Source organism: Vibrio ouci (assembly GCF_004551525.1).
In the GTDB taxonomy this organism is placed as follows: domain Bacteria; phylum Pseudomonadota; class Gammaproteobacteria; order Enterobacterales; family Vibrionaceae; genus Vibrio; species Vibrio ouci.
In genome coordinates, this window is record NZ_SATR01000037.1 from 1 (window position 1) to 46,476 (window position 46,476).

The 46,476-nt window shown below is 44.7% G+C and carries 43 protein-coding genes; 31 read left to right on the forward strand and 12 right to left on the reverse strand.

What is annotated here, in order from left to right:
• Positions 1-193: 193 nt before the first annotated feature.
• Complete coding sequence (gene suhB, locus ELS82_RS18970; RefSeq protein WP_134836874.1) at positions 194-997, reverse strand: inositol-1-monophosphatase; 804 nt, start codon at positions 995-997, stop codon at positions 194-196.
• Positions 998-1,175: 178 nt separating this feature from the next.
• On the opposite strand from suhB, the gene trmJ reads away from it, so the two are divergent.
• From trmJ to fusA, 12 genes are all read left to right on the forward strand, one after another.
• Positions 1,176-1,907: a tRNA (cytosine(32)/uridine(32)-2'-O)-methyltransferase TrmJ gene (gene trmJ / locus ELS82_RS18975; protein WP_134836875.1), complete on the forward strand. Its 732-nt coding sequence runs from the start codon at positions 1,176-1,178 to the stop codon at positions 1,905-1,907.
• Between the two features lie 114 nt (positions 1,908-2,021).
• On the forward strand, positions 2,022-2,528 hold the full coding sequence (gene iscR, locus ELS82_RS18980; protein ID WP_053440688.1) for a Fe-S cluster assembly transcriptional regulator IscR: 507 nt from the start codon (positions 2,022-2,024) through the stop codon (positions 2,526-2,528).
• 28 nt (positions 2,529-2,556) lie between these two features.
• Entirely contained in the window at positions 2,557-3,771 is a 1,215-nt protein-coding gene (locus ELS82_RS18985) for an IscS subfamily cysteine desulfurase (protein ID WP_134836876.1), read from the forward strand.
• 47 nt (positions 3,772-3,818) lie between these two features.
• Entirely contained in the window at positions 3,819-4,202 is a 384-nt protein-coding gene (iscU, locus tag ELS82_RS18990) for a Fe-S cluster assembly scaffold IscU (RefSeq protein ID WP_004412993.1), read from the forward strand.
• A gap of 63 nt (positions 4,203-4,265) precedes the next feature.
• Positions 4,266-4,589 carry an iron-sulfur cluster assembly protein IscA gene (gene iscA / locus ELS82_RS18995; protein ID WP_004412994.1) on the forward strand — a complete coding sequence of 108 codons (324 nt, stop codon included), beginning with the start codon at positions 4,266-4,268 and terminating at the stop codon, positions 4,587-4,589.
• A 60-nt stretch (positions 4,590-4,649) separates the two neighbouring features.
• Positions 4,650-5,165: a co-chaperone HscB gene (gene hscB, locus ELS82_RS19000; protein ID WP_134836877.1), complete on the forward strand. Its 516-nt coding sequence runs from the start codon at positions 4,650-4,652 to the stop codon at positions 5,163-5,165.
• Positions 5,166-5,184: 19 nt separating this feature from the next.
• A complete protein-coding gene (gene hscA / locus ELS82_RS19005; protein ID WP_134836878.1) occupies positions 5,185-7,035 on the forward strand; it encodes a Fe-S protein assembly chaperone HscA in 1,851 nt (616 codons plus the stop codon).
• Positions 7,036-7,046: 11 nt separating this feature from the next.
• On the forward strand, positions 7,047-7,385 hold the full coding sequence (fdx, locus tag ELS82_RS19010) for an ISC system 2Fe-2S type ferredoxin (protein ID WP_004412997.1): 339 nt from the start codon (positions 7,047-7,049) through the stop codon (positions 7,383-7,385).
• A 58-nt stretch (positions 7,386-7,443) separates the two neighbouring features.
• On the forward strand, positions 7,444-7,638 hold the full coding sequence (iscX, locus tag ELS82_RS19015; RefSeq protein ID WP_134836879.1) for a Fe-S cluster assembly protein IscX: 195 nt from the start codon (positions 7,444-7,446) through the stop codon (positions 7,636-7,638).
• 150 nt (positions 7,639-7,788) lie between these two features.
• A complete protein-coding gene (pepB, locus tag ELS82_RS19020; protein WP_134836880.1) occupies positions 7,789-9,087 on the forward strand; it encodes an aminopeptidase PepB in 1,299 nt (432 codons plus the stop codon).
• A gap of 57 nt (positions 9,088-9,144) precedes the next feature.
• Positions 9,145-9,570 carry a nucleoside-diphosphate kinase gene (gene ndk / locus ELS82_RS19025; RefSeq protein WP_134836881.1) on the forward strand — a complete coding sequence of 142 codons (426 nt, stop codon included), beginning with the start codon at positions 9,145-9,147 and terminating at the stop codon, positions 9,568-9,570.
• A 227-nt stretch (positions 9,571-9,797) separates the two neighbouring features.
• Complete coding sequence (gene fusA, locus ELS82_RS19030; RefSeq protein WP_134836882.1) at positions 9,798-11,885, forward strand: elongation factor G; 2,088 nt, start codon at positions 9,798-9,800, stop codon at positions 11,883-11,885.
• A 184-nt stretch (positions 11,886-12,069) separates the two neighbouring features.
• Here fusA and ELS82_RS19035 read toward each other — a convergent pair whose 3' ends face one another.
• Positions 12,070-13,002 (reverse strand): LysR substrate-binding domain-containing protein, encoded by a 933-nt coding sequence (locus ELS82_RS19035; protein WP_134836883.1) that lies wholly within the window; start codon positions 13,000-13,002, stop codon positions 12,070-12,072.
• Positions 13,003-13,099: 97 nt separating this feature from the next.
• On the opposite strand from ELS82_RS19035, the gene ELS82_RS19040 reads away from it, so the two are divergent.
• Entirely contained in the window at positions 13,100-13,306 is a 207-nt protein-coding gene (locus tag ELS82_RS19040) for a DUF1127 domain-containing protein (protein ID WP_134836884.1), read from the forward strand.
• A gap of 12 nt (positions 13,307-13,318) precedes the next feature.
• Here ELS82_RS19040 and ELS82_RS19045 read toward each other — a convergent pair whose 3' ends face one another.
• The 3 genes from ELS82_RS19045 to ELS82_RS19055 all read right to left on the reverse strand — a co-directional run bounded on the left by ELS82_RS19045 (position 13,319) and on the right by ELS82_RS19055 (position 16,881).
• Positions 13,319-14,218 (reverse strand): LysR substrate-binding domain-containing protein, encoded by a 900-nt coding sequence (locus tag ELS82_RS19045; RefSeq protein ID WP_134836885.1) that lies wholly within the window; start codon positions 14,216-14,218, stop codon positions 13,319-13,321.
• Between the two features lie 108 nt (positions 14,219-14,326).
• Complete coding sequence (locus tag ELS82_RS19050) at positions 14,327-16,012, reverse strand: AMP-binding protein (protein ID WP_134836886.1); 1,686 nt, start codon at positions 16,010-16,012, stop codon at positions 14,327-14,329.
• Between the two features lie 131 nt (positions 16,013-16,143).
• Entirely contained in the window at positions 16,144-16,881 is a 738-nt protein-coding gene (locus ELS82_RS19055) for a helix-turn-helix domain-containing protein (protein ID WP_134836887.1), read from the reverse strand.
• Between the two features lie 452 nt (positions 16,882-17,333).
• Here ELS82_RS19055 and ELS82_RS19060 point away from each other — a divergent pair, with 452 nt between their 5' ends.
• The 12 genes from ELS82_RS19060 to ELS82_RS19110 all read left to right on the forward strand — a co-directional run bounded on the left by ELS82_RS19060 (position 17,334) and on the right by ELS82_RS19110 (position 28,105).
• Positions 17,334-17,543: a Flp family type IVb pilin gene (locus ELS82_RS19060; protein WP_134836888.1), complete on the forward strand. Its 210-nt coding sequence runs from the start codon at positions 17,334-17,336 to the stop codon at positions 17,541-17,543.
• A gap of 77 nt (positions 17,544-17,620) precedes the next feature.
• Positions 17,621-17,770: a Flp family type IVb pilin gene (locus ELS82_RS26390; RefSeq protein WP_167489396.1), complete on the forward strand. Its 150-nt coding sequence runs from the start codon at positions 17,621-17,623 to the stop codon at positions 17,768-17,770.
• Between the two features lie 20 nt (positions 17,771-17,790).
• Complete coding sequence (locus tag ELS82_RS19065) at positions 17,791-18,309, forward strand: prepilin peptidase (RefSeq protein WP_134836889.1); 519 nt, start codon at positions 17,791-17,793, stop codon at positions 18,307-18,309.
• 15 nt (positions 18,310-18,324) lie between these two features.
• Positions 18,325-19,671 (forward strand): DUF8689 domain-containing protein, encoded by a 1,347-nt coding sequence (locus ELS82_RS19070; RefSeq protein WP_134836890.1) that lies wholly within the window; start codon positions 18,325-18,327, stop codon positions 19,669-19,671.
• The gene (gene cpaB, locus ELS82_RS19075) at positions 19,668-20,411 is read left to right on the forward strand and encodes a Flp pilus assembly protein CpaB (protein ID WP_053440675.1); all 744 of its coding nucleotides are present in this window, start codon (positions 19,668-19,670) and stop codon (positions 20,409-20,411) included. Before ELS82_RS19070 ends, cpaB begins: the two co-directional genes overlap by 4 nt.
• 8 nt (positions 20,412-20,419) lie before the next feature.
• Positions 20,420-21,886 carry a type II and III secretion system protein family protein gene (locus ELS82_RS19080; RefSeq protein ID WP_134836891.1) on the forward strand — a complete coding sequence of 489 codons (1,467 nt, stop codon included), beginning with the start codon at positions 20,420-20,422 and terminating at the stop codon, positions 21,884-21,886.
• Positions 21,887-21,894: 8 nt separating this feature from the next.
• A complete protein-coding gene (locus ELS82_RS19085; RefSeq protein ID WP_134836892.1) occupies positions 21,895-22,161 on the forward strand; it encodes a hypothetical protein in 267 nt (88 codons plus the stop codon).
• Between the two features lie 268 nt (positions 22,162-22,429).
• Positions 22,430-23,653: a nucleotide-binding protein gene (locus ELS82_RS19090; protein WP_134836893.1), complete on the forward strand. Its 1,224-nt coding sequence runs from the start codon at positions 22,430-22,432 to the stop codon at positions 23,651-23,653.
• Between the two features lie 27 nt (positions 23,654-23,680).
• A complete protein-coding gene (locus tag ELS82_RS19095; protein ID WP_134836894.1) occupies positions 23,681-25,162 on the forward strand; it encodes a TadA family conjugal transfer-associated ATPase in 1,482 nt (493 codons plus the stop codon).
• 11 nt (positions 25,163-25,173) lie between these two features.
• Positions 25,174-26,142 (forward strand): type II secretion system F family protein, encoded by a 969-nt coding sequence (locus tag ELS82_RS19100; RefSeq protein WP_134836895.1) that lies wholly within the window; start codon positions 25,174-25,176, stop codon positions 26,140-26,142.
• A 1-nt stretch (position 26,143) separates the two neighbouring features.
• Positions 26,144-27,088 carry a type II secretion system F family protein gene (locus tag ELS82_RS19105; protein ID WP_134836896.1) on the forward strand — a complete coding sequence of 315 codons (945 nt, stop codon included), beginning with the start codon at positions 26,144-26,146 and terminating at the stop codon, positions 27,086-27,088.
• A 9-nt stretch (positions 27,089-27,097) separates the two neighbouring features.
• Positions 27,098-28,105, forward strand: coding sequence for a tetratricopeptide repeat protein (locus tag ELS82_RS19110; protein ID WP_134836897.1), 1,008 nt, complete (start codon positions 27,098-27,100; stop codon positions 28,103-28,105).
• A 54-nt stretch (positions 28,106-28,159) separates the two neighbouring features.
• Here the strand turns inward: ELS82_RS19110 and chrA are convergent, their stop codons facing one another.
• A complete protein-coding gene (gene chrA / locus ELS82_RS19115) occupies positions 28,160-29,305 on the reverse strand; it encodes a chromate efflux transporter (RefSeq protein WP_134836898.1) in 1,146 nt (381 codons plus the stop codon).
• A gap of 107 nt (positions 29,306-29,412) precedes the next feature.
• On the opposite strand from chrA, the gene ELS82_RS19120 reads away from it, so the two are divergent.
• Positions 29,413-30,324 (forward strand): LysR family transcriptional regulator, encoded by a 912-nt coding sequence (locus ELS82_RS19120; RefSeq protein ID WP_134836899.1) that lies wholly within the window; start codon positions 29,413-29,415, stop codon positions 30,322-30,324.
• 84 nt (positions 30,325-30,408) lie between these two features.
• On the opposite strand, the gene ygjK is transcribed toward ELS82_RS19120, so the two are convergent.
• Both ygjK and ygjJ read right to left on the reverse strand, forming a co-directional pair.
• On the reverse strand, positions 30,409-32,787 hold the full coding sequence (gene ygjK, locus ELS82_RS19125; protein WP_134836900.1) for an alpha-glucosidase: 2,379 nt from the start codon (positions 32,785-32,787) through the stop codon (positions 30,409-30,411).
• 16 nt (positions 32,788-32,803) lie between these two features.
• Positions 32,804-33,859 carry a protein YgjJ gene (gene ygjJ, locus ELS82_RS19130; protein WP_134836901.1) on the reverse strand — a complete coding sequence of 352 codons (1,056 nt, stop codon included), beginning with the start codon at positions 33,857-33,859 and terminating at the stop codon, positions 32,804-32,806.
• Between the two features lie 414 nt (positions 33,860-34,273).
• On the opposite strand from ygjJ, the gene ELS82_RS19135 reads away from it, so the two are divergent.
• The gene (locus ELS82_RS19135) at positions 34,274-34,825 is read left to right on the forward strand and encodes a scabin-related ADP-ribosyltransferase (RefSeq protein ID WP_134836902.1); all 552 of its coding nucleotides are present in this window, start codon (positions 34,274-34,276) and stop codon (positions 34,823-34,825) included.
• A 155-nt stretch (positions 34,826-34,980) separates the two neighbouring features.
• On the opposite strand, the gene ELS82_RS19140 is transcribed toward ELS82_RS19135, so the two are convergent.
• From ELS82_RS19140 to ebgR, 4 genes are all read right to left on the reverse strand, one after another.
• Positions 34,981-36,405 carry an amino acid permease gene (locus tag ELS82_RS19140; RefSeq protein ID WP_134836903.1) on the reverse strand — a complete coding sequence of 475 codons (1,425 nt, stop codon included), beginning with the start codon at positions 36,403-36,405 and terminating at the stop codon, positions 34,981-34,983.
• A 193-nt stretch (positions 36,406-36,598) separates the two neighbouring features.
• Positions 36,599-37,051 (reverse strand): beta-galactosidase subunit beta, encoded by a 453-nt coding sequence (locus ELS82_RS19145; protein ID WP_134836904.1) that lies wholly within the window; start codon positions 37,049-37,051, stop codon positions 36,599-36,601.
• A 3-nt stretch (positions 37,052-37,054) separates the two neighbouring features.
• Entirely contained in the window at positions 37,055-40,144 is a 3,090-nt protein-coding gene (gene ebgA, locus ELS82_RS19150) for a beta-galactosidase subunit alpha (RefSeq protein WP_134836905.1), read from the reverse strand.
• A 291-nt stretch (positions 40,145-40,435) separates the two neighbouring features.
• A complete protein-coding gene (ebgR, locus tag ELS82_RS19155) occupies positions 40,436-41,422 on the reverse strand; it encodes a transcriptional regulator EbgR (protein ID WP_053440660.1) in 987 nt (328 codons plus the stop codon).
• Positions 41,423-41,797: 375 nt separating this feature from the next.
• On the opposite strand from ebgR, the gene galE reads away from it, so the two are divergent.
• The 4 genes from galE (at position 41,798) to galM (ending at position 46,287) form a co-directional block, all read left to right on the forward strand.
• A complete protein-coding gene (gene galE, locus ELS82_RS19160; RefSeq protein WP_134836906.1) occupies positions 41,798-42,808 on the forward strand; it encodes a UDP-glucose 4-epimerase GalE in 1,011 nt (336 codons plus the stop codon).
• Positions 42,809-42,976: 168 nt separating this feature from the next.
• The gene (locus ELS82_RS19165) at positions 42,977-44,029 is read left to right on the forward strand and encodes a UDP-glucose--hexose-1-phosphate uridylyltransferase (protein ID WP_134836907.1); all 1,053 of its coding nucleotides are present in this window, start codon (positions 42,977-42,979) and stop codon (positions 44,027-44,029) included.
• A gap of 36 nt (positions 44,030-44,065) precedes the next feature.
• Positions 44,066-45,220: a galactokinase gene (galK, locus tag ELS82_RS19170; protein ID WP_134836908.1), complete on the forward strand. Its 1,155-nt coding sequence runs from the start codon at positions 44,066-44,068 to the stop codon at positions 45,218-45,220.
• Between the two features lie 8 nt (positions 45,221-45,228).
• Positions 45,229-46,287: a galactose-1-epimerase gene (gene galM / locus ELS82_RS19175; protein WP_134836909.1), complete on the forward strand. Its 1,059-nt coding sequence runs from the start codon at positions 45,229-45,231 to the stop codon at positions 46,285-46,287.
• The last annotated feature ends 189 nt before the right edge of the window (positions 46,288-46,476 follow it).

The following is a 46,476-nucleotide window of genomic DNA, read 5'->3' on the forward strand; positions in this document are numbered from 1 at the left end:
ACGACAGACTCGTAGTCTGTAGCATCTTCAATCGTTTCATGAGCCAGTACTAATTCTTGAGCCAACATAAAAAATCCCCACTAACTTTGTTAGTGGGGATTATCATACGACCCGAAGATCATTCAAGTCTCTAAACCGATCGGCATTACACTCATTGAGTGGGGCTTTCTATATTCAGCTGTGACGGAGCTAATTATTTAAGCATTGCTTCATTGCCGTTTTCACGGATGTGCTTAAGCATACCTTTAACGCCACGTGCACTGGAAGCAACAACGTTGCCTGACTTCATGTAGTCTGTACCGCCAGCGAAATCAGTGATGATAGCACCAGCTTCACGTGCAATAAGCTCACCTGCTGCGATGTCCCAAGGCTTAAGGCCAAGTTCGAAGAAACCATCAACGCGGCCAGCAGCAACGTAACATAGGTCAAGTGCAGCAGAACCTGTACGACGGAAGTCAGCACAATCTACGAATAGAGAAGACATGATCTTGAAGTAAGATTCAGAATGCTGTTTCTGCTTGAATGGGAAACCAGTCGCTAAAACAGTACCTTGAAGATCTTTTAGTTGTTTAACGCGGATACGTGCGTTGTTTAGCTGAGCACCAGCACCACGTTGTGCAGTGAATAGCTCATTTTGCATAGGATCGTATACACATGCTACTTCAATCTTACCTTTGAAGCGTACAGCAATTGATACAGAGAAGTGTGGCAAACCTTTAACAAAGTTTGAAGTGCCATCCAGAGGGTCAATGATCCATTGTACTTCTTTGTCTCTACCTTCGATAACGCCATTTTCCTCAGCAACAATGCAGTGCTCAGGGTAAGAAGCTTGGATAGTATCGATGATGATAGTTTCCGCTTCTTTGTCTACGTTAGTAACAAAGTCGTTCGTGCCTTTCTGAGTAGATTCGATCTTCTCAGCATTTTCTAAAGATTTAGCAATATGATTGCCAGCTTTTCGTGCAGCACGAATAGCGATATTAAGCATTGGATGCATACTAATTTCCCAACGGATGTTAAAGAACAGAAAAACGGGCGGCAGTATACCAGATAAATCATCAAATGGAAGTGGTTAATTTTTGCTCTTTCGGTTTTTATCGAACAAAGGGTCTGACCATTTTACTCAGGTATATGTTACTATCTTGCAGCTTTATTAACAGTCTTGGGAATAATCAATGCTTAACAACGTTAAAGTTGTCCTTGTAGGGACTTCGCACTCTGGCAATATCGGTTCAGCGGCTCGCGCAATGAAAGTCATGGGCTTGAGTAACCTAGTGCTAGTTGACCCTCAATGCAGTGTTGATGAACAAACCTTAGCGTTGGCAGCAGGCGCTGCTGATATCGCTGAAAATGCAACTGTTGTTGATACTCTTAGTGAAGCTGTTGCTGATTGTGCGTTAGTAGTGGGCTCTAGTGCTCGTTCTCGCACGCTAGAATGGCCAATGCTAGAGCCACGAGAGTGTGGCCAGAAGTTTGTCGCAGAAGGGCAAGATAGTCCGGTGGCTTTAGTTTTTGGACGTGAGCGAACAGGTTTAACTAATGAAGAGCTGCAAACGTGTCATTATCACGTCTGTATTCCTGCTAATCCAGAATATAGCTCGTTAAACCTAGCAATGGCGGTACAGACCTTAAGCTACGAAATTCGTATGGCTTATTTAGATAATGAGCATAGCCAGTACCAAGTACAAGAACAGGTCGAGTACCCTAGACACAAAGAACTAGAAATGTTTTTCACGCACCTTGAAAAGGTTGCCAAAGATACCCAATTTATTAGTGAAGAACAGCCGGGTAAAGTGATGAATAAACTTCGCCGCCTATTCAACCGTGCGCGACCTGAAGCACAAGAACTGAATATCCTGCGCGGTGTTCTAACAGCGGTAGAAAAACGTATTTCTCGTGACTCTTAAACCACATAATACCAAAGGTTAAATACCTGACTAAATTAGTCAATTAAATACTTGACCAAAACAGTCAGGTATGAAAAGATTCATACCACATAAACGGTGTGGATATGGTGTTATATGAGACTTACATCTAAGGGACGATACGCAGTGACAGCCATGTTAGATGTGGCTCTGCATTCGCAACAGAACCCTGTGCCTTTGGCCGATATTTCTGAGCGTCAAGGGATCTCTCTATCTTACTTAGAGCAGCTTTTTTCAAAATTACGTAAAGCTGGTCTAGTAGCGAGTGTGCGTGGACCAGGCGGTGGTTACCGTTTGGGTGAAGACGCTTACTCTATCGCAATTGGAACAGTGATTGCCGCGGTAGATGAGTCAGTTGATGCGACTAAATGTAATGGTAAGGGAGATTGCCAAGGTGGTTCTCGCTGTTTAACCCATACATTGTGGCGTGACTTGAGTTCACGCATTAGTGACTTCTTGAACAACATCACTCTTGGTGAGTTGATGAAAGACAACGAAGTTTTAGAAATTTCAGATCGACAAGATTTAGATCTTGCCGTAAATAATGGGCTTGCAAATAAAAATACTAACACCGCGCCCATCGGTGTAAACATCCGCACTTAAGCGGCTGCCTGTTACATTGGAGTAGAGAATGAAACTGCCTATTTATTTAGATTATTCAGCGACCTGTCCTGTTGATCCTCGTGTGGCTGAAAAAATGGTTCAGTACATGACTATGGACGGTACGTTCGGCAACCCAGCATCACGTTCACACCGTTACGGCTGGCAGGCAGAAGAAGCGGTTGATACTGCTCGTGAGCAGATTGCAGACCTATTAAATGCGGATCCTCGTGAGATCGTATTCACTTCTGGCGCAACAGAGTCAGACAACTTAGCGATTAAAGGCGCGGCTCACTTCTACTCGAAGAAAGGTAAGCATGTCATCACGTGCAAAACTGAACATAAAGCGGTTTTAGACCCATGTCGTCAGCTTGAACGTGAAGGTTTTGAAGTTACTTACCTTGAGCCTGAATCAAACGGCCTTATCGATCTTAAAAAGCTTGAAGCGGCAATGCGTGAAGATACGGTTCTTGTATCGATTATGCACGTTAATAACGAAATTGGTGTTATCCAAGATATCTCTTCAATCGGCGAAATGTGTCGTGAGCGTAAGATCGTGTTCCATGTCGATGCAGCGCAGTCAGCGGGTAAGTTACCAATTGACGTAAAAGAGATGAAAGTTGACTTGATCTCTATGTCGGCGCACAAGATTTACGGTCCTAAAGGTATCGGTGCACTGTACGTTCGCCGTAAGCCACGTATCCGCCTAGAAGCGCAAATGCACGGTGGTGGTCATGAGCGTGGTTTCCGCTCTGGTACTCTTCCAACTCACCAAATCGTTGGTATGGGTGAAGCATTCCGCATTGCTAAAGAAGACATGCAGAAAGATTTCGACCATGCACTGACGCTACGTAACCGTCTACTTGATGGCGTTAAAGATCTTGAAGCTGTGACGGTTAACGGTGACCTAGAACAACGTGTACCACATAACCTAAACGTGAGCTTCGCTTTCGTTGAAGGTGAGTCACTGCTTATGTCTCTTAAAGACCTAGCGGTTTCTTCAGGTAGTGCATGTACTTCGGCAAGCTTAGAACCTTCATACGTTCTTCGTGCACTTGGCCTAAACGATGAATTAGCACACAGCTCAGTCCGTTTCTCATTTGGTCGTTTCACGACTGAAGAAGAAATTGACTACGCAATTGAACAGATTCGTACCGCAGTAATTAAGCTGCGTGACATGTCTCCTCTATGGGATATGTACAAGGAAGGAATCGACCTAGATACGGTTGAGTGGGCACACCACTAATCGCAGGTTATTCCCAGAGATTAATAGAGGATTCGAGGTAAAATATCATGGCATATAGCGAAAAAGTAATTGATCACTACGAGAACCCACGTAACGTTGGTTCATTTGATAAAGAAGACCCAGCAGTAGGTAGCGGCATGGTTGGTGCTCCTGCGTGTGGCGATGTAATGAAGCTGCAGATCAAGGTAACACCGGAAGGTATTATCGAAGATGCTAAGTTTAAAACGTACGGCTGTGGCAGTGCTATCGCTTCAAGCTCACTTGTAACTGAGTGGGTTAAAGGTAAAAGCATTGATGAAGCAGCAGCAATTAAAAATGCTGAAATCGCAGAAGAGCTAGAGCTTCCACCAGTGAAAGTTCACTGCTCAATTCTAGCGGAAGATGCAATCAAAGCTGCTGTTGCTGATTACAAGAAAAAACACCAAGAATAAGTATATAATGGGAGCGTTAATTCTCCCATTTCATTCGCCAACACAGACAAACTAAGGTGCAGTATGGCCATTACAATGACAGAAACCGCGGCAAGTCGCGTTAGAACATTCCTAGATAACCGAGGTAAAGGCATCGGTTTGCGTTTAGGTGTGAAAACGACGGGTTGTTCGGGAATGGCTTATGTACTTGAGTTTGTTGACGAGCTGAACGAAGAAGATTCAGTGTTTGAGCACTCTGGCGTAAAGGTGATTATTGATCCTAAGAGCCTAGTTTACCTAGACGGTACTGAGCTTGATTACGTTAAAGAAGGCTTGAATGAAGGGTTTGAATTTAATAACCCTAATGCGAAAAGCGAATGTGGTTGTGGTGAGAGCTTCAACGTTTAATTGAGAGCGCCTATGGGCATTTACTTGCTCATAGGTAGATTACCAAGGACCGAATTCTTAATGAATTACTTCGAATTATTTGGGCTACCAAGTCAGTTTAAGCTGGATGGTAGCCTTCTTTCTTCACAATTCCGTGAACTGCAAAAAAAATTCCATCCCGATAACTTTGCTACTGCTTCAGAGCGAGATCGTCTCTTAGCGGTCCAGAAAGCGGCCGAGATAAACGATGCTTACCAAGTCTTAAAAAATCCTATCTCTCGCGCTGAGTATATGCTGGCTGAAAATGGCATGGAAATTCGTGGCGAGCAGCAAACGATGCAGGATCCAATGTTCTTAATGGAGCAAATGGAACTGCGTGAAGAACTGGAAGATATTTCATCGAGCTCAGATCCTGAAGAGGCTTTGTCTGATTTTGACAGCAAAGTGAGCAAGATGTTTAAGCAACAGCTAGCGGCGACAGAGCAAGAGCTCAACGATTCTGCTTGGCAACAAGCCGCAGATCGAGTGCGTAAGCTAAAGTTTATTGCCAAACTTAAAAACGAAATCGAACTAGTGGAAGACAAGCTCCTCGGCTAGTGACAAACAAGGAACACCCATGGCACTACTTCAAATTGCGGAACCGGGTCAAAGCTCGGCCCCTCATGAGCATAAGCTTGCTGCAGGAATTGATTTAGGTACGACTAACTCTCTCGTAGCTTCAGTGAGAAGCGGTGATGCGGCAACGTTAAAAGACGAACAGGGTCAAAGTATTCTGCCGTCCGTGGTCAATTACTCTGGTGAACCATTGGTTGGCTATGATGCAAAAGCAAAAGCGGAATTAGATCCAACCAATACGATCATCTCGGTTAAACGTCTTTTAGGTCGCTCTCTTGATGATATTCAACAGCGCTATCCGAACCTGCCATACCAATTTAAATCAAGCGAGAATGGTTTACCTGTGTTGCAAACGGCAGCTGGTGATAAAAACCCTATCGAAGTCTCTGCTGATATTCTTAAAGCGCTAGGTGAGCGTGCTGAGAAAACCCTCGGCGGTGAACTTTCTGGTGTTGTAATCACGGTTCCAGCTTATTTTGATGATGCTCAGCGCGCAGGTACGAAAGATGCGGCTAAGCTTGCTGGTATGCACGTTCTTCGTCTACTGAATGAGCCAACAGCTGCAGCTATCGCCTACGGCCTAGATTCTGGTCAAGAAGGCGTGATTGCTGTTTACGATCTAGGTGGTGGCACATTTGATATTTCGATTCTTCGTTTATCGAAAGGTGTTTTTGAAGTACTCGCAACAGGTGGTGACTCTGCATTAGGTGGTGATGACTTTGACCACTTGCTAGCAGATTATATTTTAGAGAAAGCAGGGATTTCGCAAACACTAACTGCTGAACAAACTCGCGTACTACTTAATGTTGCCACTGATACTAAGATATCGTTCTCTGAGCAAGATAGTCTTGAAGTTAACGTTTTAGGCTGGCAAGGCGCGGTTTCTAGAGAAGAATTTGAAGATCTAATTCGACCACTGGTGAAGAAAACATTGATGTCGTGCCGTCGTGCTCTGAAAGATGCCGATGTAGACGCAGATGAAGTTCTAGAAGTTGTTATGGTCGGTGGTTCTACACGTACGCTATTGGTTCGTGAAATGGTTGGGGATTTCTTTGGTCGTAAGCCATTAACCACCATCAATCCAGATGAAGTAGTAGCAATTGGCGCGGGTATTCAAGCAGATATACTGGTCGGCAATAAGCCAGACTCAGAAATGCTGCTTCTCGATGTTATTCCGTTGTCGCTTGGTATTGAAACCATGGGTGGATTGGTTGAGAAAATTGTGCCACGCAATACCACGATTCCAGTCGCGCGTGCACAAGAATTTACCACCTTTAAAGATGGCCAGACTGCGATGAGCGTACACATCGTTCAAGGCGAGCGTGAAATGGTTGATGACTGCCGTTCACTGGCACGTTTCTCACTCAAAGGTATTCCTGCCATGGCTGCGGGTGCGGCACATATTCGAGTGACTTACCAGGTCGATGCGGATGGCTTATTGTCGGTGACGGCAATGGAAAAGAGTACTGGCGTTCAATCTGAGATTCAGGTTAAACCATCTTACGGTTTAAGTGATGATGAAGTGGCGAACATGCTACGTGATTCCATGACTTATGCGAAAGACGATATGTTGGCTCGTGCATTAGCTGAGCAGCGTGTTGAAGCGGACCGTGTTATCGAAGGTTTAATTGCCGCAATGCAAGCTGATGGTGATGAGTTACTGTCAGAGCAAGAGCGTCAAGAGCTAATAAAAGCGATTGAGGCTCTTATTGAGCTAAGAAATGGCGAAGATGCCGATGCGATTGAGCAAGGTATCAAAGATACAGATAAGGCGAGCCAAGACTTTGCTTCTCGCCGCATGGATAAATCGATTCGAGCTGCGTTGTCAGGTCAATCAGTGAATGATATTTAAGAGATAGAGTTATGCCTAAGATTATTGTATTGCCGCATGAAGATTTATGCCCTGAAGGTGCGGTTCTGGAAGCGAATTCCGGTGACACTGTTCTTGATGTTGCGCTGAAAAACGGTATCGGCATTGAGCACGCATGTGAAAAGTCTTGCGCGTGTACTACGTGCCATGTAGTGATTCGTGAAGGTTTTGACTCTTTAGAAGAGAGTGATGAGCTAGAAGACGATATGCTAGACAAAGCATGGGGCCTTGAGCCTGAATCTCGTCTGGGTTGCCAAGCGAGGGTAGCTGACGAAGATCTTGTTGTCGAAATTCCGAAGTACACGTTGAACCACGCTTCAGAAGATCATTAATCATTCGCTCTAATTCTTTATAAATGACTACCGCAGAGTAGAAAAAGGAAGGTAAGTAATGAAATGGACAGATTCGCGCGATATCGCGATTGAGCTATGCGACAAGTTCCCTGAGATTGATCCTAAAACCGTTCGTTTTACCGATCTTCATCAGTGGATTACAGAATTAGATGACTTTGATGATGAACCAAATCGTTCAAATGAAAAGATTTTGGAAGCTGTGATCCTGTGTTGGATGGATGAAATGGATTAACCCGAGTGGGAAACCCATTCCAGTTAACAAAATTTACTAAAAAAAACGGACCTTATGGTCCGTTTTTTTATCAATTTAACATTAAAGTGTTAACATCGATGGGTGAATAGAAAAAGGCGTAGGCAGCGCCAGTACAGACAAGGAGAAACCATGTCTACACAGATGTCAGTATTTCTAAGCCAAGACGCAGCCGCTCCGCACTGGGGCGAGAAAGCGATCCTTTCGTTTTCAGAGCAAGGTGCAACTATCCACCTTGGTGAAGGACACGATCTTGGCGCAATTCAAAAGGCCGCTCGCAAACTGGATGGTCAAGGTATCACCTCTATTTCTCTTTCCGGAGAAGGCTGGGATTTAGAAAGCGTTTGGGCTTTCCACCAAGGTTACCGTGGCCCGAAAAAAGCCAACCAGTTTGAGTGGCAACCACTTGCCGAAGCCGATCAAGCCGAATTGAACGCGCGTATTAAAGCAACCGATTTTACCCGCGATATTATTAACAAGCCGGCAGAAGAAGTCGCGCCACGCCAATTAGCGACGATGGCAGCTGAGTTCATCAAATCAGTTGCTCCAGAAGGTACGGTCAAGGCTCGCATTGTTAAAGACAAAGATTTACTTGCTGAAGGCTGGCAGGGCATTTATGCCGTAGGTCGTGGTTCAGAGCGTACTTCTGCAATGCTGCAGCTTGACTTTAACCCTACAGGTGATGAAAACGCACCAGTATTCGCATGTTTAGTTGGTAAAGGTATTACCTTTGATTCAGGTGGTTACAGTATTAAGCCATCTGGTTTCATGACAGCAATGAAAGCGGATATGGGGGGCTCAGGTACCATTACTGGTGGTCTAGGTCTGGCGATCATGCGTGGTTTAAACAAGCGCGTGAAGCTAATCCTATGTTGTGCTGAGAATATGATTTCTGGCCGCGCGCTTAAGCTCGGTGACATCATTACCTATAAAAATGGTAAAACAGTTGAAATCATGAATACGGATGCGGAAGGACGTTTAGTTCTTGCTGACGGCCTGATGTACGCGAGTGAACAAAATCCTGAGCTCATCATCGACTGCGCGACATTAACAGGCGCGGCTAAAAACGCACTTGGTAATGACTACCACGCATTAATGAGTTTTGATGATGAGCTGTCTCATCAAGCGTTGACAGTAGCTCGTGAAGAGAAAGAAGGTCTATGGCCTTTACCACTAGCGGATTTCCACCGTGGCATGCTACCGTCTAACTTTGCTGATTTATCAAACATAAGTAGCGGTGATTATTCACCAGGTGCAAGTACAGCAGCAGCATTCCTGTCTTATTTTGTTGAAGATTACAAGAAAGGTTGGCTGCACTTTGATTGCGCGGCAACTTACCGTAAGTCTGCGACAGACAAATGGGCTGCAGGTGCAACAGGTGTTGGTGTACGCAGTTTAGCTGGACTTATTCTGCAACAAGCGAATAAATAGCAGTAAGAGGCCGAAGAGCCTCTTTGATTACAACAATGATAAATGAAAGGATACCCTATGGCTCTAGAAAGAACTTTTTCTATTGTTAAGCCCGATGCAGTAGAGCGTAACTTAATTGGTGAGATCTACCACCGAATTGAAAAAGCGGGTTTACAAATCATCGCTGCGAAAATGGTTCGCTTAACTGAGGAGCAGGCGAGTGGTTTTTATGCTGAGCATGAAGGCAAGCCGTTTTTCCCAGCTCTAAAAGAGTTTATGACATCTGGCCCGATTATGGTTCAGGTGCTTGAAGGCGAAGACGCGATTGCTCGTTATCGTGAACTAATGGGTAAAACTAACCCTGAAGAAGCCGCATGCGGAACGATTCGTGCTGATTACGCAGTGAGCATGCGCTATAATTCAGTACACGGTTCAGACAGTCCGGAATCAGCAGCTCGTGAAATCGAGTTCTTCTTCCCAGAGTCGGAAATTTGCCCACGCTAATAGCGTAGGCAATAAGCAATAAAATCAGTGCTGCTTATCTGATATAAGCAGCATTTTTATTCTTAAAAAACACTATCACCAAAGGTTAATTTGTCGTGAACACGCTAAATTAACGCTAGTATTGGTGTTAAAAGTTTTTTTACACACAGAGCACGCCAAGGGTATCAGTCTTGACAGATTGTGATATACTCTGCGCGCAATTTATACCTTATAAACAGAGTAAGACAATGGCAGATTTATCAAAGTACAGAAACATTGGTATTTTCGCGCACGTTGATGCGGGTAAAACTACCACCACTGAGCGTATTCTTAAGCTTACTGGTAAAATCCACAAAACTGGTGAAGTACACGACGGTGAGTCTACAACTGACTTCATGGAACAGGAAGCTGAGCGCGGTATTACAATCCAATCAGCAGCGGTAACTTGTGAGTGGAATGGCCACCGCCTAAACGTTATCGATACTCCGGGACACGTTGACTTCACAGTTGAAGTATACCGTTCACTTAAAGTACTTGACGGTGGTATCGGTGTATTCTGTGGTTCTGGTGGTGTTGAGCCTCAGTCAGAAACAAACTGGCGTTACGCGAACGATTCAGAAGTTGCTCGTCTGATCTTCGTAAACAAACTAGACCGTATGGGTGCAGACTTCTTCAACGTTGTTGACCAAGTTAAGAACGTTCTTGGTGCAAACCCACTAGTAATGACTCTGCCAATTGGTCGTGAAGACGATTTCGTTGGTGTTGTTGACGTATTAAACCGTAAAGCTTACGTTTGGGACGACACAGGTCTACCAGAAAACTACGAAATTCAAGATGTTCCAGCGGACATGGTTGACGACCTAGAACAGTACCGTGAAGAGCTAGTTGAGACTGCTGTAGAGCAAGACGACGAGCTAATGGAAGCTTACATGGAAGGCGAAGAGCCATCTATCGAGCAGCTAAAAGAGTGTATCCGTAAAGGTACACGTGACCTAGCGTTCTTCCCAACATTCTGTGGTTCTGCGTTCAAGAACAAAGGCATGCAACTTATCCTAGACGCTGTTGTAGATTACCTACCAGCTCCAAACGAAGTTGATCCTCAGCCTCTAACAGATCCAGAAACTGGCGAAGCAACTGGTGAAGTAGCTCTAGTATCTGCTGATGAGCCACTAAAAGCGCTAGCATTCAAGATCATGGATGACCGTTTTGGTGCACTAACATTCGTTCGTATCTACTCTGGCCGTCTGAAGAAGGGTGACACTATCCTTAACTCAGCGACTGGTAAGACTGAACGTATCGGCCGTATGTGTGAAATGCAAGCGGACGAGCGTAACGAACTTACTGAAGCGCAAGCTGGTGACATCATCGCTATCGTTGGTATGAAGAACGTTCAAACTGGTCACACTCTATGTGATCCTAAGCATGAATGTACTCTTGAAGCTATGATCTTCCCAGAACCAGTAATCTCTATCGCTGTATCTCCAAAAGATAAAGGCGGTTCTGAGAAAATGGGTATCGCTATCGGTAAGATGGTTGCAGAAGATCCATCATTCCAGGTTGAGACTGACGAAGAGTCTGGCGAAACTATCCTGAAAGGTATGGGTGAACTTCACCTAGACATCAAGGTAGACATCCTTAAGCGTACTTACGGCGTTGAGCTAGAAGTAGGTGCTCCACAGGTAGCTTACCGTGAAACTATCACTCAACCAGTTGAAGATAGCTACACGCACAAGAAGCAGTCTGGTGGTTCTGGTCAGTTCGGTAAGATCGACTACCGTATCAAGCCAGGTGAAGCAAACTCAGGCTTCACGTTCAAATCAACAGTTGTTGGTGGTAACGTACCTAAAGAATTCTGGCCTGCAGTAGAAAAAGGTTTCGCGTCTATGATGCAAACTGGTGTTCTAGCTGGCTTCCCAACTCTAGACGTAGAAGTTGAACTATTCGACGGTGGTTTCCACGCAGTTGACTCTTCAGCTATCGCTTACGAAATCGCTGCTAAAGGCGCATTCCGTCAGTCTATGCCTAAAGCGGGTGCACAACTTCTTGAGCCAATCATGAACGTTGACGTATTCACTCCAGAAGACAACGTTGGTGACGTAATCGGTGACCTTAACCGTCGTCGTGGTATGATCAAAGACCAACAAGCTGGTACTACAGGCGTTCGTATTAAAGCAGACGTTCCTCTATCAGAAATGTTTGGTTACATCGGTCACCTACGTACTATCACATCTGGTCGTGGTCAGTTCTCTATGGAGTTCGGTCAATACGCACCATGTCCAGCAAACGTTGCTGAGCAAGTAATCGCAGAAGTTAAAGAGCGTAACGCGAAGAAGTAATTCTTTAAGTTAGCTAGATAGCTTTTAAAGCCCCAGTCGAAAGGTTGGGGCTTTTCTTTTTGTAAGAGATAATGGTTTCCGCTCTGATAGAGAAAGTGCAATATATGAGCTCATTTCTTAGAGTGATGAAGGGGCGAGTAGGGAATCTCTAGAAGTTTTTGGTTCGCTTCGAGGTCATCTTAATTTATCTACGGCTACTACCATCGATAATGTCTAAACCTAGCCCATCTAGGTTTCTATACTCTTCAGCTTGAGCAAAAATCCATTCACAGAAACGTTTGATCTTCTCTCTTTTAAAATAAGCTCTCGGTGCGCAGAGAAAATAATTGTAGTCGGTTCTTTGGGCTAGGTTACCGATCCTTACTAGTTTCCCTTCCTCTATATAGCGCTGAGCTAACGTATGCTTAGCTAAAGCCACCCCTTGTACTGCGAGTGCCCCTTCTAGGACAAAATGGGAACCATTGTATTTTAGAGTGGGTTTCGACGCTTTGTGACCAACATTATTCAGCCATATTCCCCAATCGAGATCGCGCCAGTAATCTTCGATTAAATCCGCTCCAGTAAGATCACTTAACTCATAGATGCCGTGTTGTTCTTGATAAATGGGATGACAAACCGGATAGAGCAGCTCTTCAATCAACAATTTCGAAGTAATGTTTGGGTAGTCACCTGGTCCATATCGGATACAGACATCGAGGTTAGAGTTTTGAAAATCTGCGAGTTCGCTAGTCGGTTCGATCATCAGCTCTAGGTCGGGGTTTTGCTGTCGAAAGTGGCCAATCCTAGGTACTAGCCAATGCTTAGCAAAGGAAGGGAGTGTTGAAATAGACAACTGACTCGGGTTCGGGTCTTGGTTTATTTGTCGTATGCCTCGGTGTAAGTGCTCAAACCCTCTTTGAGCCTGATCGAATAGGATTTCCCCTTCCATGGTGAGAGTTACTTTGCGGTGCTGCCTTAAGAAAAGTTCAGCGCCCAAGAAGTCTTCAAGTTGACGAATTTGCTGGCTAATGGCAGCAGCTGTTACATATAGCTCTTGGGCGGCTAGCTTAAAGCTTCCCAGTTTTGCTGCGGTATAGAAGTAATAGATTCCTTGCAAAGGTGGTAGTCGATCTTTCACTTTAGTTTTCCTTAACTGAAGGTCAATTTGTATCGTTTGAGCAAGATAGGTTAATGGTTAATTATTTAGTTACTAAATGCAAGGGAGGAGATTAACCATGGAAACTTTAGAGTATGGCTGTAAACAAAGAGTATCTGGTCTAAGCTTTTGGGATAAAAAAATCTTAACTAAGCTGAAGTGCTGGTGGCGCAACTTTACTACTCGTAAACAGCTGAGCGAGTTACCAGAGCACTTACTAAAGGATGTGGGCCTCACTAAAGAACAGGCTCGTCAAGAAAGTATTCGTCACTTCTGGGATAACTAATAAGTCGCAATGTTACTCAGCGATTTCGCTATGCAGCCAATTAGTAAAGGCCACAATACGTTGACGACGAGGGGACTCATCATCATAAAAGAGGTTGAATTGAATGCCAGGTGTCATACCAATCTCAAAAGGTTTGATGAGTAACCCTCGTTCAACATAGTCGCTCGCGAGTGAGTCCGAAGCTAAACAGGCGCCATGACCTGCCATAACTGCGTTCATAGCATGATCAAACGTACTGACATCCATCCATTGAACCGATTCTTTATTCATAGTCACCCCTGCTTGAGCAAACCAGCTCTGCCAAGGATAGCCGCCAGATTCGTAATGAATGAGCCAAGTCTGCAGCAATTGTTCTGGACTTGATAACTCGATGGTTTCGGCCAAGTTCGGTGAACAGAATGGGTAAATAGTTTCTTCGAATAGGAACTCTTTATGGAGCTTTAGATTGTTGTTCAATTCGAGCTCTTCGCCTTGCCATATCGCGAGGTCAGCGTCACCTTGTTTGAGGTTAGGTGCATCACAGCTGGTGATAATACGAATTGGGATATTAGGATGCTGAGTGGAGAACTTCCATAATCTAGGCAGCAGCCAACGAGAAGCAAATGATGGAGTGGAGCTGACGCATAGAAGCCCCTCGACAGGCTCACTTTGGATTTGGTTTAAACCACTAACAATATTTTCAAAGCCGGTGGAGACATGCTTGAACAAGATTTTACCTTGTTCGGTAAGACGCATTTCTCTCCCTTCTCGGACAAAGAGTTTACAGCCTAAGCCATCTTCAAGTTGTCGGATCTTTTGGCTTACCGCTGCTTGGCTAATAAACAGTTCTTCTGCAGCTCTGCTATAGCTATTTAGTCTCGCCGCTACTTCGAAGTAGCGTAATCCCGGTAAGTGGTGCAGCCGTGCATCCATAAACAATCCCTAGTTAATTCTTGCAGTAGGCCATCATAGTCGCTTTGTTTTGAAAAGCAAAAAGGAGAGACGAGCTCTCCTTTCAATTGACTAGAATTTGGGGGAACACTACTCCTCCCAAACCACCAATTTTCCTTTTGGCCAGCTTTGGCCAACATCATGATACTTCTGCTCAAGTACATGACGTTTGATTTTCAGTGTTGGCGTAAGAATACCGTTTTCAATACTCCACGGATCCTTGATCATTAATACCCCTTTGATCTGCTCATGAGACTCAAGTTCAGCGTTCATACGAGCAACGACTTTTTCGGTGGTTTTCTCGTACCTTTTACGATCAAAGTTAGGGAAGTCGTGCGGCACAACAAGAAGGATAGGGGCTGGTAGGCCAAGACCAATCAAACACATCATCTCGACACGGCTGTACTCGAAGAGTTTCTTCTCAATTGGCACGGGAGCAACAAACTTACCTTTAGCGGTCTTAAAGGTGTCTTTTTTACGCCCTTGGATAGTTAGGTAGCCGTCACTATCAATCGAGCCGATATCGCCAGTGTGTAGCCATCCTTCTGAGTCGAATGACTCTTGAGTTGCAATGTCATTTTTGTAGTAGCCAGAAAACAGGCCTTTACCACGAACCATGATCTCTTCGTCATCGGCGATTTTTAGCTCAATGCCCGGTCCTGCATTACCGACACTGCCAATCTTATCTGCTCGGAAAGGGTAGTTAAGCGTGCTATAGGCAAATGACTCTGTCATGCCCCATGCTTCGGTAATATTTAACCCAACACTGTGGTACCAGTCGAGCAGAGCAGGTGACACAGGAGCCGAACCACAGCCCAGCACTCGCGCTTGGTCAAGACCTAGACCATCGGCTAATTTCTTCTTAATCAATGAATTAACAAATGGGATCTTAAGTAAGATATTGAGTTTTTTCTGCGGCAGCTTGTCTTGAATACGTTGCTGGAACAGTGTCCATAGGCGAGGCACTGAAATAAACAGTGTTGGCCTTTGCATCTTCACATCTTCGATAAAGGTATCTAATGACTCTGGGAAGGCCGTTTGAACGCCGCCCATAATAGAAGAACCAAAGATGTAAACTCGCTCAGTGATATGAGCCAGTGGTAAGTACGAAAATAGGCGATCATTTTCTTGGATACCGATATGCTCAATCAACTTTTGAACTGACCAGCTAAACGCACCATATGTGAGCATTGCGCCTTTTGGTAGACCGGAAGTACCAGATGTATAAACCAATGACATCAACTTATCATCGTAATGCTCTGGGCGATGAGTACTTGGCTCATGTGCCTGGATTAACTGGTTGAACTGATATTTACAGTTTGGTGCTGTGTCATAAGCTAGCGAGATCGTAATTAGGTCTGGCTTATCATCAATGACTTGTTGAGTCGCTGCTGGATCGTCAAGTTTACCGCCAATGAGCACCTTACTTTCACTGTGCGTTAAGCAGTATTCAATCGTATCTGCTCCCGCGGTTGGGAAGATTGGTACACTAACGAAATCGCCAAGCATCATGGCAAGGTCGCAGATAAACCATTCGGCACAGTTTTTTGAAACCAAAGCGACTTTATCGCGAGGCTGAACACCGAGCTCATTCAGTGCGCTAACTAGCTTTAATGCTTGCTCAGCCACATCACTAAATGTGTACTCAACAAACTTTCGGTTGATGATTTGTTTAAGATAAACCTCATTGGGGCGCTCCGCTGCCCATTTTAAGATCATCTCGTTTGGTGGCGGGAGAGCACAAGTTGGTTTGCTTAACTCGTTAGGCTGAATCATTCTCTAACTCCGTGTTATTGGCAAAATTATAGTTATTTTTCTTGTTAATGGAATGTTAACTCTAGCATGTGAATTAAACTGTAGGGAAGCAAATATCACGAGTTTCCAATCATCTTGTGACTGCTGTGCCGTTAGTGAAGTTGGCGGTAAACCGCTGGACTGATTCCAGTTTTCTTTTTGAAGATGCGAGAAAAGTAAGAGACATCGTTGTAACCGCACTGAAAAGCAATAAAGGATATCTTCTCTTTACGATAGTTTGTTAGCAGCTGCTTCGCTAAGTTAATCCTTTTGAGGGTAAGGTAGTCACGAAAACTGACCCCGATTGTCTTGTGAAAGAATTTAGAAAAATAGGTCACCGAATAGTGACAGTATTCTGCTACATCTTCCTCTCTGATCGTTCGTGATAGGTTCTTCTCTATATATCTGAGCATTTCAACCAGATCCTTACTGATGTGCTTATGACTATGCTGGTTGGTGAGTTTGTTGATATCAAGGATCTCTTGGTGTTTCGTAAATTGGTAGTAGATCTGCTTATTGAGTTCATCTGACCATAAGCGAGCATCCCCTTCACTAAGGTTAAACGTTGAGAAGACGACATCTAAGCTTTCAAATTCAGTGGGAAGCGCGTGTTTGTGTATGACAATAATATGCTTATCGAGATTCTGACACAGCTTGGCTGCAGTGAGGAAAAGTGAGCTAAATTGCTCTTCATAAAAGAAAAAACAAAAATGAATGTCTGGTTCACTCAGCACTGAGACATCATAGCCATAATCCAAAATATGGAAGTAGCGCTCCATGTCTCTGACGATATCTTTCGAAACGTAAGTGACGGACTGTCCTATCCAATAGCCTTTATGTAGTACATCCAATGTTTATTACCTTTCATTGTCTTTGTTATTGTTGCGAGGGAGGTATTAACGTTCAGCTTAGTACGAGTTTGTTTTATTGACCAAGTTGAGTATTGAGTGATTCTCTATTTTTTATGGTGATAATGTGGATCGATATCACATTTTCGCTTCTTGTTATTTTTGTCAAGTATCAATTGTGATACTTGGCTAAGTTGCTTTTTCTTTTATGAAGCGTACTGTGACATTGGGTTTAACTATATGTTGATGCGTGATTTATATGCTCTGGTTATTTGTTTTTGTCGGTGTTAGGAAACATATTTTTGGCTTTTTGTAGTACTTTTTTGTGTTTTAGTTAGTACCTTTGTAGCAAGAAAGTGCTAAATGTAGACATAATAATCCTAACATCTCCTTACTAATACCCTCTAAATTATCAATAAGCGCTACAGCTTACTGAACTTTGGAAGGAGACAATCATGAGCACGCTAATTAAAAATATTTCGAAATTTATGAAGGACGAAGAAGGATTGACAGTCGTTGAGTACGTTGTTGGTGCAGGTTTACTTGTTGCTGGTCTTGCGGGTATTTTCGGTACGTTTAGTACGCAACTTGAAACCCAACTAGGTACTGTTTTAAGTAATGCCCCTGATGGTACTAGTGATGCTGGTGCTGGTGATGGTGGTTAATCGATAATCATTCTCCCATCAAAATTTTTAAAATAGCCCATAATACAATTATGGGCTATTTACGTTAGGGGATAAGAATGAAGATTATTGAGTTTTTAAAGGATGAAGAAGGCTTAACCGTGGTGGAATATGTCGTTGGTGCCGGGATGCTCGTCGTAGGGTTTGCGGGTCTATTTCTGGCATTTAGAGCTTTACTCACTGCAGAATTTGCTTCTCTATTTGATTAATAAAATGAAGAGGCAGTTACATGAATACCACTATTTGGATTCTCATTTTTATTGTTGCTGTATCTGATGCCAAAGAGCATCGCATTCCTAATTATTTACTATTAGCCATCCTAGTTTTGTCTACTATAGATAAAGTTCTTTATCACGTGGACTATTCCATTCTAATTTCCTCTTTTATTACTGGTATTACTTGCTTTATCGCCGCTCTACTTCTTTACTTTTTAAAAGTTATGGCGCCAGGGGACGTTAAACTTTTGGGTGTAGTAGGTTTTTGGGTTGGAAGCGAACATATACTTGGATCGGTTTCTTGGATCGCAGTATCGAGCGTAGTTATTGGCCTTTTTTATGGGGTATTAAGATTAGCTGAATCTCCAGAGCAACTTCGGGCAGTGTTTAATAAATATTCAATGCTGTTTCAGTTTGGAGCAAGTGGAACAAAGGTGCTACGTACTCCTAAAAAAATGGAAGAGCACTACCGAATGCCTTTTGCTCCTGTTGTTGTGATTGGTTTGGCTCTCTATTTTTATTTTCTGAATTAGTGACAAGGAGTCAATATGGTTCAGGCAAACTCAGCGGTTAGACATAGAACAGAGCTAACACCGCAAGCTCCAGAGCCATCAGTTCCTACCACATTTGATGAATTGGGCGTACCTAAAGCGGTCGTCGAAAATTTAGTCATTAAACATATTGCCGCTTATCCTAAGTCCGATATCCTTCAATTGACCAAGCTGCTTTGCATTAATAGCCATATGATCGAGGATGTGATTGCTGGGCTTAGAGCTAAGTCTTTAGTTGAGGTTTTCCAAGCTGCTTCTTCTACGTTTTCTGTTCAATCGACAGGACATGTTCGTTACGGTTTATCTGAATCCGGTTTACAAGAAGCCGATGCAGCCTTTGTGAAAGATGCCTATCTTGGACCAGTCCCTGTGTCACTTACTCAATACAGTGAAATGGTCAAAGCTCAAGATGTACGAGCACAAATGGTCAATCGGGATGACGTCGAATATGCTCTTTCTGATGTGTTAGGTGCTCACCGAATGGTAGGTGTATTAGGTCCTGCCATAAACTCGGGGCGAGCACTTCTGCTCTATGGTAGTGCGGGTTCAGGTAAAACCTTCGTTGCTACCAAAATCCTCAACTCTTTGAATACATCGGTTTATATCCCTTACTCTGTCTTTGCTATGGGCAACATCATCAAGGTGTTTTCACCTCAGCATCACAAAAAAGTCCGCAGTGAAGAGATTCAATCGATTACTTTTAAGGAGCATTTTGACCGGCGCTGGGCCTTGTGCGAGCGACCAAGTATTCAAGTGGGTGGTGAGCTCACCATGGAAATGCTTGAGGTTAATCATAGTGAGCACAACAAGGTCTGGATGGCGCCGCTGCAAATGATGGCTAATAACGGTATCTTTATTATCGACGATTTAGGTAGACAGCCGATGCCTGTCGATACGTTGTTAAATCGCTGGATTGTTCCAATGGAATATTTCTACGACTACTTGAACCTACCGAATGGCCAGCAAATTTCTATCCCATTTATCCTAACCTTGGCTTTTTCTACCAATTTGGATCCTGAAAAGATCAGTGACCCTGCATTTTTACGTCGATTAGGTTACAAAATCCAATTTGGCCCGCTTCTAGAGCAAGAATATAGAGAGCTCTGGAACATTATTTCTAGTTCTAAGAATTTGTCCCTAGCAGAGGGATGTTTCGATACTTTATTTGACTTACACCGTCAGCATGACGTGGGCTTTTACCCTTGTCTTCCTAAAGACATTGTTGGGATCAGCCGAGATATCATCGTATTTGAAGAAGTTGATCCTGTTATCTCTCCTGAAATCGTAGTCCGGGCATGGGAAGTGTACTTTACTGCTGATGGTAAGGGAGGAGGAGCTCGATGAGTCGGAATCAAGTCATACTATTATTATTGCTCTCCATTGTATTTGGTCTAGGGGCTGTGTTCTTTGCCAAACAGTGGATGGATAGGCAATTGCAACCTCAGGTGGAAGTTGAAGTGGTAGAACGTGAGCCTGTAATTATTGCCGCTCAAGAGATCTTCGCAGGGAGTGTTATTGAAGAGCAGCATGTGGCGAGCAAATTATTAGAGAAAGATTGGCGTGACGAATTTCAGTTTACTAAAGCTGAAGATCTCGTCGGTCAAGTTGCCGCGACGACTATTTATCCCGGAGAAATTATTCACCCCAATAGGCTATCTGCCTCAGGAGAAGGTTCGACCTTAGCCTCTTTAATTCCTGAAAATAAGCGTGCTGTTACCATTCGGGTAAATGATGTAATCGGTGTGGCTGGCTTTTTATTGCCTGGTAATAAGGTCGACATTCTCAGTACGGTCAAATATGGCAAGAACTCCGCTTCTACGTCCACCGTTCTAAAAGAGATCAAAGTACTTGCCGTGGATCAGACCGCAAGAAGCAAAGAGAACAAACCCGTCATCGTACGCGCGGTTACTCTTGAAGTGACACCAAGACAAGCTGAAAAACTGCTATCAGCTCAAAGTCGCGGCAATATCCAATTAACACTGAGAAACCCACATGAAGAAGAGAAGGTCGTTAAGCGCTACGTGGCACCGAGCGTAACGATTATTAAGGGCACACAGTCTAGCAATATCCGAGTCAAGGATTGAGGTGAGCTATGAGAAATATAATATCTGCAATGATCATTTTGTTATTGAGTAGTGGTATCAGTTATGCGGCGACACAATCAGGCAAGATAGTCACCGTTCCTCATCATAAATCGACTCATGTAACACTCGCGGGTAAGGCGAAACGAGTGTCATTAGGTGACCCTGATGTACTCGACATTGTTATGCTGAAGTCGAATGAAGTGTTTTTGATTGGTAAAAAACTTGGTTCAACGAACCTTATGGCTTGGGATAGTCGGGGCCAATTGATCGAGTCAATTAACATTGAAGTGACTCATGACCTAAACAGTCTTAAAGCTAAACTTTATGAGTTTCTTCCTGATGAAGAGATTAAGGTTCACAGTGCTCAAAATCGTTTAATTTTGAGTGGCCAAGTGAGTTCTCAATCAGTAATGAATATTGCTTTGCGAGTTGCTGAAACATATTCAGCTGGGCAGCAAGCGGATAAAGAAAATGCCTCTTTGAGTAAACAGGTAAATAGTACTGGGGTGATAAACCTACTAACTATTGGTGGCGCGCAGCAAGTCATGCTTGAGGTCACGGTAGCCGAAGTGCAGCGTACGTTAGTACGAAAGTTTGACGCTAATTTTCATTTTTTCCAAACAAGTGGTGGTGAATTCAGTTGGGGTGGGACTTCTGCTGGTGGTGTGATTGATGATGTAAATAACGTCATCGGGCCAATTTTTAATGCCCCAGGGGTTGAAAGCACCGGATTACTTGGAACCTTCATTGATAGCAATACTTTGTTTACGTTTGCATTGGATATCGCTAAGCAAAATGGTACAGCCAAAGTCCTCGCAGAACCTAATTTGACCGCGTTAAGTGGTTCGAAAGCAGAGTTTTTAGCCGGTGGTGAGTTCCCTATTCCAGTACCGGATGAAGACGGTATCACCATTGAATACAAAGAATATGGTGTAGGTTTGAAATTCATTCCTACAGTGCTGTCGGATAAAAAGATTAACTTAAATTTAGCCGTTGATGTCAGTGAGCTAGCTACCTCAACAACGCTAACTCTAAGCCCTGGTGGTACGAATGGTACTTATGTGATCCCTCCAATTACTCGCCGTAGTGCTTCTTCTACACTTGAACTTGCCGATGGACAAACAATCGGTATTGCAGGTTTGCTTAGTGAGAATGTCCGAGATGTAGTCGAAGAAATGCCAGGCTTTAGTGATATCCCTGTCTTAGGGCAAATGTTCAATAGCCAAGAGTATATTTCCGGTGAGACGGAGCTGGTTATTCTAGTTACTCCAAGGCTTGCGAAACCAGTCGACAGAAGACGAATTACATTGCCAACAGAATCATTTGTGGAGCCAAATGATTTTGAATACTACCTATTGGGGCGTGGTGCTTATATTGCGCCAGCGAGCGGACAGAACAAATCTGAACAAGAGGTTGGTTCGTTCGTGGATAATTCTAAAGGTGGTACCGAAGGTACGTTTGGACACAGTTTGTAGGAGGCAACATGAACAGAGTGATCGGAATCATGGCACTTTCCGCCTTATCTATTGTGCTGGTGGGCTGTGTCAATAATGCGGAAAAACTAGGGGCTCACGTCGCTAAGTTGCAAACAGAGCAGACTTATAACCCTAACGCTACGATAGAAAATCTAGGCGTAGTTCCTACCGGGAGCGGCGAGCGAATGGAAGGGGTTTATCAAACTTATACAGGTAAGAAAGACTCAGAGCTGGCTGGTACAGATAGCCAAATATTGGAACAATTTGGCCAATGATGTTGAAGGTAAAGGGATGAGCCCTTGTATCTAAAGGGCTGATTCGCCAACGGACAAATTACTGGTTTGTAATTCTGACATATTGCTTGGTATTTCCTACAATTAAAAATATCAAAATGAAAAATATAGAATAAATCATGTGATTGCATGTGAAGGGCTTGATGAGGTGGTCGGTCATTTTTCAAAGTCTTAACCGGATTAACTTGGTTAAAGACTATAGACCTAAGTGTCCTTAACTCGATTAGCATGGATTGCTAGGAGAAAGTATATGGGAGAGGCGGTTAAGCTAACACCGAATGGAGATAGTCCTATTAGATTAAAGACCAATTTAACTATTTGGGTTTTTTACTCATCTGATGCGTTTCACCTTCACATTAGCCACGAGTTGTCTAAGTGTCAGAGTGTGAACTTTGAGATGATCTCATTTCATGGTTTAGTTGTTGCCAATTTAGCCCATTTTTCACCACCTGATTTGATCTTTGTCGAAACCGGGCCTAACTGGGCGCAGAAAATTGTTGAGCTCCAGCAATATGAAGCGCCAGAGTCTAAAGAGTCTGCTCACGAAGCCTCGTTGATCGTCTTTGGTAACGAAAATGATAATGGTGCATTGAAAATTGCGCTGCGAATCGGTGCGATGGACTTCATATCGGATAAGGCAGTTCTTGATGAGCTTATTCCGATGCTACGCAATATAGCAGAAGAAAAAGTGGCTACCCGTAACTTGGGAGAGCTGCTTGTCTTTATGAATACGAAAGGTGGAGCAGGGGCATCTCTGATTGCTTTGAACACAGCGATAACGCTTGCGAAAAGACAGCCCGATGAAGTGTTATTAGTTGATCTTGATATGCAGTTTGGAGTAATCGAAGACTACCTTAATGTCCAGTGTACTTATGGTATTGCAGATGCAATAGCGAACGTAGCTGATCTTGATGAAGTTTCGCTAGGTAGTCTTGTGACTAAGCACGACTCAGGCTTACATATCCTTGGATTTAAAAGAGAAAACAGCCACGAAAATTTTGAGAAAGTAAATCAACTGAATAAGTTAATTCCAGTGCTGCGTGAACGTTATCCATTGGTGGTGATTGATTTATCACGTGGTCTGGATCGTCAGTTTGGTTCGGTAATATCGCCTGCGACGAAAATATTTTTAGTGACTCAACAAAACTTAGTGGCTGTTAAAAATACCACTCAAATACTAAAAGCACTGACATTCGAGTTCGGTATTACCAAAGATCAAATGGAAGTGATCGTCAATCGTTATGAGAAACGTCAGTCCATAAAGCTGAAAGATATTCAAGATACAGTGGGAAGCCTCAAAGTTCATGTCGTACCAAATGAATTCAAGGTAGCAATAGAAAGTGCCAACTTAGGACGTCCATTTATTCAAGCGAAGAAAAGTAGTTCGATGTCAAAATCAGTGCAGAGATTGGCGAATTCTCTGTTACCTGAGCCCGAAGAGAAAAAAGGTTGGTTTAGAAGAATGTTCTCGTAGCGGATATGAATTAATGAGGGAGCTTTCATGTTCTTCAAAAGGAAAAATATAAATCCAGATTTGCAGCAAAAAGTTGCCGAAGCAGAAAAAGAACAAAAACAGCAGCAAGCTGTATCCGCTGCGCAAGCATCTATTGCTGACGCAACTCCCCCGAAAGAGGCAGCAGAGTCTTTTCAGGAGCGTAAACGCTTAGAAGCAGAGGCGAAAGGTCACGCTGTAGAGGAAGCTAAAAAGCAATTAGAACTAGAGTTATCGGTCAAACACTATTATCACCAACGCTTACTTGAAACGTTGGACTTGGGTCTTTTGGCGAGTTTAGAGAATGAAAGAGCTAAGAAAGAGCTCCATGATGCCATCGTTCAATTGATGGCGGATGACCAGACTCATGCGTTGAGTGCAGAAGGGCGTAAGCGCGTTATTCAACAAATCGAAGATGAAGTGTTTGGCTTGGGGCCACTAGAGCCTCTACTCAATGATGCGACGGTGTCTGATATCTTGGTGAATGGGCCTAAGCATGTATTCGTTGAGCGAAGAGGTAAACTTGAACTGACGCCATATACCTTTCTTGATGAACGTCATTTAAGGAATATTCTTGACCGCATCGTTAGCCAAGTTGGCCGTCGTGTTGATGAAGCTTCACCTATGGTGGATGCGCGCTTGGCGGATGGTTCTCGTGTCAATGCGATCATCCCTCCACTTGCACTTGATGGTTCATCGGTATCTATTCGTCGTTTTGCGGTTGAAAAACTCAATATGGACAACCTATTGAACTTCAACTCCCTCTCTCCTGAAATGGCAAAGTTTGTTGAAGCGGCGGTTAATGGGGCGATGAATGTCCTTATTTCAGGTGGTACTGGTTCAGGGAAAACTACCACATTAAATATCTTTTCCAACTTTATCCCAGCTGACGATCGAATCGTTACTATTGAAGACTCGGCAGAGCTCCAGCTCCAGCAACCCCATGTGGTTCGATTGGAAACTCGCCCTGCTAACCTTGAGGGAAAAGGGGAGATAACCCAGCGAGACTTAGTAAAAAACTCACTACGTATGCGCCCTGACAGAATAGTACTAGGGGAGGTGCGTGGTGCAGAGGCTGTCGATATGTTAGCCGCGATGAATACTGGTCACGATGGTTCGTTAGCGACCATTCACGCCAACACCCCACGTGATGCTCTATCTAGGGTAGAGAATATGTTTGCGATGGCTGGCTGGAATATGTCAGCGAAAAACCTTCGCTCCCAGATTGCCTCTGCGATCCATTTAGTTGTTCAGATGGAACGTCAAGAAGATGGTAAGCGGAGGATGGTGAGTATCTGCGAAATTAACGGCATGGAAGGCGAAATTATTACCATGTCCGAGATATTCAAGTTTCATCGTAAGGGAATGGATGAAGAGGGTAACGTGATGGGCTACTTTACCGCCACGGGTGTGGTGCCTCAGTGTCATGATCAATTGTCGAAAAAAGGCCTTCATCTACCATTTGAAATTTTTAATGAGTCAATCTCATAAAGGAGGGAGTTATGCAGCAGGATGCGACGCTCTTTTTTGTTTTACTTTTTTTCGCCGTAGTGTTTATTTCACAGGCGTTAATCCTTCCTGCGGCTGGTAGTAAGGCCAAGCATAAAGAACTCTCTGAACGACTGAAAGAATCTCAATCTAAGCTGGATGAAGAAGCGCGCTCTTTGCTTCAAGAGCATTATTTGAAGAGCTTAACACCGTGGGATAGACGGTTGGTCAAAATTGCAGCCTTCTCATCACTTAAGAAATTGATCGAGCTTTCCGGTTACGACTGGAGCTTAACCCAGACTCTTCTTGTGACCAGTAGTTTGTCGCTGTGTGGTTTCTTAACCGCATTGCTCATCGGTCAGCCTATTTATGTCGGCCTAGCAGCAATTGTCGGTGTGTGGGTTTGCTTGTATTTCTGGTTAAGTAAAAAAATCTCAGATCGCTTAGCTGCATTTGAGGAGCAGCTCCCCGAGGCATTGGACATTATGCGCCGTATGCTTCAAGCCGGTCAGCCAGTGACACAGGCGTTTAATGAAGTCGGTTTAGAAATGCCTGCGCCAATCGGTGTCGAGTTTAAGAACATGTTCAATTTGCTTAATTATGGCTATGACATGCGCATGGCTATCATGCAGATGGCAGAACGTACGCCTACGGTATCTATGCTCGCGTTTTCCAGTGCGGTGATATTGCAAAAGGAGACAGGGGGTAATCTTTCTGAGAACCTTGAGAAAGTATCCAAAGTATTGCGTTCACGTTTTAAGTTGCAACGGAAGATAAAGACGCTTTCTGCTGAGAGTCGTCTATCAGCGTGGATACTAGTGCTGTCTCCGTTCGTTCTTTTTATCTTTCTTAGTGTGATAAATCCGGGTTATGTGGAACCACTCTATACTGACCCTAGGGGTATGAAAATTGTGAGTGGTGGTGTGGTGAGTTTGTTTATCGGCTCACTATGGATACGAAAAATCATTAATTTCGAGGTGTGATATGGAATCTATATTCGATCTAATCTCATCTTACGAGATTGATGAACAAACTTTCTTTCTTGCCGTAATTCTAGTTGCGACAGTGCTACTCATGTTTACCGTTTCTCTGCTTCTTGTGAGTTCAAAATCACCATTAAAAAGCCGCCTTGCTCGATTAAAAGATGCAACTCGTGCAGACACGCTTAAAAAAGGCAGTCGATTAGAAAAATCTTTAGAATCGTTAGCACCAGCAATGAAATCTTCAAACTCCAAGGAGAGTGAGAGTATTCGAGAGAAGTTAATGCATGCTGGCTACCATGATGCCAGTGCATTAACATTTTTCTACGCTATGAAAGGTATTTCAATGGTGGTTGGCTTCTTGATGACGGCAGGTATTTATTTTTTCGCCCCAGAGATGTCAATGCGTAATGTTGCGATGATAGGCAGTGTCGCTTTCGGGCTTTATTGCCCAAATGTTGTCCTGAGTATGATGGTTGATAAAAGGCAGTCAAGAATTCGCAGTGGTATTCCAGATGCTCTTGATTTGCTGGTGGTATGTACGGAATCGGGGCTGGGTTTTAATGCGGCACTTAGAAGGGTTGCGGATGAGTTAACAATCTCCCATCCGGATTTTGCCGATGAGCTGGACACGGTGTGTGTCAAAATTAACGCTGGTGTCGAGATGTCGGATGCTTTTAATGATCTCGTTAAGCGAACAGGTCTTACGGAAATTGCAGGCTTAGTGACTATGCTAGCTCACGCATCACGAATTGGTGGTAGTTTGTCTCAGACTCTGCGTGAATATACGGAAGACTACCGTGATAAACGTAATCAAGAAATCGAAGAAATTGCAGCGAAGATTCCTACTAAAATGATCTTCCCACTGTTGATTTTCATTTGGCCTTGTTTCTTTATCGTTGCGATTGGGCCCTCAATGTTGCTATTCACCTCGACTATGGGAAATTAAGGACAGGTTATGAAAGGATTAAAAGTTGTCACCGTTACTCTCAGTACGTTGTTATTAGTTGCGTGCGCATCGCAAGAACCAAGTCTTGATACCTCCTTATATGATGGTAAGCCAATTGATACCTTATCGTCTGAAGAACCGCCTAAAACAGAGAAAGAAGCGATAATGCGGGGTGATACCGCGCTCAGTGCCGGTAATGTCGATTTAGCCTTATATGAATACATTCGCTCGCTTTCATTTGAAAATGGTCAGTTTAGAGATCGCTCTTTGTATAACATTGGCCGCATCCACCAGTCTCGTGGCAATCTACCTTTAGCGGATAAAGCATACTCATTAGCACTGGAAGAGAACCCTAATAATGTTCAAGTGTTGGAGCAACTAGGCTCTATTTACAGTAAGAGCGGTGATATTAATCAGGGTAAGAGTTACTTTTTGAAAGCGATAAATGCCGATCAAATTCGATTTGGTAACAGTGAAACCTTGGTCAGCAAAGATCTTCAATCTTCCAAAGAAGTCGCTGAGTTAAAAAGTGATGCTAAATCCCCTGAGTTTGCTTATATGGGACTAGGGGTCATTGCTGATCTGGAAAAAGATCACTCACTGGCTCAGGCGTTCTATAAGCAGGCACTTAGTATTGAGCCTAACTCAGCGAAAACATTAACCAATGTCGGTTATTCGTTTTATATGTCTGGCGACTACCGCAAGGCGCAAAGATTTACCCTAGAAGCATTAGATAAAGATCCCGGTGATGATAAGGCACTGAATAATCTTGCTTTGATCTATTTAGCCAAAGGGGAAATCACTAGGGCGATTAATGTTTTCTCTCGTCATATGGATAAACCAGAAGCGCTCAACAATGTTGGTTATTTTCTGATCTTACAAGGTAAGCCGGATCAGGCGATTCCTTATTTACAACAAGCGATTGATACTAAGAGTACTTACTACAAGGTCGCGAATGAGAACTTAGAGCGAGCTTTAGCCTTAGTCAGAGAAGGTGAAGCCTCCGACAAGCAATGATAAAAAAGGGAGAACTGAGTTCTCCCTTTTTTTATATTTAAAGCCTTGCTAGCGTTAAGCGAGGTAACCGCCGACAATTCCCGCGGCGATATAGAAAGCCACCATCCACACGATTGGTAGTTTTAATTGTTTGAGTAGATAAAAACCAATCAGTACAAAGGAAATATCCCACGCGTTGACTACAGCACTGGTAAAGACAGGTTGGTAGAGTGCGGCAACTAACAGGCCGACAACGGCTGCATTAACGCCATTTACCGCTCCAGACACTTTTGGGTTCTTAGCCAGTGATTGCCAGTTTTTTAGTACACCCAATAGCAGTAAAAAGCCGGGTAAAAACACCGCAATTGTCGCAACAAGAGCACCAACAATCGGTGACTGAGGCATGAGCTCGTAACCAATATAGGTAGCAAAAGTGAACATTGGGCCAGGAACGGCTTGAGCAGCTGCGTAGCCAGTTAAGAAGGCATCTTGGCTTAGTTGGTCACCGACAATGTTTTGTAGCAATGGAAGGACAACATGGCCGCCGCCAAACACTAAGCTGCCTGCTTGGAAAAAGTCGTTAAACAGCCCCAACACTGACAAAGTTGTTGCAACAAAAGGTAGGCCAATTATCAGCAAAGCAAACATAGCCAATGGTAAAATCGAAGGTTCAAACTTGCCTGAGTAGTTTTGCTCTTGATTGCCAAGGAATTTCGTCCCTACTAGGGCAGCAAAGAGTAATACGACTATTTGCGTGCTAATGCTTGGCACAACAAGTAGCGCTATGGCAGTAATAAGACACAAGCTAACCGAAAGCTTCTCTTTACAGAAATTCTTGTACATTCCCCATGCTGCATCAGCGACGACGACGACTGCCAGCAGCTTTAACCCGTGGACAATGTTTTGAAACAATGTGGTTTCAGTCAGTTGGCTACTCAGTATTGCCAGAGCTAGCATGATCAGTACAGATGGTAAGGTAAAGCCAATAAAGGCTATACAGGCACCAGGTAACCCACCGCGTTTGTAGCCCAAAGCAAAGCCAACTTGGCTTGAACCTGGGCCTGGTAAGAATTGACTCAACGCGACAATTTGCGCGTACTCTTTATCTTCTAACCACTTAAGTTTCTCAACAAAGGTATTGCGAAAGTAGCCAATGTGCGCTGCAGGACCGCCAAAGCTTATCCAGCCTAATAAGAAAAAGGTTTTAAAAATGGACAACATGGTCACGTTACTCGAATAACAAATACTGCCCATAATGTAATGAATCAACTAAAATGACTCAAATTGATAGTTTTAATGATCATTATGAATCATATGGGATGACTTCGATGAAAGAGTTTAATTGGAAAGGTGTCGACCTCAATCTGCTGGTGGCTTTTCAAGCCTTGTATCAGTCGAGCAGTGTTAGTTTGGCGGCGGAGCGTTGTTTTGTCAGCCAGTCGGCGATGAGTCACACCTTACAACGAATGCGAACTTTGTTTGATGACCCGCTGTTTGAGCGAGTAGGAAGCAAAATGGAGCCCACTCAGCATTCCCAAGATATTGCACCTGTGATTGACCAGTTATTAGCGAACATTAAAAACGATCTATTGGTTAAAAAGCATTTTACTCCTAGCAGTTATGCGGGTGTTTGGCGTATAGGGTTGACGGATTATGCTGAGCAGCTGTTCGCCCCATTGCTATACGATGCCATCAAGCGGGAATCGCCAAATTGTCAGGTGAGTTTTTACAACGTTAACCGAAGCAATTACGTTGAGATTGCAGAAAGTGAGTCGCTGGATGTGATGATTGGCAGTATTGAAAACTTAAATCGCCGTTTCTTATCGGAGCACTTATATACCGAGCAACATTTGTGTTTGTTTGATCCCTCTGCCGTTAAAGTTTCAGAGCCGATGAGCATAGAATCTTTTGTTGCGCTGGAACATGCATTGGTTAGCCCTGATGGCAGTTTGCAAACTCAAGTCGATAAGCGATTGGCGAAGTTAGGCTATGAGCGCAGGGTAGGGGTAGCATCACGCAATTTCCTGACTATTCGCCGTTTGTTATTGGGTCGCCAGTTAGTGTGTATTGTCCCTAAGCGTTTTGCAGAAATGGAAGCGTATACTCATGATCTAAAAGCGCTGGAGTCACCGGTTGAAATTCCTGATTTTGATATTCGTCTGCTCTATCTAAAGGCGAGTCAGCATGAGGAAAAAAATCGTTGGATCCGCAGTGTCGTGAGTGACACTGTTCGGCAATAAGCCGTCATTACAAATGAAAAAAGGGTACCAAGTTCGACTTGATACCCTTTAAGTTTATTAAGGTTTAATGATTAAAGCTGACGTTTACTTACCATCAGTAAAGAAGTCGTTGTACAGCATGTACAGGTGAGCCGCACTCCATGAGAAGTTTGGCGCACCTTGCTGAGCGCCAGTCAGTGGGTTGTAGTTCTCACGAATTGGGCCATCTTGTACTAGGCCATCTGCGTTGCTAAAGAAGGCGGTTGCCATCTCAACTGCATCTTCACGATATCCGTAACGGTCCATTCCTTTTAGGCCAAAGTAGAACTGATCCACCCATACGCGTCCACGCCAGTAAATATCTGGGCCAAATGCCGGGTTGGACAGCGCTGCTGTGCCGAGTGGTACATGAGTGTTGAATTGCTTGGTGTCTTTCATCACTTTTACCACCGAATCTGCGTGCTCTTGAGTTGCAGCACCATTGAACAGCGGTGACCAGCCTTCAGGGCCCATACCACGCTCTACAATCGGTTTACCTGCACAGCCGTTTGCCAGTGGTTTATCTTCAATACGGATATCATAGAAAAAACCGGTACTTTCATCGAACATACAGGTGTTGATGTAGTTCGCTAAGTGATCGGCTTTTTCGTGGAACGCTTTAGCTTCATCCTTTTTACCTAGCATTTCTGCCATTTGAGCAAGGTACTGGTTGTCGCTGTACATGTAGCTTGCTTGGTCAACGGATTCTTGCAGGAGCGAGTAACCTAGCAGTGTGCCGTCTTCAGAACGGTTTTGCGCGAACTCAACATCCCAGTCACTGCGTTTGCCACCTTTAGCAACATAAGCATCGAGCTGATCTTTGTCGATAAAGCCAAATACAGCGGCATCATCACGTCCTGACTCCCAAGAGGCAGCAGTCTGTGCTGGGCTTTCGATGTAGTCGTAGTTGCCTTCTTCCATCACTTTAGCCAGTGCTTTCTTACCGATCACTGTCTCATGTTTGTCGCCACGGACCACGGTAAAGTACATCTCACCTTCAGGTGTGTTGTGGGCTTTATCAACCGCTGCGCCGTACTCTGGAACGCCATTGCCATTGTTGTCGCGATTACGTAGCCACCAGTTGTGGTAAGCGACTAGCTTTGGATACATCTCTTCAATCCACGCTTTATCACCTGTGGTCTTGTAGACTTCCATTACCGCCCAAGCGGCCAGACTTGGCTTGGTGTTACGTTCATTCCAGTTACCACCGTCACCACCGCGTTCAGGGCTAAGGTTGTACGCGAGCAGGTCTGGCACATAGCCTTCATCCCAAGGGCGCACGGCATCATCGGCTTGGATCTGGTAAGCAAACATAGCGCGAATATTGTCTTTGGCGACATCAGGGTTAAAGTGCGCCATCGCGTAGGCTTGTTTCCATGTATCCCATGGCCAAGTTTGGTTACCAGAGAACCAACGCGCCGTCACTGAAGGCGTCACTGAGTCAAACTTCATCGCACCAGCTACGCCGCGCCAGTTACCATTTAATGTTTCCATCGATTTTACCGCAACACGCTCTTGCTCTGGTGTTGCGTGCGGGTTGGTTAGACCTTTTTCTAGGTAGTTTTCCCAGCGCTGTTGTGAGGCATTTAGATACGTTTGTGGATTGGCTAGAATGTCGCTGATCTTGCCTTGTTCTGCTTTGTTCTCTTCAGCAGTTAGAACATGGCTATAAGTGGTGTAGATAGTCGTAGATCCGTCTACCTTGGCCTTTGAGACAAAGCGGTGACCATCAACCTTAGTCTCTGCTTTGATTGATTTGTGGATTTGATACTCAGACTCTCCAGAGGTCAGTAGATCCCAAGTTGAACGGACCTTACCAAAGGTGACCGTTAGGCAATTATCTGTTGTTTGCAGAGTTCGATTGTACTCTGGGTACTTTTCATCAATGGTCTTGTCTGATTGAGGCTTGCCTTCTTTAGCGTGGTATTTCTCAAGCAGTTCACCGTCCCAAACCAGCTCAGCAGGGCTATCTGAGCTTATCTTGGTTTCTAGGAGTGAGGTACGATTGGTAGCAAAACGAAGCGTCATCTCAACCGTCACATCATCTGAAGTGAGCTTTTGCACCAACGCGCCCGGAAGGCTGTACGCTTCCATAGTAAATTCGACTTTCTTGCCATCTTTAAACACACTCAGGCGGTCAAAGTTGTTAGCCATAAAGTTGATGTATTCTTCAGTCAGTAGTGCGGTACCTGGGAAGCCACCCATACCTTCGTCAGAATCTGGTAGTAAGTGACCGTGCCATGCGCCTTTATCAAAGAAAGGATTAAAACGTTGGTGATCATCGAAATCATAGTCACGCATGTACTCTGGAGAGCCGGTACGATCAATCACATTTTTAAATTGATCCGCTTGTAGTGGTGTGTCAGCAGAAGCTGCAACGCTATAACCAGAAAAAGTAGCGACAGAGCTAACGGCTAAAGCGATAAGCGTTTTACGTAAAGTCATGTGGTTAATCCTCGGTTTACCAGTAGTAGTATTGCATTGCGAAAACTTGTGCATCGCCAGTCACGTTGTCGTCACCGACCGCGAAGCGGCTGTCAAAGGCGGTTGCCCAAGTGCCGTTGCCGTATTCCCACCAAACACCAGCGTTGATGTAAGAGGTGATTTCGTCTTCAGCTTTGTCAGATTGGAAGTTGGCGTAGTTGTAGGCTGCAGATAGGTAGACGCCAGGAGCCGCTTCATACCATGTACTGGTCATAAAGCCTGATTCACTGCCATCAGAAACTTGGTTGCCTTTATCGGTGTCGTGCCACACGCGAGCCGCGACATTTTTGTATTCCGCACCAATGAGGAACAATTCGCCGCCATCATTGTTACGTACTTCAGCGCCACCCATTAGAGTCAGGTCTTCTGCGATGTCATATTGGACATAGCCATTAACCATGGCGTTTTTGTCGATCCATTGATCAGCAAAGCGATCGTATTTACCGAAATTGACCCAAGAGTCATCTTCTGAGAAATCAGATTCTGGCGCAGCTGAAATGCTGTAGCGGAATTTACCTTCTAGATTTTGGATCTTCGCACCAAAGAACACATCGCGCGTATTGGAAATCACATAGCCGTATTCAACGGTTGAGTCACCCCACCATTGAATATCATCCAAAGATGAGTCCATGCGGCCGAGCATAAATTCAGTATTACCATCAGTGCGATAACCTGCGTAAAAACGGTTGAAGCCACCTTCAAAGCCGCCCCAGCCGTGGCCAGTCGCCCATGCGTTACCTTCATCATCGGCTTGTACCGTCCAACCTTCCATGTAGGCAAGGCCAAACCAATTGCCATATTGAAGGGCAAGACCACCTTCAATGTAAGTACCATCAGAGTAGCGGCCTTTGTTATCGCCTTCTAAGGCAACGTGGCCACCAACTCCAAGTTCTCCATAAAAATCGACACTGAGTTCAGTATCTGACTTGGGAGTTTGTGTCTCGCTATGGTTCGCTTCAGTTTGCGCAGCATGGACGTTAATAGCAGCAAAAATTAACCCCGATAAAAGAGTTTTAGTAAAATGTAATCTCATTTCAATCACTTCTTAAGTATGGATGAATAATCCTAGGCGATCTGTCTGATTCTGTTGGGGTGTGCTCTATTGGCTAATGATCAGCTTTATCGACTAGATAGCGCTATTTTATCGCCATACTGGCGTATTTATAATCTCTTGCTAGTTAACTTGTGATCTTCGTTTAGTAAAATTTTACCTCTCGGTTTGTTTTAGGTTGGAACGAGATTAGTGAGATGCCTTGCAGGAATGATTGGTCTTCGATTTGTTAATTAGCGTTAAGTGACACAGAGAATATGGATAGTCGAAAAAGTCAACGAGGTCATATTTAGCACCACTGAAGACTATGGAATTTATAAAATAAAGGTTAAGATGCCGAAATATAATAAAAATCAATAATATCCAAAAATTTGCTTAGTTATTTACGGGGAAAAAATGCTATTTACAGATGATTTTGGCCGAATAAAACGGATAGTCGCGCGTAAGGCCAGAGGCAAGTCGCTACCTCGCTACGTATATCGATGGGATAGACGTACTCCTGAGGAGATCAAACGAACAGGTTTTCAGCCTTGGAATCATAACGGTGATGTGTCGGTGATCGAGCATGTTAAGAATTCCTTTGCAGCTCACCGCCCAAATCCAGGAATGAATGTGAAGGAACATAGCCAGTTTGTATCAACAGGAAGCTATGGGATGCTGAGTACTCTCGATCCTGTTTTTGCTCAACAAGTGCTAAACACGAACTTATACAAGATAGATACCAGTCTTGGTGGAATGAGAGCTAGCGATTTTTTTGACGTTAATGATGTCTTTGATCGCGCGAGAATCCAGCGACCTTATCGAACTCAGCGAGAGTGGGCAAAGCAGAATGGGATCCCTCAGGAAGCGGTTGTTGAGGTCATGTCTGGTAGTGTTTTCATGTCCCAATATGATTTTAAAAAAGGCGCGCCGAATGAAGACAAGTTAATTGGATGGAACATTATCTAGAACCAAGCTTGTCGAAGCCATTGCGGATGAAACAGCGACTCGCTTGTCTATGAGTTAGTATCGTGCTTAACGTGACATTAAAAAGCCCTTACCAAAATGGTAAGGGCTTTTTGTTTTATTAATGGTTTACAAGCGAGTTGCTAGGTCAACAGCTCCTAAGCTTGTTTAGCTGCCTGTAACTTAACTTCTTTGCTTGCCTGTTTCTTCTCAAAGCGAGAGATCCACCACCAAGCTAGGCCAGAGAATACGGCAGTCATAAACACGTTGATGAAGAAGGCTCTAACTAGGTCGACACCTGATGGGAATGCTGATGCTGTCATACTGACGACGAAGATAGTGATTAGGACTGATACCACACCCATGCCTTGTTTACGTGTGCCCATACGGAAGTCACGTGGTGTCTCATCATGTTTCAGACGGAAGATAAAGTACGCAACCATGATGAAGATTGGTGGCAACATTGCGGTACCCGCAGTCAGGTTGATTGCTGTGTTCATCATGTCTTGAACTGATTCTGAACCGAAACCGTTGACGATAAGCATCACGAATACGAACGCGAATTGCCACCATGCTGCGCGGACAGGAACGCCGTGTTCATTAAGCTCAGTTGTTTTCTCGCCGTATACGCCTTTTGGAATTTCAGAGAAGTGGATTTTTACTGGTGCTGCTGTCCACATCATCATTGAGCCGAACATCGCAACGAATAGAACGATACCAACGAAGCGGCCAACCAGTGATTCAGAGATGTTGAAGTACTGCGCCATACCCGTAAAGATTTCAACCATACCGCCTGCGTACGTTAGGTCTTCACGAGCAACGAATACGTTCACAAGCAGTGAGCCAACCGCGTACATTGCACCGATAACAACACCAGCTACGATGATCACTTTGATGAATGACTTGTGACCACCTTTTACGTCATTTAGGTAAGCCGCTGCAGTTTCGGCACCGCCCGCCGCTTGGAAGATCCAACACATGATACCTAGCGTTGCCCAGTTGATGGTTGGTGTCATCGCTTCAAGTGTGATTGGCTGTACTGGCTCATGGTTACCGCCCAATGCCATTAGTGCACCAATAACGTAGATAGCAAATAGGGCAAATACGCCGTAAGCAACGATTTCAGAGATCTTACCTAACCAAGATGCGCCCTTGGTTGAGATGTGTGTTGCCGCCGCAAACAGAGCGATAGAGATTGCCGACGTTACCATAGGTGAGAACGCGTACTCGTAGCCCAGCATTGCGTATGATGCGTAAGCAATCACGTTAGGTAGTAGTGATACGAACCAGAACAGGTTTACGAACCAGTAGAGGAATGAGCCAAGGTAAGCGGCTTTAGATCCAAGTGGCTTTTTCAGCCAGTCATACATGCCTGACTCTGAGTTTTTGTTTGCTGAAACAAATTCAGCAATGATAAAGACGAACGGGATGAAGTAGACAAGGGTTGCAAGCAAAAAGATAGGTGCCGAGCTTAAACCCAGTTCGATGTTGTTGTTTACAATGTTGCGAACGTTGAATACCGCTGCAAATGTCATGGAAAGTAGGGCGAATTTGCCTAACTTACCGCGCATAGATTCAGACATAGTGTCCTCCGATGAATCACGTCAATTCCCTTCGAACATCAAGTCACAGTGCTATTGAGCGTTCTGTCATCCTGCGCGCATAGTATGCGAAGTCGCGATAGAATCCAGTGCCCATGAATGCTTTTGTGACCTTGATGCCTCCGGTTGTAGTAGTTATTGGCTGGGCCAGTGATACTGACCCAGTGTGTTGTGTTTATTTATTTAGGAAGTAACCGTCTTCGATAGTGACTTTCAGAACGACTTTGCGTACACGGTTATCACCATGGAAACGGTAAGCTTTGCTGTTGTCGAAAATCGCCACTTGGCCTTCATGCAGTTCACGCATTTCACCGTTACCGGTTAAGTATTCTCGGTCGGTTTCATCGCTATAGGCATCGACAAGCTCTAGTTGAGATTTGTCAGCAAACTCGACGGTTTCGCGACCTTCCAGGTAGTAATGCACATCGAAGTAGCGGCGGTTACCTTCAAAGGTTTCGGTATTGCGAGCAGTGCCGTCTTCAATCATGTATACCAATGAGTCTCCAATCGAATGCATTACGCCATCTTTAATGTTGGCGATGTTGTCGATTGCTTCCACACAGCGGTTCCATTTACGACCATCGCGGTAAACCACTTTGAATTGCTCTAAGCTCTCTAACACGATCATGGGTTAAGCCTCATTTGCTGTAGTTGAAGTAAAGAAACCTTGTTCGAAGCGGTGTTGCGCCATCATTTGCGCACTGCAGTCACCCGCTTGAAGTGGCATTAGGGTCAGTCCGTAGCGGAATTCGTCCATGTAGACGCGGTATGAATCAAGCACTTCGCTACCCCAAGAGTTAGAACCTAGACCCATCAATTTGTGATCGAGGTTGAGCGTGATGTAGCCACTCTTTTCTAGCTCAATCGTATGCTGCGCTTGGTGTAGGTTTTGGTTGGTGTAGAACCAAGCGCTGAAGTTAATTTCTTGCTGAGGTTTAACCAATAAACCTGTGCCATTGCGATTCGTCAGTGCGGCCCAGAGAACATGTTGGCGGTTACCGTTGTTTTGTGGGAACGGGTAGTTCTCAAACATGTCAGCAACGGTGCTTTGGTAAACATCAATCATGTTGGCTTGTTTGCTGTCTTGGTAGTTCTCCCCAGGGCCGCGGCCATAGTATTTCACTTGGTCGAAGTCACCATTGATGCCAAGGTCTAAACCAATCACTGGAATGACATGAGGGTAGTCACCGTAACGCTCACCGCTAAGTTCAACATTAAGTTGCCCTTCAGCATTAATTTGGTAGCGGTATTCACAGCGCATGCCGAAATCAAATACTGGTGGAGCAATAATGCTGGTGGTCGTGATTTCTACTTTGCCATCCACTTGCTCAACATTTAGTGTGCGGAAATGCTCTTGCATGATTTGTAGGTGGGCAGGTTCCCACAGGCCTTCATGCTCTTGCTTGTGGTTGTCGATCATCGGTTTGAAGAAGTTCAGCTTAGGCTGAGACTTAATCAGCTCTTCACCATTCACAATCCAAGAGGTCAGCTTGCCGTTTACCTTCGAGAAGTTAAGCGCGAAGTTGTTACCTAAGATTCGGTAATCTAGGCGGCTCTCTTCTACGTTAAGTGGTGTAGCGTTGTGGTTGCTAAATGCAGCCTCTCTCGCTGTGTTCTCTTTTAGTTGGTATTGGTAGATTGCAATGTCGTGGTTCGCTGCGCTGTATAGCGTGCGTGAGTCTTTGCGTACTGTGAAGTTGATGAAAACTTCACGCTCATCAAGCTCAGGAATCGCGATTTCAATTTCACGCTCTGAGTTAGCCGCAAGTTCTTCCACTTTGAACTGAACTGTGCGCAGCGTTTCACCTTCAGCGCGAATATCAGCAGTGATGGTGTAATCATTGAGATTGGTAAACCATAGCTTGTTCTCAACGATGAACTTACCCGCTTGCTCATCAATCGCGCGGATTTTCACCGGTGCAATCACTTGCTTGTACTCTTTCAGGCCTGGGCCCGGAGTTTGATCTGGGTAGACTAAACCATCCATACAGAAGTTGTAGTTGTTTGGATAGTCGCCGTAGTCACCACCGTATTTGTAGAAGGTTTCGCCTTTCTCATCACGAGCAAGAATGCCATGGTCACACCATTCCCAAACGTAGTGACCTTGAATATGGTCATGCTTGTAGAACACGTTCTGGTATTCGGTTAAACCACCTGGACCATTACCCATTGCATGAGCGTATTCACAGATGATGCGCGGCTTTTCATGTGGGAACTCACCGAAGTAGTTCATCAGCTGAGCACGTGAGTACATGGTTGAAATCACATCCACCACTTCGGCATCACGATCTTCTTCGTAGTGCACTAGGCGCGTATCGTCGATTGCTTTAGTCGCATCGTACATAGAGCGAATATTACAGCCGTAGCCAGACTCGTTACCTAAAGACCACATGATGATCGAAGGGTGGTTTTTCTGCGCATGAACGTGACGCTCGGCGCGCTCGACGAAGACGGCTTCCCACGCTGCATCGTTAGTGATGCGGCTTAGATCGCCAACGTTCGCAAAACCATGGGTTTCAACGTCCGTTTCCGCCATCACAAACAGGCCGTAAATGTCACACAGTTCGTAGAAGCGAGGATCATTAGGGTAGTGCGCAGTACGTACTGAGTTGATGTTGTGTTGTTTCATCAGCACGATATCTTTTTCAACGCGATCCATGCCAACCGCGCGACCTTTTAGATGATCGTTATCGTGGCGGTTTACCCCGTGAAGCATCACGTATTGGTTGTTGATGTAGAACAGTCCGTCACGCACTTTAATGTCGCGGAAACCAACGCGTTGCGGGATAACTTCAAGGGTTTTACCTAGGTTGTCTTTTAAGGTTACAACCAGTTGGTAAAGGTATGGATTTTCAGCCGTCCAGTGAGTAGGGTTGTCCATTTCAATCTCAAAGCGAGTCTGCGCTTTGTCGTCGATAGTCAGGTTGCTACATGAGCCTTGTGCAACAACCTGACCTTTATCCATTAGGGCGTAATCAAGGGCATAGCCGGAAGCTTGTAAGGTGGTTAAGTTTTCAAGTTCTACTTGGCAAGAAAGGGTCGCTGCAAGGTAATCGTCGGCGAAATCAGTGCGAACAGTCAGATCTTGGACGTGAACTTGCTCTTTACCAACAAGGTAAACATCACGGAAGATACCCGCAGTCCACCACATATCTTGGTCTTCAATGTACGTCGAGTCAGCCCACTGCATCACGCGCACAGAAAGCAGGTTGTCACCTTGTTGTACATGCTCAGAGATATCGAACTCTGCGGTTAGGCGGCTGCCTTTGCTGAAACCAACATACTCACCGTTTACATACACTTCAAAGTAAGTCTCTACACCGTCGAACTTGATGATAGTTTGCTTGTTGTTCCAGTTTTCACCCAGAGTGAAAGAACGTTGATAAGCACCAGTTGGGTTATCTGACGGGACGAAAGGGACGTCAATTGGGAATGGGAAACCTTCGTCTGTGTATTGAAGGTCGCCGTGGCCTTCCATTTGCCACATATTAGGAACGGTAATTTGTCCCCACTGATCCATTTTTTGTGAGTAAAACTCTTCAGGAACCAACATTGGGTTAGTGAAGAAGTTGAAGTTCCATTGGCCGCTCAACAGCATAAAGTGGCTACTTAGCTCACGCTGGAATGTTTGGGCAGTCTTAACTGAGTCGTATGAGAAGAAGTAAGCACGTGGTGCCATACGATTCTCATGTAGATGAAGGAAGTTTTCCCAGTTGTTCACGTTTATTCTCCCTCGGCTAGCGATGCCGACGTTCTAATCAAAATGCAGCTCTATGAGCATCTGGAAAATATATTAGTAAAAGTTTTACTAAATAAAATTGGTGAAAACGTTTTACTTTAACTGGATCACGCTTTGAGACCGCCTAAGCGTGAAAGGTGTGATCTAATTAAAAGAGTGATTAGTGAGCAGTAAAAGGAGAGGGAGAGCGTGATTTATCTAAGGGGAAATATAAGCAGATAAATAAAAAGGCACTATAATCAGTGCCTTATATTATTAATTGGGTCAGTTTTTTTAGTGTTTGGTTGTATCACGCAACTTTAATTTACTTGGTACGTAAACTTGTAGCGGCAGCGCTCTTCCGTCACGCGACTTTTCGACCAATAAGTTTACCCCTTGAACACCCATCATTTCAGAGTGGATACGCACCGTAGATAGAGACGGGAAGGTAAACTTAGCGGTCGGAATATCATTGACACTAATCAGCGAGATATCTTGCGGGATATTCAAACCATGCTCGTGAATTGCTCTGAGTACACCGATGGCAATCGAATCAGAGGCGATAAAGAGTGCGCTTGGGTAGTCAGGTTTAGCGAGCATTTCTTTAGCGAGTTTATAGCCTGATGAGCTAGTAAATTCACCGCGATAGATATCATCCAGTGACACGACACCCTTGAGCTGGCCATACTCAGCAAAGGCAACTTCACGAATGTCAGGCGTGTTTGCTACATCTTGACCACCAATAAAGCCGATACGTTGATAGCCTTGTTCGATGAAGAAGTCAGTGATTTCTTTGCTGATACGAGATAGGTCAATATCGACCGAATCGTAGATGGAGTCATTGTCACTGAAGTCGACATAGCAAATGTTATCGGTCAGCTTTTTAACGTCCGCTAATGTTTTAGAGTTACTGCGACCAACCAAGAGCACACCAGAGATCTTACTGTCACCCAACTGAATATCGTTGTCATAGCAGTTGGTCAGTTCAATACCTAGTTTGTCACACTGAGTTTCAATGCCGTGACGAATCGATAAGTAGTAGGGGTCGTTAACTTCGGCTTCTTGCTTATAGTTGTACAGTGCTAAGAAGTGGTGATTCTGTTTACGCGCTAAGATGGCTTTTTTTGAGCTGCTGGTTTTGTATTCGAGCTTTTCGGCAATCTCTAGGATTCGGTGCTTTGTCTCTTCTTTTACACTGAGAGTAGGGTCGTCGTTCAGTACTCGTGATACCGTCGCTAAAGAGACGCCTGCCTCACCTGCAATATCTTTAAGTGTTGCCATTAATTCTTATATCCCTATACGTGCTCTAAAACTGGGCATTATTTTATTGCCTTTCATTGTAATCAATCCAACGCAGTAATCACCAATTTTTAGTAAAAATCCTTTTCAAGGAACCGTTTTCCCTCGCAAATGCGCTTTTATTGGCGAAATTATAAGCTTTTTGAGTGTGGTAAAGGTGGTTTTACTAAACAGAAATCATTTCAGGGCTTTTGGTCGCCTCAATGTGAGAATTTTGTGGAAACGTTTACATAACGAGAAATTGATCACGGATCTTTCCCTGTGTTGACTGATAGACTTTTTGTCATTGAAGAGTGTGGCGTGAATATGCGGCACTGAAATGATCGTAAAAATGCTTATTGAGTAGGAGTGCGAAACGTGAAAGTTCTTGTTACAGGCGGAATGGGATACATCGGCAGTCATACCTGCGTGCAGATGATCGAGGCGGGGATGGAGCCGATCATCATCGATAACTTATGTAATGCAAAAGACGCGGTATTGGATCGTATCGAAGCGCTAACCGGGACAAAACCGCAATTTTACTTAGGCGATATTCGTGACGAAGCCTTCTTAGATGGGGGGTTCAATCAGCACGACATTAAAGCGGTCATTCATTTTGCTGGATTAAAAGCGGTGGGGGAATCGGTCGCCAAACCGCTCGAATATTACGATAACAATGTTAACGGTACCCTAGTGTTAGCGCGTTCGATGCGTAAAGCAGGGGTAAAAAGTATTGTATTTAGCTCTTCTGCGACTGTGTATGGTGACCCAGAAGTGGTGCCGATTACTGAAGATTCACCTACGGGCCAAACAACCAACCCATATGGACGCAGCAAGTACATGGTAGAAGAGTGCTTGAGCGATCTGTTCAACGCAGAAAGCGATTGGAGCATTACCTTACTGCGTTACTTCAATCCGGTTGGGGCACACCCATCGGGCACCATGGGCGAAGACCCTCAAGGCATTCCAAATAACCTGATGCCATTTATTGCTCAAGTTGCGGTCGGGCGCCGAGAGTCTCTATCCGTATTTGGCAATGACTACCCAACCCCAGATGGAACCGGAGTTCGTGATTATATCCACGTAATGGATCTTGCCGACGGGCATATTGCGGCGCTTAAGGCGGTGGGTGAAAAGGCCGGCCTGCACATATACAACTTAGGCACAGGCAAAGGCTCAAGTGTTTTAGAAATGGTCGATGCCTTTGGTAAAGCTTGCGGTGCACCTATTGCCTACGAAATGTGCCCGCGTCGCCCAGGTGACATTGCTGAGTGCTGGGCAAGCACTGATAAAGCGGAGCGAGAACTCGGTTGGAAAGCCACTCGCAGCGTCGCGGAAATGACAGCTGATACTTGGAAGTGGCAGTCAAATAACCCGCACGGATACTAATGAATTTGAGATTCCAGATATCTCGTAACTTGGCTCTGGAGTGACAACGCTGAGTGCAATTCATACGTTGTCATTCCCTAGAGCGAGGGACGAGCGGAGTAGGGAATCTCTTGAAGCAGATTGATGAATTTTGGTGTACACGCCAAAGCAAAAAGTTGAGTAACTAAGATGTCGAATGTTGAATTTAACCCAGTAGATCACCCACACCGTCGCTATAACCCATTAACAGGTCAATGGATTTTGGTATCCCCTCACCGCGCAAAGCGTCCATGGAGCGGTGCTGATGAGAAACCAGCGATTGATGAGCTGCCAAGCTATGATGAGAAGTGTTTCCTTTGCCCAACCAATGAGCGTATTTCTGGTGATGTAAATCCTGATTACCAAGGGACATACGTATTCAAAAATGATTTTGCGGCGCTAATGGCGGACACTCCTGATGCGCCAAAATCTGATAGCCCTCTTTTCCAATCTAAAGGTGCAAGAGGCTTGAGCCGAGTGATTTGTTTTTCTCCGGATCACAGTAAGACCTTACCGGAGTTACCTGTTGATCAAATCCGTGGCGTGATCGATACCTGGAACGAGCAAATCGAAGAGTTAGGTAAAGACTATGTCTGGGTTCAAGCGTTTGAGAACAAAGGCGAAACCATGGGATGCTCTCAACCCCACCCACACGGTCAAATCTGGGCTAACAGCTTCTTACCGAATGAAATTGAGCGCAAAGATCATCACCAACGAGCGTATTACCAAGAACATGGCCGCAACCTGCTGGTGGATTATGTGCAAGCTGAAGTCAAAGACGGCTCGCGCACAGTGGTAGAAACAGAACACTGGCTTGCGGTGGTTCCTTACTGGGCGGCGTGGCCATTCGAAACCATGCTGTTACCAAAAACGCACATTCGCCGGATGAGTGAACTGACGGGTGAGCAACGTGATGACCTTGCTGTTGCGATCAAAAAGTTGACTAGCCGCTATGACAATCTATTCCAGTGCTCTTTCCCATACTGCATGGGGTGGCATTATGCGCCGTTCTTTGCTGAAGGAGAAAGCGTCGAGCATTGGCAACTGCATGCGGTGTTCTATCCACCACTACTGCGCAGTGCGACGGTACGTAAGTTTATGGTTGGTTATGAAATGCTCGCAGAGACACAGCGCGACCTAACTGCAGAACAAGCAGCGCAGCGTCTGCGTGATGTAAGCGATGTGCATTACAAAGAACAATAACCTCTGTCATATAAAAATTGAAGCTGAGAATTACCTATGTCTGATCTAATCCAAAACGTGAAAACTTCTTTTGCACAGGTGCTGGGCTACGCGCCGAGCCACATTATTCAAGCGCCTGGTCGGGTTAACCTGATTGGTGAGCACACCGATTACAACGATGGTTTTGTCCTACCATGTGCCATTAACTATCAAACGGTGGTGGCTGCGACTAAACGCGATGACAATATCGTGCGTGTTGTGTCGGTAGATTACGGCAATGAAACTAATCAGTTCGACATCACTGAAGAAATCACCTTCCAGCAAGACAAAATGTGGGCGAACTACATTCGCGGTGTCGTTAAGTGCCTTCTTGCCCGCGGCTATCAGTTCAGTGGTGCCGATATTGCAGTCAGCGGTAATGTCCCTCAAGGTGCTGGTTTAAGCTCGTCGGCAGCCCTTGAAGTCGTGATTGGTCAAACCTTTAAAGTGCTGTTCAATCTAGAAATCAGCCAAGCCGAGATCGCATTGAATGGTCAGCAAGCTGAAAATGAATTTGTTGGCTGTAATTGTGGAATCATGGACCAAATGATTTCAGCGGAAGGCCAAGAGAATCATGCGATGCTGTTAGATTGCCGCAGTTTGGAAACGACAGCTGTATCCATGCCTGAGGATATGGCCGTTGTTATCATCAACTCAAACAAGAAACGTGGTTTGGTTGACAGCGAATACAACACTCGCCGTGAGCAATGTGAAGAAGCGGCTCGCATCTTTGGTGTAAAAGCATTGCGTGATGTCACTATTGAGCAGTTCAATAATAAAGTTGATGAGTTAGATGCGATGGTCGCTAAACGAGCTCGTCACGTTATCACCGAAAATGATCGCACCGTAGAAGCGGCAGAGGCACTGCGCAAGCATGATATGCAGCGTATGGGTGAATTGATGGCGCAGTCTCATGCTTCAATGCGCGATGACTTTGAAATCACCGTGCCTGAGATTGATACCCTAGTAGATATCGTCAAAGAGGTAATCGGCGAACAAGGCGGCGTACGTATGACTGGCGGCGGTTTTGGTGGCTGTATTGTTTCTGTGATGCCGCCAGCGCTGGTCGAGAAGGTGAAAGCTGCTGTCGAAGAAAAGTATCAAGCAGCGACGGGGCTGAAAGAGTCTATTTACGTCTGCCAAGCAAAAGATGGCGCAGGTATTGTGGAGTAATGAACACAATGACTCATCCTCTTTTTCAAACAATGACTGAGCAGCCTGCCTACGATGGTAAGCCTGCTCAGCTTGTGGAATTGACCAATGCATCGGGGGTTAGCATTGTGTTGATGGACATCGGGGCTACATGGCTCAGTTGTCGGCTACCCTTGGCATGCGGGGAGCATCGTGAAGTTGTATTGGGTGTAGGGTCCATGTCTGACTTCGAGTGCCAACAAAGTTACATGGGGGTAACAGTTGGTCGTTATGCAAACCGTATTGCCAATGGTCGTTTCCATATCAATGGCCGTGACTATCAATTAGTGACCAACCAAGCGGGTAACTGCTTGCATGGTGGTGTTTCAGGGTTTGATAAATTGCGTTGGAACATCGTCGAACAAAGTACCAGCAGCGTGGTGTTTAGTTGGCACTCGGATGATGGTGAACAAGGTTTCCCTGGCAACTTAGAGGTCTCAGTTCGTTATCAGCTAAACGATGATGGAAAGTTCGATATTGAATATATCGCTCATGCCGATCAAGCCACGCCAGTGAACTTAACTAACCACGCCTATTTTAATCTTAACGGTGCGGGTGGTGAGCTAGATGCGCTTAATCACCAACTGACTATCAAGGCTGATTATTACTTGCCAACCAGTGAGGTCGGCATTCCTCTTGGTGAGTTAGAGACGGTACAAGGAACTGGTTTCGATTTTCGACATGCTAAGAGTGTTAGCCAAGACCTTTTGTTAGATGCACAACAGCAACCAGCGAAAGGCTATGATCACAGCTACTGGTTTGACCCTAATCGTGACACTCAAAGCCCGGTTGCCACTCTGGTTAGTCAAGATCAGCAAGTAAGCTTGTCAGTGGTGACCGATAAGCCTGCAATGCAGCTCTACACAGGTAACTGGTTGGCAGGAACGCCTGCGAGAGATGGGCAAGAGTACGCAGACTATTCAGGGCTGGCGTTAGAGACTCAGTTTTTGCCTGACTCGCCTAACCACCCTGAGTGGCAGCAGCCAAGCTGTATTCTGCTTCCGGGCGAAGAGTATCGCTATAAAACCACTTATCAATTTGGTTTTTAACGCGGACGAATCTGTTTTTATGACAATAACGCCAGTCTAGTGACTTAATGCCATTCGGATAAGCGCTAACGCTTATACCTAAACGGATATTTGGCCGGAACAAAGAGGACTGAACGTGGAAACGTTCGGTCCTTTCTTTTGTCTGGTAAAATGAAATGGCTGACGCTTTCTCGCATTTGCTTGAGCTTG

What these genes read in the sequence shown, in the direction of transcription:
- suhB (WP_134836874.1), bottom strand. Translation starts at nt 997, where the DNA reads ATGCATCCAATGCTTAATATCGCTATTCGTGCTGCACGAAAAGCTGGC.
- trmJ (WP_134836875.1), top strand. Translation starts at nt 1,176, where the DNA reads ATGCTTAACAACGTTAAAGTTGTCCTTGTAGGGACTTCGCACTCTGGC.
- iscR (WP_053440688.1), top strand. Translation starts at nt 2,022, where the DNA reads ATGAGACTTACATCTAAGGGACGATACGCAGTGACAGCCATGTTAGAT.
- ELS82_RS18985 (WP_134836876.1), top strand. Translation starts at nt 2,557, where the DNA reads ATGAAACTGCCTATTTATTTAGATTATTCAGCGACCTGTCCTGTTGAT.
- iscU (WP_004412993.1), top strand. Translation starts at nt 3,819, where the DNA reads ATGGCATATAGCGAAAAAGTAATTGATCACTACGAGAACCCACGTAAC.
- iscA (WP_004412994.1), top strand. Translation starts at nt 4,266, where the DNA reads ATGGCCATTACAATGACAGAAACCGCGGCAAGTCGCGTTAGAACATTC.
- hscB (WP_134836877.1), top strand. Translation starts at nt 4,650, where the DNA reads ATGAATTACTTCGAATTATTTGGGCTACCAAGTCAGTTTAAGCTGGAT.
- hscA (WP_134836878.1), top strand. Translation starts at nt 5,185, where the DNA reads ATGGCACTACTTCAAATTGCGGAACCGGGTCAAAGCTCGGCCCCTCAT.
- fdx (WP_004412997.1), top strand. Translation starts at nt 7,047, where the DNA reads ATGCCTAAGATTATTGTATTGCCGCATGAAGATTTATGCCCTGAAGGT.
- iscX (WP_134836879.1), top strand. Translation starts at nt 7,444, where the DNA reads ATGAAATGGACAGATTCGCGCGATATCGCGATTGAGCTATGCGACAAG.
- pepB (WP_134836880.1), top strand. Translation starts at nt 7,789, where the DNA reads ATGTCTACACAGATGTCAGTATTTCTAAGCCAAGACGCAGCCGCTCCG.
- ndk (WP_134836881.1), top strand. Translation starts at nt 9,145, where the DNA reads ATGGCTCTAGAAAGAACTTTTTCTATTGTTAAGCCCGATGCAGTAGAG.
- fusA (WP_134836882.1), top strand. Translation starts at nt 9,798, where the DNA reads ATGGCAGATTTATCAAAGTACAGAAACATTGGTATTTTCGCGCACGTT.
- ELS82_RS19040 (WP_134836884.1), top strand. Translation starts at nt 13,100, where the DNA reads ATGGAAACTTTAGAGTATGGCTGTAAACAAAGAGTATCTGGTCTAAGC.
- ELS82_RS19045 (WP_134836885.1), bottom strand. Translation starts at nt 14,218, where the DNA reads ATGGATGCACGGCTGCACCACTTACCGGGATTACGCTACTTCGAAGTA.
- ELS82_RS19050 (WP_134836886.1), bottom strand. Translation starts at nt 16,012, where the DNA reads ATGATTCAGCCTAACGAGTTAAGCAAACCAACTTGTGCTCTCCCGCCA.
- ELS82_RS19060 (WP_134836888.1), top strand. Translation starts at nt 17,334, where the DNA reads ATGAGCACGCTAATTAAAAATATTTCGAAATTTATGAAGGACGAAGAA.
- ELS82_RS26390 (WP_167489396.1), top strand. Translation starts at nt 17,621, where the DNA reads ATGAAGATTATTGAGTTTTTAAAGGATGAAGAAGGCTTAACCGTGGTG.
- ELS82_RS19065 (WP_134836889.1), top strand. Translation starts at nt 17,791, where the DNA reads ATGAATACCACTATTTGGATTCTCATTTTTATTGTTGCTGTATCTGAT.
- ELS82_RS19070 (WP_134836890.1), top strand. Translation starts at nt 18,325, where the DNA reads ATGGTTCAGGCAAACTCAGCGGTTAGACATAGAACAGAGCTAACACCG.
- cpaB (WP_053440675.1), top strand. Translation starts at nt 19,668, where the DNA reads ATGAGTCGGAATCAAGTCATACTATTATTATTGCTCTCCATTGTATTT.
- ELS82_RS19080 (WP_134836891.1), top strand. Translation starts at nt 20,420, where the DNA reads ATGAGAAATATAATATCTGCAATGATCATTTTGTTATTGAGTAGTGGT.
- ELS82_RS19085 (WP_134836892.1), top strand. Translation starts at nt 21,895, where the DNA reads ATGAACAGAGTGATCGGAATCATGGCACTTTCCGCCTTATCTATTGTG.
- ELS82_RS19090 (WP_134836893.1), top strand. Translation starts at nt 22,430, where the DNA reads ATGGGAGAGGCGGTTAAGCTAACACCGAATGGAGATAGTCCTATTAGA.
- ELS82_RS19095 (WP_134836894.1), top strand. Translation starts at nt 23,681, where the DNA reads ATGTTCTTCAAAAGGAAAAATATAAATCCAGATTTGCAGCAAAAAGTT.
- ELS82_RS19100 (WP_134836895.1), top strand. Translation starts at nt 25,174, where the DNA reads ATGCAGCAGGATGCGACGCTCTTTTTTGTTTTACTTTTTTTCGCCGTA.
- ELS82_RS19105 (WP_134836896.1), top strand. Translation starts at nt 26,144, where the DNA reads ATGGAATCTATATTCGATCTAATCTCATCTTACGAGATTGATGAACAA.
- ELS82_RS19110 (WP_134836897.1), top strand. Translation starts at nt 27,098, where the DNA reads ATGAAAGGATTAAAAGTTGTCACCGTTACTCTCAGTACGTTGTTATTA.
- chrA (WP_134836898.1), bottom strand. Translation starts at nt 29,305, where the DNA reads ATGTTGTCCATTTTTAAAACCTTTTTCTTATTAGGCTGGATAAGCTTT.
- ELS82_RS19120 (WP_134836899.1), top strand. Translation starts at nt 29,413, where the DNA reads ATGAAAGAGTTTAATTGGAAAGGTGTCGACCTCAATCTGCTGGTGGCT.
- ygjK (WP_134836900.1), bottom strand. Translation starts at nt 32,787, where the DNA reads ATGACTTTACGTAAAACGCTTATCGCTTTAGCCGTTAGCTCTGTCGCT.
- ygjJ (WP_134836901.1), bottom strand. Translation starts at nt 33,859, where the DNA reads ATGAGATTACATTTTACTAAAACTCTTTTATCGGGGTTAATTTTTGCT.
- ELS82_RS19135 (WP_134836902.1), top strand. Translation starts at nt 34,274, where the DNA reads ATGCTATTTACAGATGATTTTGGCCGAATAAAACGGATAGTCGCGCGT.
- ELS82_RS19140 (WP_134836903.1), bottom strand. Translation starts at nt 36,405, where the DNA reads ATGTCTGAATCTATGCGCGGTAAGTTAGGCAAATTCGCCCTACTTTCC.
- ELS82_RS19145 (WP_134836904.1), bottom strand. Translation starts at nt 37,051, where the DNA reads ATGATCGTGTTAGAGAGCTTAGAGCAATTCAAAGTGGTTTACCGCGAT.
- ebgR (WP_053440660.1), bottom strand. Translation starts at nt 41,422, where the DNA reads ATGGCAACACTTAAAGATATTGCAGGTGAGGCAGGCGTCTCTTTAGCG.
- ELS82_RS19165 (WP_134836907.1), top strand. Translation starts at nt 42,977, where the DNA reads ATGTCGAATGTTGAATTTAACCCAGTAGATCACCCACACCGTCGCTAT.
- galK (WP_134836908.1), top strand. Translation starts at nt 44,066, where the DNA reads ATGTCTGATCTAATCCAAAACGTGAAAACTTCTTTTGCACAGGTGCTG.
- galM (WP_134836909.1), top strand. Translation starts at nt 45,229, where the DNA reads ATGACTCATCCTCTTTTTCAAACAATGACTGAGCAGCCTGCCTACGAT.